Annotated in this window: 45 protein-coding genes and 4 pseudogenes (1 of these 49 cut by a window edge); 10 read left to right on the plus strand and 39 right to left on the minus strand. The window is 71.3% G+C overall.

Annotation, left to right across the window (positions count from 1 at the left end; genetic code table 11):
• From ACZ52C_RS34195 to ACZ52C_RS34215, 5 genes and pseudogenes are all read right to left on the minus strand, one after another.
• Positions 1-137 (minus strand): annotated as a pseudogene (locus ACZ52C_RS34195) (serine hydroxymethyltransferase); the annotation flags it as partial.
• An 89-nt stretch (positions 138-226) separates the two neighbouring features.
• Entirely contained in the window at positions 227-1408 is a 1182-nt protein-coding gene (locus tag ACZ52C_RS34200) for an NAD(P)/FAD-dependent oxidoreductase (RefSeq protein WP_469078432.1), read from the minus strand.
• A gap of 104 nt (positions 1409-1512) precedes the next feature.
• Positions 1513-2646, minus strand: coding sequence for an aromatic ring-hydroxylating oxygenase subunit alpha (locus tag ACZ52C_RS34205; protein ID WP_469078433.1), 1134 nt, complete (start codon positions 2644-2646; stop codon positions 1513-1515).
• A 41-nt stretch (positions 2647-2687) separates the two neighbouring features.
• The gene (locus tag ACZ52C_RS34210; RefSeq protein ID WP_469078434.1) at positions 2688-3320 is read right to left on the minus strand and encodes an MBL fold metallo-hydrolase; all 633 of its coding nucleotides are present in this window, start codon (positions 3318-3320) and stop codon (positions 2688-2690) included.
• Positions 3317-4402 carry an S-(hydroxymethyl)mycothiol dehydrogenase gene (locus ACZ52C_RS34215; RefSeq protein WP_086804274.1) on the minus strand — a complete coding sequence of 362 codons (1086 nt, stop codon included), beginning with the start codon at positions 4400-4402 and terminating at the stop codon, positions 3317-3319. Before ACZ52C_RS34215 ends, ACZ52C_RS34210 begins: the two co-directional genes overlap by 4 nt.
• Before the next feature lie 266 nt (positions 4403-4668).
• Here ACZ52C_RS34215 and ACZ52C_RS34220 point away from each other — a divergent pair, with 266 nt between their 5' ends.
• On the plus strand, positions 4669-5466 hold the full coding sequence (locus tag ACZ52C_RS34220; RefSeq protein ID WP_469078435.1) for an IclR family transcriptional regulator: 798 nt from the start codon (positions 4669-4671) through the stop codon (positions 5464-5466).
• A gap of 15 nt (positions 5467-5481) precedes the next feature.
• On the opposite strand, the gene folP is transcribed toward ACZ52C_RS34220, so the two are convergent.
• The 10 genes from folP to ACZ52C_RS34270 form a co-directional block, all read right to left on the minus strand.
• Positions 5482-6309 carry a dihydropteroate synthase gene (folP, locus tag ACZ52C_RS34225; RefSeq protein WP_469078574.1) on the minus strand — a complete coding sequence of 276 codons (828 nt, stop codon included), beginning with the start codon at positions 6307-6309 and terminating at the stop codon, positions 5482-5484.
• Between the two features lie 137 nt (positions 6310-6446).
• Positions 6447-7049 carry a sarcosine oxidase subunit gamma gene (locus ACZ52C_RS34230; protein ID WP_469078436.1) on the minus strand — a complete coding sequence of 201 codons (603 nt, stop codon included), beginning with the start codon at positions 7047-7049 and terminating at the stop codon, positions 6447-6449.
• Positions 7042-10278: a sarcosine oxidase subunit delta family protein gene (locus ACZ52C_RS34235; RefSeq protein WP_469078437.1), complete on the minus strand. Its 3237-nt coding sequence runs from the start codon at positions 10276-10278 to the stop codon at positions 7042-7044. Before ACZ52C_RS34235 ends, ACZ52C_RS34230 begins: the two co-directional genes overlap by 8 nt.
• A gap of 11 nt (positions 10279-10289) precedes the next feature.
• Positions 10290-11522 (minus strand): sarcosine oxidase subunit beta family protein, encoded by a 1233-nt coding sequence (locus tag ACZ52C_RS34240; protein ID WP_086802481.1) that lies wholly within the window; start codon positions 11520-11522, stop codon positions 10290-10292.
• 58 nt (positions 11523-11580) lie between these two features.
• Positions 11581-12441 carry a bifunctional methylenetetrahydrofolate dehydrogenase/methenyltetrahydrofolate cyclohydrolase gene (locus ACZ52C_RS34245; RefSeq protein WP_319236484.1) on the minus strand — a complete coding sequence of 287 codons (861 nt, stop codon included), beginning with the start codon at positions 12439-12441 and terminating at the stop codon, positions 11581-11583.
• A gap of 36 nt (positions 12442-12477) precedes the next feature.
• Positions 12478-14916 (minus strand): GcvT family protein, encoded by a 2439-nt coding sequence (locus tag ACZ52C_RS34250; RefSeq protein ID WP_469078438.1) that lies wholly within the window; start codon positions 14914-14916, stop codon positions 12478-12480.
• A 238-nt stretch (positions 14917-15154) separates the two neighbouring features.
• A complete protein-coding gene (locus ACZ52C_RS34255) occupies positions 15155-16132 on the minus strand; it encodes an ABC transporter substrate-binding protein (RefSeq protein WP_469078439.1) in 978 nt (325 codons plus the stop codon).
• A gap of 13 nt (positions 16133-16145) precedes the next feature.
• Entirely contained in the window at positions 16146-18164 is a 2019-nt protein-coding gene (locus ACZ52C_RS34260; protein WP_469078440.1) for an ABC transporter permease, read from the minus strand.
• Positions 18161-19249 carry a quaternary amine ABC transporter ATP-binding protein gene (locus tag ACZ52C_RS34265; RefSeq protein WP_469078441.1) on the minus strand — a complete coding sequence of 363 codons (1089 nt, stop codon included), beginning with the start codon at positions 19247-19249 and terminating at the stop codon, positions 18161-18163. The genes ACZ52C_RS34260 and ACZ52C_RS34265 overlap by 4 nt, the downstream gene beginning before the upstream one ends.
• Before the next feature lie 20 nt (positions 19250-19269).
• Positions 19270-20739, minus strand: a complete 1470-nt coding sequence (locus tag ACZ52C_RS34270; protein WP_469078442.1) for an aldehyde dehydrogenase family protein — start codon at positions 20737-20739, stop codon at positions 19270-19272.
• A gap of 223 nt (positions 20740-20962) precedes the next feature.
• On the opposite strand from ACZ52C_RS34270, the gene purU reads away from it, so the two are divergent.
• Positions 20963-21838: a formyltetrahydrofolate deformylase gene (purU, locus tag ACZ52C_RS34275; protein ID WP_469078443.1), complete on the plus strand. Its 876-nt coding sequence runs from the start codon at positions 20963-20965 to the stop codon at positions 21836-21838.
• 104 nt (positions 21839-21942) lie between these two features.
• Here the strand turns inward: purU and ACZ52C_RS34280 are convergent, their stop codons facing one another.
• Together ACZ52C_RS34280 and betA are read right to left on the minus strand one after the other, a co-directional pair.
• Positions 21943-22779: a methylenetetrahydrofolate reductase gene (locus ACZ52C_RS34280; RefSeq protein WP_469078444.1), complete on the minus strand. Its 837-nt coding sequence runs from the start codon at positions 22777-22779 to the stop codon at positions 21943-21945.
• A 3-nt stretch (positions 22780-22782) separates the two neighbouring features.
• Entirely contained in the window at positions 22783-24453 is a 1671-nt protein-coding gene (gene betA, locus ACZ52C_RS34285; protein WP_469078445.1) for a choline dehydrogenase, read from the minus strand.
• Positions 24454-24659: 206 nt separating this feature from the next.
• Here betA and ACZ52C_RS34290 point away from each other — a divergent pair, with 206 nt between their 5' ends.
• Positions 24660-25406, plus strand: coding sequence for an IclR family transcriptional regulator (locus ACZ52C_RS34290; RefSeq protein WP_469078575.1), 747 nt, complete (start codon positions 24660-24662; stop codon positions 25404-25406).
• A gap of 1 nt (position 25407) precedes the next feature.
• On the opposite strand, the gene ACZ52C_RS34295 is transcribed toward ACZ52C_RS34290, so the two are convergent.
• The 7 genes from ACZ52C_RS34295 to ACZ52C_RS34325 form a co-directional block, all read right to left on the minus strand.
• Positions 25408-26538, minus strand: coding sequence for an aromatic ring-hydroxylating oxygenase subunit alpha (locus ACZ52C_RS34295; RefSeq protein ID WP_469078446.1), 1131 nt, complete (start codon positions 26536-26538; stop codon positions 25408-25410).
• Positions 26539-26668: 130 nt separating this feature from the next.
• On the minus strand, positions 26669-27832 hold the full coding sequence (locus ACZ52C_RS34300; protein WP_469078447.1) for an NAD(P)/FAD-dependent oxidoreductase: 1164 nt from the start codon (positions 27830-27832) through the stop codon (positions 26669-26671).
• Positions 27829-28191: a bifunctional 3-phenylpropionate/cinnamic acid dioxygenase ferredoxin subunit gene (locus ACZ52C_RS34305; protein ID WP_086802469.1), complete on the minus strand. Its 363-nt coding sequence runs from the start codon at positions 28189-28191 to the stop codon at positions 27829-27831. The genes ACZ52C_RS34300 and ACZ52C_RS34305 overlap by 4 nt, the downstream gene beginning before the upstream one ends.
• Positions 28192-28408: 217 nt before the next feature.
• A complete protein-coding gene (locus ACZ52C_RS34310; RefSeq protein ID WP_469078448.1) occupies positions 28409-30166 on the minus strand; it encodes a BCCT family transporter in 1758 nt (585 codons plus the stop codon).
• Positions 30167-30338: 172 nt separating this feature from the next.
• Positions 30339-32660, minus strand: a complete 2322-nt coding sequence (locus ACZ52C_RS34315) for an FdhF/YdeP family oxidoreductase (protein ID WP_469078449.1) — start codon at positions 32658-32660, stop codon at positions 30339-30341.
• 300 nt (positions 32661-32960) lie between these two features.
• The gene (locus ACZ52C_RS34320; RefSeq protein WP_469078450.1) at positions 32961-34046 is read right to left on the minus strand and encodes an S-(hydroxymethyl)mycothiol dehydrogenase; all 1086 of its coding nucleotides are present in this window, start codon (positions 34044-34046) and stop codon (positions 32961-32963) included.
• Positions 34047-34195: 149 nt separating this feature from the next.
• Positions 34196-36586, minus strand: a complete 2391-nt coding sequence (locus ACZ52C_RS34325) for an ATP-binding SpoIIE family protein phosphatase (RefSeq protein ID WP_469078451.1) — start codon at positions 36584-36586, stop codon at positions 34196-34198.
• Positions 36587-37053: 467 nt separating this feature from the next.
• Here ACZ52C_RS34325 and ACZ52C_RS34330 point away from each other — a divergent pair, with 467 nt between their 5' ends.
• Together ACZ52C_RS34330 and ACZ52C_RS34335 are read left to right on the plus strand one after the other, a co-directional pair.
• On the plus strand, positions 37054-40875 hold the full coding sequence (locus ACZ52C_RS34330; protein WP_469078452.1) for an nSTAND1 domain-containing NTPase: 3822 nt from the start codon (positions 37054-37056) through the stop codon (positions 40873-40875).
• 128 nt (positions 40876-41003) lie between these two features.
• Complete coding sequence (locus ACZ52C_RS34335; protein WP_469078576.1) at positions 41004-41948, plus strand: PfkB family carbohydrate kinase; 945 nt, start codon at positions 41004-41006, stop codon at positions 41946-41948.
• 17 nt (positions 41949-41965) lie between these two features.
• Here ACZ52C_RS34335 and ACZ52C_RS34340 read toward each other — a convergent pair whose 3' ends face one another.
• The 3 genes from ACZ52C_RS34340 to ACZ52C_RS34350 form a co-directional block, all read right to left on the minus strand.
• Positions 41966-43180 carry an alpha/beta hydrolase gene (locus ACZ52C_RS34340; RefSeq protein ID WP_469078453.1) on the minus strand — a complete coding sequence of 405 codons (1215 nt, stop codon included), beginning with the start codon at positions 43178-43180 and terminating at the stop codon, positions 41966-41968.
• Positions 43181-43411: 231 nt separating this feature from the next.
• A complete protein-coding gene (locus ACZ52C_RS34345) occupies positions 43412-44020 on the minus strand; it encodes a dihydrofolate reductase family protein (RefSeq protein ID WP_469078454.1) in 609 nt (202 codons plus the stop codon).
• 45 nt (positions 44021-44065) lie between these two features.
• Positions 44066-44455 carry a VOC family protein gene (locus ACZ52C_RS34350; RefSeq protein WP_469078455.1) on the minus strand — a complete coding sequence of 130 codons (390 nt, stop codon included), beginning with the start codon at positions 44453-44455 and terminating at the stop codon, positions 44066-44068.
• Between the two features lie 128 nt (positions 44456-44583).
• On the opposite strand from ACZ52C_RS34350, the gene ACZ52C_RS34355 reads away from it, so the two are divergent.
• Positions 44584-45219, plus strand: a complete 636-nt coding sequence (locus tag ACZ52C_RS34355) for a TetR/AcrR family transcriptional regulator (RefSeq protein WP_469078456.1) — start codon at positions 44584-44586, stop codon at positions 45217-45219.
• 77 nt (positions 45220-45296) lie between these two features.
• Here ACZ52C_RS34355 and ACZ52C_RS34360 read toward each other — a convergent pair whose 3' ends face one another.
• From ACZ52C_RS34360 to ACZ52C_RS34375, 4 genes are all read right to left on the minus strand, one after another.
• Positions 45297-45635, minus strand: coding sequence for a hypothetical protein (locus tag ACZ52C_RS34360; protein WP_469078457.1), 339 nt, complete (start codon positions 45633-45635; stop codon positions 45297-45299).
• A gap of 726 nt (positions 45636-46361) precedes the next feature.
• The gene (locus tag ACZ52C_RS34365) at positions 46362-46811 is read right to left on the minus strand and encodes a hypothetical protein (RefSeq protein WP_469078458.1); all 450 of its coding nucleotides are present in this window, start codon (positions 46809-46811) and stop codon (positions 46362-46364) included.
• Positions 46812-46930: 119 nt separating this feature from the next.
• Positions 46931-47116 carry a hypothetical protein gene (locus ACZ52C_RS34370; RefSeq protein WP_469078459.1) on the minus strand — a complete coding sequence of 62 codons (186 nt, stop codon included), beginning with the start codon at positions 47114-47116 and terminating at the stop codon, positions 46931-46933.
• 342 nt (positions 47117-47458) lie between these two features.
• On the minus strand, positions 47459-48178 hold the full coding sequence (locus ACZ52C_RS34375; RefSeq protein ID WP_469078460.1) for an SDR family NAD(P)-dependent oxidoreductase: 720 nt from the start codon (positions 48176-48178) through the stop codon (positions 47459-47461).
• Positions 48179-48266: 88 nt separating this feature from the next.
• On the opposite strand from ACZ52C_RS34375, the gene ACZ52C_RS34380 reads away from it, so the two are divergent.
• Positions 48267-48875, plus strand: coding sequence for a TetR/AcrR family transcriptional regulator (locus ACZ52C_RS34380; protein WP_469078461.1), 609 nt, complete (start codon positions 48267-48269; stop codon positions 48873-48875).
• Between the two features lie 477 nt (positions 48876-49352).
• Here ACZ52C_RS34380 and ACZ52C_RS34385 read toward each other — a convergent pair.
• Positions 49353-49466, minus strand: a pseudogene (locus ACZ52C_RS34385) (transcriptional regulator); the annotation flags it as partial.
• Positions 49467-49643: 177 nt separating this feature from the next.
• Positions 49644-49997 carry an ArsR/SmtB family transcription factor gene (locus tag ACZ52C_RS34390; RefSeq protein ID WP_009342689.1) on the minus strand — a complete coding sequence of 118 codons (354 nt, stop codon included), beginning with the start codon at positions 49995-49997 and terminating at the stop codon, positions 49644-49646.
• A 170-nt stretch (positions 49998-50167) separates the two neighbouring features.
• Between ACZ52C_RS34390 and ACZ52C_RS34395 the strand changes: the two genes are divergently transcribed.
• Both ACZ52C_RS34395 and ACZ52C_RS34400 read left to right on the plus strand, forming a co-directional pair.
• On the plus strand, positions 50168-51517 hold the full coding sequence (locus tag ACZ52C_RS34395; protein ID WP_469078462.1) for an aldehyde dehydrogenase family protein: 1350 nt from the start codon (positions 50168-50170) through the stop codon (positions 51515-51517).
• A gap of 561 nt (positions 51518-52078) precedes the next feature.
• Positions 52079-53194: an alkene reductase gene (locus ACZ52C_RS34400; protein ID WP_469078463.1), complete on the plus strand. Its 1116-nt coding sequence runs from the start codon at positions 52079-52081 to the stop codon at positions 53192-53194.
• Positions 53195-53512: 318 nt separating this feature from the next.
• Here ACZ52C_RS34400 and ACZ52C_RS34405 read toward each other — a convergent pair whose 3' ends face one another.
• The 3 genes from ACZ52C_RS34405 to ACZ52C_RS34415 all read right to left on the minus strand — a co-directional run bounded on the left by ACZ52C_RS34405 (position 53513) and on the right by ACZ52C_RS34415 (position 55143).
• A complete protein-coding gene (locus ACZ52C_RS34405; RefSeq protein ID WP_469078464.1) occupies positions 53513-54103 on the minus strand; it encodes a flavodoxin family protein in 591 nt (196 codons plus the stop codon).
• A 74-nt stretch (positions 54104-54177) separates the two neighbouring features.
• Entirely contained in the window at positions 54178-54594 is a 417-nt protein-coding gene (locus tag ACZ52C_RS34410; RefSeq protein WP_469078465.1) for a nuclear transport factor 2 family protein, read from the minus strand.
• Positions 54595-54726: 132 nt separating this feature from the next.
• Complete coding sequence (locus ACZ52C_RS34415) at positions 54727-55143, minus strand: nuclear transport factor 2 family protein (RefSeq protein WP_469078466.1); 417 nt, start codon at positions 55141-55143, stop codon at positions 54727-54729.
• Between the two features lie 183 nt (positions 55144-55326).
• Between ACZ52C_RS34415 and ACZ52C_RS34420 the strand changes: the two genes are divergently transcribed.
• Entirely contained in the window at positions 55327-55950 is a 624-nt protein-coding gene (locus tag ACZ52C_RS34420) for a TetR/AcrR family transcriptional regulator (RefSeq protein WP_469078467.1), read from the plus strand.
• Positions 55951-56122: 172 nt separating this feature from the next.
• On the opposite strand, the pseudogene ACZ52C_RS34425 reads toward ACZ52C_RS34420, so the two are convergent.
• From ACZ52C_RS34425 to ACZ52C_RS34435, 3 genes and pseudogenes are all read right to left on the minus strand, one after another.
• Positions 56123-56452: pseudogene (locus ACZ52C_RS34425) on the minus strand (zf-HC2 domain-containing protein); the annotation flags it as partial.
• A 10-nt stretch (positions 56453-56462) separates the two neighbouring features.
• Positions 56463-56678, minus strand: a pseudogene (locus ACZ52C_RS34430) (RNA polymerase sigma factor); the annotation flags it as partial.
• Positions 56679-56896: 218 nt separating this feature from the next.
• On the minus strand, positions 56897-57514 hold the end of the coding sequence (locus tag ACZ52C_RS34435; RefSeq protein WP_469078468.1) for an alpha-L-rhamnosidase-related protein. It continues 2745 nt past the right edge of the window; only the last 618 of its 3363 coding nucleotides appear in the window; its start codon lies beyond the right edge, outside the window; its stop codon occupies positions 56897-56899.

A 57514-nucleotide genomic window follows, 5' to 3' on the forward strand; every position in this document is an offset into this window, starting at 1 on the left:
GCCTCCATGACCGCCACCGGAGCGAAGTTCTCCGAGGCGATCATCTCCAGGGTGGACTGCTGGCGGTGCAGCTCGGCGTCGACGGCGGCGGCGACCTCGGGGTCGAGATCGTGCAGGGACTGGTTGAACAGGGTCATCAGCGGTCTCCTGTGCGGATCCGGAGGAAGGAACGGGGACGGGACGCTCACGAGACGACGGCCCGAGACGACGCCCACGAGCGGGGCGCTCAGGACAGGGCGACCGCGGCGACGGGGACGAGCGTGCGGCGGAGCCGGTTGAAGAACTTCGGCTGGTTGAGGGAGAGCACGGCCACGGGGTCGCCCTCGTACCGGTACACGGCCGTGAAGGTGCGGCTGTCGATGTCGCCCTCGACGACCTCGGGCACGGCGCCCGGGGCGACGTACCCGGCGAGCTGGATGCGGGTGCGGTACTGGTCGGACCAGAAGTACGGGGCGGTGAGCGGGGCTGGCGCGGGCACGCCGGTCAGCAGGGTGCGGGCGGCGGTCTTCGCCTGCTCGGTGGCGTTGCTCCAGTGTTCGACGCGCGCGTGCCGTCCGGTGAACGGGTGGGGGCAGCGGGCCACGTCGCCGACGGCGACGACGTCGGGGACGGTGGTCGCGCAGCCCGGGTCGCACACCACGCCGTCGTCCACCAGCACTCCGGACCCGGCGAGCCAGTCGGTGTTGGGCCGGACGCCCACGCCGACCACGACGACGTCGGCGGGCAGCACCCGGCCGTCCGCCAGCCGTACCCCGGTGACCCGGTCCTCGCCGAGGAGTTCGGCGACGCCGGTGCCGCACAGCAGGTCGACGCCGTGATCGGTGTGCAGGGAGGAGCAGACCAGGCCCATCTCGCGGCCCAGTTGGCGCTCCAGCGGCACCTCGGCCGCCTCGACGACGGTGACGTGCAGCCCGAGCCGGTGGGCCGTGGAGGCCACCTCGGCGCCGATGAAGCCGGCGCCGATGACGACGAGCCGGGGCAGGCCGGTCAACAGCTCGGACCGCAGGGCGAGGGCGTCGTCCAGGGTGCGCAGGGTGTGGACGCCGGCCAGCCCGTCGGAGCCGGGGAGGCTGCGCGGGCTCGCTCCGGTGGCCACGACCACCCCGTGGGTGCGCACCTGCCGGCCCCCGGTCAGGGTGACGGTCCGGGTGGCGGGGTCGAGGCGCACCGCCCGTTCGCCGAGCAGCCACTGGACGTCCAGGGCGTCGTACTCGTCGTGGTCGCCGAGGGCGAGCGCGTCGGCGTCGACCTCGCCCTTGAGGAAGTCCTTGGACAGCGGCGGACGGTCGTAGGGAGCGTGACGCTCCTCCCCCACGACGACGATCTCGCCGTCGTACCCCTCTGCGCGCAGCGCGCGGACCGTGCTCAGGCCGGCCAGCGACGCTCCGACGACGGTGATGCTCCTCATGCGGGCTCCAGACGAGAGGATGTCTCACATAGCACAACGACGGGCGTTATGCGCAACATGGTTTCGGTGGAATTCGGGGGTGTCAAGGGGGCGGGACCGGCGGGTCAGTGCGCGGGCCCGACCTCGAGCTTGTTCTGGAGCCAGGTGTGGAACTCACCGATGTGGTGCTCGCTGGGCACCAGCACACCGCCCTTGGCGTACGCCTTCGAGCTCATCGCCGGCTGGGTGCGCTCGCAGGCGTCGAAGTCCTGCTGGTTGACCCGGTGGAAGAGCTCAACCGAACGCTCCACGTCCTTGCCGCTCTCGACGACGTGCGGCAGATACAGCCAGTCGCACTCCACGATCGTGCGGTCGGCCGCCATCGGGTACATGCGGTGGAAGATCACGTGGTCGGGGACGAGGTTGATGAACACCTGGGGCTTGACGGTGATCGCGTAGTAGCGGCGGTCCTGGTCCTCGGCCACGCCCGGGATGCGGTCCAGGCCCTCGGAACCGTCGACGGTGAACCCCTGGACCTCCTCACCGAACTCCGCGCCATGGCCCACGTAGTACTGGGCGGCGTACCCGTCCGCGAACTCCGGCAGCACCTCCGTCAGTTCGGGATGGATCGTGGCGCAGTGGTAGCACTCCATGAAGTTCTCGATGATCAGCTTCCAGTTCGCCTTCACGTCGTACGTGATCCGGCGGCCCACGGAGAGGTTGTCGATGTCGTAGCGCTCGATCGACTCGACGTCGCCCAGCCGCTCGACCACCGCGCCCAGCACGTCGGCCTCGAAGGACGGCGGCTCGTCGGCCAGGCACACCCACACATAGCCGAGCCACTCCCGCACATGGACGTTGACCAGGCCGTACTCGGTCCGGTCGATGTCCGGCATCGAGGTCAGGTTCGGCGCGGCGACCAGCTTGCCGTCCAGGCCGTACGTCCAGGCGTGGTAGGGGCACTGGAAGGCCCGCTTGACCTCGCCGGACTCCTCCAGACAGAGCTTGGCGCCGCGGTGCCGGCAGATGTTGAGGAAGGCCCTGATCGAGCCGTCCCGGGCGCGGGAGACGAGGACGCTCTCGCGTCCGACCTGGTAGGTGCGGAAGGCACCGGGCTTCGCCAGCTCGGAGGCGCGGGCCACACAGAACCACATGGCCTCGAAGACCCGCTCCTGCTCCTGGGCGAAGACTCCGGGGTCCGTGTAGTACTCGCCGGACAGCGTGGGGATCAGGCTGGGCGGCAGATTCGTGAGGGTCATCGAGTCACCTTCGGGAGAATCGGGAAGCGGTGGCGGGCGGTTCAGTGGCCGCGGGTGATCCAGTCGTCGAGGTGGGGCGCCTCGGCCCCGATCGTGGTGATGTCGCCGTGCCCGGTGTGGACGGTGGTGTCGGCGGGCAGCGTCAGCAGCCGGTCCCGGATGGAGGCGACGATGGTGCCGAAGTCCGAGAAGGAGCGGCCGGTGGCCCCGGGGCCGCCCTGGAAGAGGGTGTCGCCGGAGAACAGGGCGTTCAGCGCGGGGGCGTGGAGGCAGACCGCGCCGGGCGAGTGGCCGGGGGTGTGCAGCACCGTCAGCTCCACGCCGGCGACGCGCAGGGTGTCGCCCGCGGCCAGTTCACGGAAGGCGGGCGCCTCCTCGCCGTGCGCCATCTTCCACAGGACGGTGTCGGCGGGGTGGAGCAGGATGGGCGCGTCGTGGCGGGCGGCCAGGGCCGGGGCGGCGTTGACGTGGTCGTTGTGGGCGTGGGTGCACACGATGGCCACCAGGCGGCGGTCGCCGACGGCGGCCGCGATGACGTCCGCGTCGTGGGCGGCGTCGACGACGAGGACCTCCTCGTCGTCGCCGATCAGCCAGACGTTGTTGTCGACGTCCCAGGTGCCGCCGTCCAGGGCGAAGGTGCCGGAGGTGACGAGGCGCTCGACGCGGGCGGTCACAGGACCACCACCGAACGCAGGACGTCGCCGTGGTGCATCTTGGCGAACGCGGCCTCGACGTCGTCCAGGCCGATGGTCTCGGTGACGAACTCGCCCAGGTCGAAGCGGCCCTGGAGGTAGAGGTCGATCAGGGCGGGGAAGTCGCGGGAGGGCAGGCAGTCGCCGTACCAGGAGGACTTCAGGGCGCCGCCGCGGCCGAAGACGTCGAGGAGGGGCAGTTCGAGCTTCAGCTCGGGCGTGGGGACGCCCACCAGCACGGCGGTGCCGGCCAGGTCGCGGGCGTAGAAGGCCTGCTTGAAGGTCTCGGGGCGGCCGACGGCGTCCACGACCACGTCGGCGCCGAAGCCGCCGGTGAGTTCGCGGATCGCCTCGACGGCGTCGGTCCTCGAGGAGTCGACGGTGTCGGTGGCGCCGAACTGCTCGGCCCACTTCAGCTTCCGCTCGTCGACGTCGACGGCGATGATGCGGCCCGCGCCGGCGACCTTGGCGCCCGCGATCGCGGCCATGCCCACGCCGCCGCAGCCGATCACCGCGATGGAGTCACCGCGTCCCACGCCCCCGGTGTTGACCGCGGCGCCGAACCCGGCCATCACACCGCAGCCGAGGAGCCCGGCGGCGGCCGGCGAGGCCAGGGAGTCCACCTTGGTGCACTGTCCGGCGGCGACCAGGGTCTTCTCGGCGAAGGCACCGATGCCGAGGGCCGGGGAGAGCGGGGTGCCGTCAGCCAGGGTCATGGGCTGGACGGCGTTGTGCGTGGCGAAGCAGTACCAGGGCCTGCCTCGGCGACAGGCACGGCAGGTGCCGCAGACGGCGCGCCAGTTGAGAATGACGAAGTCGCCGGGGGCGACGTCGGTGACTCCCTCGCCGACCGACTCCACCACGCCCGCCGCCTCGTGGCCGAGCAGGAAGGGGAACTCGTCGTTGATCCCGCCCTCCCGGTAGTGCAGGTCGGTGTGGCAGACACCGCAGGCCTGCACCCGCACCAGCGCCTCACCGGGGCCGGGGTCCGGCACCAGGACGGTCTCCACCGAGACCGGGGCACCCTTCTTGCGGGCGACGACGGCGCGTACCTCGTGTGTCACGGTCGATCTCCTCGTCGAGGAAGGAAGGGGAGGGGAGAGGAAGGAGGGGGACTTCACCGGGCCCGGACGGAGACCGTGGCCGAGCCGATCGTACGTTTCATATAGCGCAACTATGTTCGCTATGAGCAACGACGACCAAACTGTCTCCTCGCGGACACCCACTGTCAAGAGGTTGGCCGCGCCGACTTGTCCGCACCGCCCGGCACTCCCCTTCCCTGGACGGGAGGGCCCGTGCGAACATGGGGACGACTGCTTATAGTTTCGCCATGAGCAACTACGCGGCAGAGGGCGCAACAACGGGTCCCGCGGTGAACGGAGTGCAGTCCGTCGACCGTGCCGTCAGCGTGCTGGAGATCCTCGCCCAGCGCGGCGAGGCCGGTGTCAGCGAGGTCGCCGCCGAGATCGACGTCCACAAGTCGACCGCCTTCCGGCTCCTCGGGGCGCTGGAGGCACGCGGACTGGTCGAGCAGACGGCCGAGCGCGGCAAGTACCGGCTCGGCTTCGGCATCGTGCGGCTCGCCGGTGCCGTCACCGGCCGGCTCGACATCACGCAGCAGGGCCGGCAGGTCTGCGAGCGGCTCAGCGAGGAGATCGGCGAGACCGTCAACATCGCCGTGCTCCAGGAGCACTACGCGGTCAACCTCCACCAGGTGCGCGGCCCGGGCGCGGTCGGCACCCACAACTGGGTCGGCCAGCTCACCCCCGTGCACGCCACGTCCAGCGGCAAGATCCTGCTGGCCCACCTCCCGGAGCGGGAGCGGGCCGAGGTGCTGGAGGCGTCCGGGCTGCGCAGGCTGACGCCGCACACGCTGACGGCCAGGGCGAAGCTGGAGAAGGCCCTCACCGAGGCGCGCGAACTCGGCTACGCGGTCACGCTGGAGGAACTGGAGATCGGACTGCACGCCATGGCGGCGCCGATCCGCTCCCGCGAGGGCGAGGTCATCGCCGCGCTCAGCGCCTCCGGCCCGGCCTACCGCTTCACGGAGGAACGCATCCGCGAGCTCGTGCCCGTACTGACGCGGGGCGCCGAGGAGATCAGCCGCAGGATGGGCCATCCGGGCTGACCGCCCGCACGGCGCTCACCCCAGCGGCGACCGCGCCGCCACCGCCGTCTCGGCGCCCCAACGGGCCGTCACCCGAACCGCGTCCAGCGTCGAGGCGACGTCGTGCACCCGCAGGCACCAGGCGCCCTGCGCGGCGGCGAGCACGGACACGGCGGCGGTCGCGGCGTCGCGCTCCCGCGCCGGACGCGGCTGCCCCGTCGTCGGGTCGGCCAACAGCCTCCCCAGGAACGCCTTGCGGGACGCGCCCACCAGGACGGGACGGCCCAGCGCGCGGACCTCCCCGAGCCGGCCCAGCAACTCCCAGTTGTGCTGGGCCTCCTTGGCGAAGCCCAGGCCGGGGTCGACGATCAGCGCACCCGGCGGGACACCCGCCTCCAGGGCCGCGTCGATCCTCAGCCGCAGCTCGTGGAGCACCTCGCCGACGGCATCGCCGTAGACGGCGTTCGCCTGCATGCCGGCCGAGTGTCCCCGCCAGTGCATCAGCACGTACGGCACCCCCGCCCGGGCCATCAGGGGCAGCATCGCGGGGTCGGCGAGGCCCCCCGACACGTCGTTGACCAGCCGCGCGCCCGCGTCCAGCGCACGGGCGGCGACCTCGGCCCGCATGGTGTCGACGCTCACGACCGCGCCCGCCGCCGTGAGGTCACGGACGACGGGCAGCACCCGCCGCAGCTCCTCCTCGACGGGTGGACGCAGCGCGCCGGGACGGGTCGACTCGCCGCCGACGTCCACGATGTCCGCGCCCTGCTCCAGCAGGGCGCGGCCATGTGCCACGGCCGCGTCGGCGGCGAACGACAGCCCGCCGTCGGAGAACGAGTCCGGCGTGACGTTCACGACTCCCATCACCAGCGTGCGTCCGGGCCTCGGCAGTCCGGGCGGGTGCAGGTCCGGCGTGCCCGGGTGCGACGAGGTGATGGGAGCGTGGGCCGTGACGGTCACCGGTGTCCGACTTTCGACGCGCTGACAGGGACTGGCATGTCTCAGACGTACTCCGTCGCCGCGTCGAGCAGCCAGTCGGCCAGATAGCCGGCGAACGACGAACGGACCAGGACCCAGAAGCCGGCGCTGGGCTCCTCGCGCGCGACCAGGACGACCTGGGCGCGGGCCAGGGTGGTCTGGGCGCACCGCCCGGGACCGAAGGCCCTCGGGTGCAGGTCCAGCGCGCAGCCGTGGGCCAGCAGATCGCGGGCGGCGGCACCCGCGACGAGGACCGTGGTGCGCTGCGCGGAGACGTCGGTGACGGAGATGTGCTCCTCTCCGGCGGCCTCCCGGATCCGGCTCTCCAGCTCGCGCCCGCCGCCCGGCGGCCCCACGAGCAGCCACTCGTCGGGCCCGAGCCACAGCGCGGTCAACTCCCCCGCACGGGCGACGGTGTCGGCCTCCAGCGGCAGCTGGAGGCCGAGGGCGAGGCCGACGGCGTCGGCCGCCGCGCCCTTGGCGTCGAGGCGTAGGTCGAGCTGGGTGAGGAAGGGCAGTTCGGCCAGCCGGAGCGTGCCGCCGGAGGCACGGGTGGCGGCGGCCAGCCGGTCGGCGGCCCCGGCGAGCGGGCTGCGGGGCCGGGAGGTCAGGGCGGTGTCAGCCATCGCGGCGGGCTCCCTCGGGGTCGTAGAGGACGGGGCTCGCGACGGTCACGGGGACCAGTCGGTCGCCCACGGGGGCGTACAGCCGCTCGCCGATGCGGTCCCGGCCGCCCTTGACCAGGGCGAGCGCGAAGGTCCGGCCGAGGGCGGCACTGCGGTAGCTGGAGGTGACGTGACCGAGCATCGGGACGGGCGGGGCCGGCAGCACGCTGTCGGCGACCAGGTGGGTGCCCTCGGGGAGGAAGTCGCCCGGGTCCTCGGGCAGCAGACCGACCAGGTGCTTGCGGTCGGGCCGGACGGTGTCGGGGCGGCTGTAGGACCGCTTGCCGACGAAGTCCGACTTCTTCTTGGAGACCACCCAGCTCATCCCGAGGTCCTGCGGGGTGACGGTGCCGTCGGTGTCCTGCCCGATGATCGGGTAGCCCTTCTCGGCGCGCAGGACGTGCATGGTCTCGGTGCCGTACGGGGTGATGCCGTAGGGGGCGCCGGCCTCGTACAGCGCCTCCCAGAGGGTCAGGGCCTCCCACGGCGAGACGTTGATCTCGTAGGCGAGTTCACCGGAGAAGCTGATCCGGCAGACCCGGGCCTCGATGCCCGCGACGGTGGTCTCGCGCCAGGCCATGAACGGGAAGTCCTCGTTGGCGACGGCGAGTCCGGGTGCGAGGGAGCCGATGACCTCACGGGACCTCGGGCCGACCAGGGCGACCGTGGCCCACTGTTCGGTCACGGAGGTGCAGTGGACCTTCAGCTCGGGCCACTCCGTCTGGAGCCACTCCTCCATCCAGTCGAGCACGGTGGCGGCGTTGCCGGTCGTCGTGGTGACCAGGAAGCGGTCCCGGTCGACCCGGATGACCGTGCCGTCGTCGAAGACCATGCCGTCCGGGCGGCACATGACGCCGTAGCGGATCATGCCGACCTTCAGGGTGCTCATCATGTTGGTGTAGAGCAGGTCGAGGAAGACACCGGCGTCCGGGCCCTGGACGTCGATCTTGCCGAGGGTGGAGGCGTCCATGAAGCCCACGCCCTCACGGGTGGCGGCGCACTCGCGCAGCACCGCGGCCTCCATGTCCTCGCCGTCCCGCGGGTAGTACCAGGGACGCTTCCACTGGCCGACGTTCTCGAAGAGCGCGCCGTGCCCGACGTGCCAGTCGTGCAGGGCGGTCGTCCGCACCGGGTCGCTGAGCACGCCCCGGTCGCGGCCCGCGAGGGCGGCGAAGGAGACCGGTGTGTACGGCGGGCGGAAGGTGGTCGTACCGAGGGAGGAGACGTCCACGCCGAGGAGTTCGGCGACGACACCACTGGCCAGCACCCCGGAGGTCTTGCCCTGGTCGTTGGCGGTGCCGGCGGTGGTGTACCGCTTGGTGTGCTCCACCGAGCGCAGACCGGCGCCGGTCGCGCGGGCCAGATCGGCCACCGTGACGTCGCGCTGGAGGTCGACGAACCGGGGGGCGTCCGAGTCGCCCGGGACGACGTACACGTGCATCGGCGGTGTGCCGACGGGCTGCGGGGCGACCGCGGGGAGGCGGGGCGCCTCGGCCGTGTACCCCTCGGCCTCGATCGCGCGGGCACCGGCGGCCGCGCCCTGGGCGAGGACGCCGGCGGTGTCGAAGAGACCGCTCGCGCCGCCCACGACCTCGACCGCCTGACGGCAGGTGTCGGGCACGAAGGAGCCCAGCGCGTCGTCGTGGCGGAGCTTGCCGCCGGCCTGGCTGAACAGGTGTGCCACCGGGTTCCAGCCGCCGGAGACCAGCAGCAGGTCGGCGGCGAACTCCCGCCGCCCAGCGGACTCGCCGTACGGCGCGACGCCGACGACCGAGAGGCGGGGCTCGCCCTCGGTGCCGGTGACGGCGTGTCCGGCCAGGACCTCGATGCCGGCGGCCGTGGCACGCTCGGCCCACTGCCCCGGTTCGGGGCGGGTGTCGACGATCGCCGCGATGTCCACGCCCGCCGAGGCGAGGTCCAGGGCCGCCGCGTAGGCGCTGTCGTTGGTGGTGAGGACGACCGCGCGGCGGCCGGGCAGGGCGCCGTGGCGGTTGACGTGGGTGCGGGCCGAGGAGGCCAGCATCACGCCGGGGCGGTCGTTGTCCGCGAAGGCCAGGGAGCGTTCGTGGGCGCCGGTCGCGAGGACGACGCGGCGGGCGCGGATGCGCCAGACGCGTTCCCTGGAGACGTTGTCGGGGGCCGCGCCGCCGAGATGGTTGGTGCGGCGCTCGACGGCGAGGAGGTGGTTGTCGTCGTAGTAGCCGAAGACGGTGGTGCGGCGCAGGACGCGGACCTCGGGGGCGGCGTCGAGCAGGCCGGCGGTCTCCCCCACCCAGTCGAGGTGTTCGGCGGTGCCGAGGAGGCTGCCGCCGGGTTCCGGCTGGTCGTCGGCGAGGATGACGCGGGCGCCGCTGTTCGCCGCCGCGGCGGCCGCCGCGAGGCCGGCCGGGCCCGCGCCCACGACCAGCAGGTCGCAGTGGGCGTGCACGGCGTCGTAGCGGGCGGGGTCGGGCTCGGTGGCGAGGCGGCCCTGGCCGGGGAGGCTGGTCGCGACCAGGCCGTCGTACAGCTCGACGGTCGTCGCGGGGAGCATCGGCTCGGGGAAGGGTTCCTCGATCTGGATGATCGCGTTGGGTTCTTCGACGCCGGCGGAGAAGATGCCCCGGGGGCGGCCGAGTTTGATGCTGGTGCCGGCCTCGACGACGCCGTTGGCGAGGAGGGCGGAGGCGAGGGTGTCGCCTCGGTGGCCCTGGTACTCGATGCCGTCGAAGGTGAAGGTGAGGGGGGTGTCGCGGTCGATGCGGCCTCGGGTGGGGTGGCGGAACGGCTGGGTCGTCTCGCCCCCGCTGCCCCTACCCGTCCCGTCCCTGGGGGCTGTGCCCCCAGATGCCCCTTCGGCCTGATCGGCCTCGTCCTCGGACGCCGGACGGGCTGGTGATGCCGGACGCGGCTGGGACGTGGCCGGCCTCGGTTCCGGGGTCGGCGGGCGCTCCTCGCCCGCGCGGTACACCGACAGGATCTCGTTCGTGGAGGTGTCGCGGACCGCGTTGAACCAGCGGCGGCAGCCCGCCGCGTGGCTCCAGCGTTCGGCGAAGGGGCCCTTGGTGTTGTCGCGGAAGAAGAGGTAGCGGGCCCACTCCTCGTCCGTCAGGGCGGCAGGGGTCTCGGGGTAGGCCACGTGGGCCTGGCCGCCGTAGTGGAACTCGGCCTCGTCGCGGGGCCCGCACCACGGGCAGGTGATGAGCAGCATGGTTGGGCTCCCTAGTGGGCCACCGCGGCCGCGCCGTGCTCGTCGACGAGCGCGCCGGTGGTGAAACGGTCGAGCGAGAAGGGGGCGTTGAGGGCGTGCGGGGTGTCATGGGCGATGGTGTGGGCGTAGACCCACCCGACGCCCGGCGTGGCCTTGAAGCCGCCCGTGCCCCAGCCGCAGTTGAGATAGAGGTTGTCGACGGGGCTGAGTCCGACGATCGGCGAGGCGTCGGGACTGACGTCGACGATGCCGCCCCAGGTGCGCAGGACGTGCGCGCGGGCGAAGACCGGGAAGAGCTCCAGGGCCGCGGCCATCTGCTCCTCGATGATGTGGAAGGCGCCGCGCTGGGTGTACGAGTTGTACGCGTCGATGCCCGCGCCCATCACCAGCTCGCCCTTGTGCGCCTGGCTGACGTACACATGGACGGCGTTGGACATCACGACCGTGGGGTGCACGGGCTCCAGGAGTTCGGAGACCAGGGCCTGCAACGGGTGGCTCTGGACCGGGAGTCGGATGCCCGCCATGGCGGCGAGGACCGAGGTGTGGCCCGCCGAGCAGAGCGCGACCTTGCCGGCCGCGATACGGCCCCGGGTCGTACGGACGCCGACGACGCGGTTGTCGATCACGTCGAGGCCGGTGACCTCGCAGTTCTGGATGATGTCGATGCCGGCCGCGTCGGCGGAGCGGGCCAGGCCCCAGGCCACGTGGTCGTGCTTGGCGATGCCCGCGCGCGGCTGGTAGGTGGCGCCCAGGACCGGGTAGCGCACGTCCTGGGAGATGTTGACGATGGGGCAGACGTCCTTGACTCCGTCGGCGTCGAGCCACTCCGCGTCCACGCCGTTGAGGCGGTTGGCCTCCACGCGGCGCACGCTGTCGCGGACGTCCTGGAGGCTGTGCGCGAGGTTCAGCACACCGCGCTGGGAGAAGAGGATCGGGTAGTCGAGCTCCTCCTCCAGGCCCTCCCAGAGCTTGAGGGCGTGCTCGTAGATGCCGGCGCTCTCGTCCCACAGGTAGTTCGAGCGGATGATCGTGGTGTTGCGGGCCATGTTGCCGCCGCCGAGCCAGCCCTTCTCCAGCACGGCGACATTGGTGATGCCGTGGTTCCTGGCCAGGTAGTGGGCGGTGGCCAGGCCGTGTCCGCCGCCGCCGACGATCACCACGTCGTACGACTTCTTCGGCTCGGGGTCGCGCCACAGCCAGTCGGGGTGCTCGGGGAGGTCGGCGCCGGGGGTGCGGGGGCTCATCGGACGTCTCCGTCTTCTGAAAGGTGCGGATGCTGCGGGTACGGGGGGACGTGCGCGTTCATACGGCGGTGGCGTTCCTCTCGGCGGCCTCGACGACGTTGGCCAGCAACATCGCGCGGGTCATGGGGCCCACTCCGCCGGGCATCGGCGCGATCCAGCCGGCGACCTGGGCGGCGTCCGGGTGGATGTCGCCGACCAGGCCCTGGTCGGTGCGGGTGATGCCGACGTCCAGGACGGCCGCGCCGGAGCGCAGCATGTCCTTGGTGATCAGCCCGGGTGAGCCGGCCGCCGCGATGACGATGTCCGCCTCGCGGGTGTGCCAGGCCAGGCCCTTGGTGCCGGTGTGGCACAGGGTGACGGTGGCGTTCTCGGAGCGGCGGGTGAGCAGCAGGCCGATGGGCCGGCCGACGGTGATGCCCCGGCCGACCACACAGACCCGGGCGCCGGCGAGCGGCACGTCGTGGCGGCGCAGGAGTTCGACGATGCCGCGCGGGGTGCAGGGCAGCGGGGCGTCGACGCCGAGGGTGAGCCGGCCGAGGTTGACGGGGTGCAGTCCGTCGGCGTCCTTGGCCGGGTCCATGCGTTCCAGGACGGCGTTGGCGTCGAGGTGGCGCGGCAGCGGGAGCTGGACGATGTAGCCGGTGCAGGCGGGGTCGGCGTTCAGTTCGTCGATGACGTCCTCGACCTGCTGCTGGGTGGCGTCGGCGGGCAGGTCGCGGCGGATGGAGGCGATGCCGACCTGGGCGCAGTCGCGGTGCTTGCCGGCGACGTAGGCGTGGCTGCCGGGGTCCTCGCCGACGAGGACGGTGCCGAGGCCGGGCGGGCGGCCGCCGGTGGCGGTCAACTTGGCCACGCGCTCCGTGAGTTCGCGGCGGATGTCGGCGGCGGTCGCCTTGCCGTCGAGCAACTGTGCGTTCACCGGCGGTGTTCCTTCCCTCGGATGCGTGGCTGGGGGTCAGCCACGGAGGCGGGACATGGTGGGGTCGAACAGGGGCTCCTCGGTGACGACCGCCGGTACGCGCTCGTCGAAGTAGCCGATGTGCAGCGCGGTCCCGGGTTCCGTGAGTTCCGTCGGGAGCCAGGCGTAGGCGATGCCCTTGCCGATGGTGTAGCCGTAGGCGGCGCTGGTGACGTAGCCGACGGGGCGGTCGCCGTCGAGGACCGGTTCCTTGCCCATGACGACCGAGCGGGGGTCGTCGACGACGAGGCAGGTCAGCTTGCGCCGGACGTTCTCCTTGCGGCGCAGCAGCGCGTCCTTGCCGATGAAGTCGTCCTTGTCGAGCTTGACGGCGAAGCCGACGCCGGCCTCGTAGGGGTCGTGCTCGTAGGTCATGTCGGTGCCGAAGGAGCGGTAGCCCTTCTCCAGGCGGAGGCTGTTGAAGGCGCCGCGGCCGGCGATGACGCCGCCGAGGGGCCTGGCCGCCTCCCAGAGGGTGTCCCAGAGCTTCTGGCCCTGGTCGGCGGTGGTGTAGAGCTCCCAGCCGAGTTCGCCGACGTAGCTCAGGCGCATGGCGGTGACGGGCACCGAGCCGATGTAGGCCTGCTTGGCGCGGAAGTACTTCAGGCCGTCGCCGGAGAAGTCGGCGTCGGTGAGGGGCTGGAGGACCTTGCGGGCCAGCGGGCCCCACAGGCCGATGCAGCAGGTGCCGGGGGTGATGTCGCGGACCTGGACCGTGCCGTCGGCGGGGAGGTGGCGGGTGATCCAGTCCAGGTCGAGGTTGCCGTTGGCGCCGATCTGGAAGGTGTCGCGGGCGAGGCGGGCGACGGTGACGTCGCTGCGGATGCCGCCGTCGTGGTCGAGGAAGAGGGTGTAGGTCACCGAGCCGACGGACTTGGCGACCTTGCCGGTGCACAGGCGCTCCAGGAGGTCGGCGGCGCCGGGGCCGCTCACCTCCAGCCGCTTGAGGGCCGTCATGTCGTACATCGCGACGGTCTCGCGGGTGGCCTGGGCCTCGGCGCCGACGATCGGCGACCAGTACTGCGCGGCCCAGTCGTTCGGGGTGGGGATGGAACGGCCCTCGACGAGGCCGGCGTTGGCCTCGTACCACTGGGGGCGCTCCCAGCCGTTCGCCTCCAGGAAGAAGGCGCCGTGCTCCTTCTGGCGGGCGTGGAAGGGGCTGGTGCGGATCGGGCGCGGGTCCCCGGAGGGCTGGAGGGGGTGGAGGATGTCGTAGACCTCGACGAAGTTCTGGCAGTCGCGGGCCAGGACGTACTCCGGGGAGAGCTGGTGCGGCTCGAAGCGGTTGACGTCGCACTCGTGGAGGTCGAAGGAGGAGCAGTAGCCGTCGACCAGCCATTCGGCCATGGCGCGGCCGACTCCGGCGGAGTGGGTGACCCAGACGGCCTCGGCGACCCAGAAGCCCTTGACGTCCGGGGACTCGCCGAGCAGCGGGAAGTTGTCGGTGGTGAAGGAGAACAGGCCGTTGATGCCCTCCTCGATGTCCGCCTCCTTGGTGGCGGGGAGCAGCGACTGGGTCTCGGTCCAGGCGTCGGCGAAGTCGTCCTCGGTGAACTTCAGGACCGACGGCATGTCGTCGGCCTCGTCCACGGAGAGGATCTCGTCGGCGGTGATGGGCATCGGGCGGTGGCCGTAGTAGCCGATGCCGATGCCGTCGAAGCGGTCGCGGTAGTAGAGGTCGGCGTCCTGGTGGCGCAGGATCGGCCGGATCGCCTCCTCGGTCTGGCCGGCGAGGGCGGGGATCGGGCCGGTCCAGGCGAGCTGGTGGGCGAGCGGGGTCAGCGGGAGGTTCATGCCGGCCATGCGGGCGATCTTCGGGCCCCAGATGCCGGCGCAGCACACGACGATGTCGGCCGGGATCTCGCCCTGGTCGGTGAGGACGCCGGTGACCTCGCCGTCGGCCTTCAGGACGTCGAGGACCTCGTGGCGGGCCAGGAACGTCACGCCGCGCTCGGTGGCCCGGCGGATCTGCGCCTCGACGGCGAGGACGGCCTTGGCGAGGCCGTCGGTGGGGACCAGGAGGCCGCCGAGGACCTTGTCGCGGTCGACGAGCGGGTGCCGCTCGACGCACTCGTCGGCGTCGAGGAGGCGGGACTCGATGCCCCAGGCGGTGATCCAGCCGTGCCGGCGGCGCAGCTCGGTCAGGCGCTCGGGGGTGGTGGCGATCTCAAGACCGCCGACCTGGAGGAAGCAGGGCTTGCCGTCCACGTCGAGGGAGCAGAACTTCTCGACGGTGTACCGGGCCAGTTCGGTCATCGTCCTGGAGGAGTTCGTCTGGAAGACCAGGCCCGGGGCGTGTGAGGTGGAGCCCCCGGTGGCGGGCAGGGGGCCCTGGTCGACCACGGTCACCTCGGTCCAGCCTCGCGCGGAGATCTCGTCCGCGAGAGCCGCTCCCACGACTCCCGCTCCGATGATGACCACTCGGGGTCCCGCCATCGCCGCACCTCCGCCTTGTTGACCGGTCGAGCCGATCGAGTTGCTGTTTACGCAACGCGATTCAGGTTGCGCAACTCAATGTGCCTTCCGCACAGGTGGGTGTCAAGGGTCCCGGGACCTCGGAAAACAGGCCGGAGAAGAGGCCGGAACACGACAGATGCCCGGTGGGCGGCGCGCAACCCTCGCGCGCCGCCCACCGGGCATGTTCCGACCGGATTCCCGCGTCCGGTCACCGGGGTCACTTCAGCCAGGCGTCCACCTTGACACGGTTGGCCTCGACCCACTTCTTCGCCGCGGCCTCGGGGGTCATCTTGTCGACGGCGATGTACTTCGCCACGATGTTCTGGTCTTCGTTGGTCCAGCTGAAGTTCTTCACCAGGTCGTAGGCCGGGCTGCCCGAGTCGGCGAACTTCTTGCTGACGATCTTGTCCAGCGTGTAGACGGGGTAGTCGCAGGCGACCTTCTCCGCGTCGGCGTCACAACCCGCCTTGTAGTCGGGCAGCTTCACCTTGACCAGCGGCACCTCGGACATGAACCACTGGGGCTCGTAGAAGTAGCCGATCACCCATTCCTTGTTCTTCTCCGCCTTGCGGAAGGTCTGGATGAGCGCGGTCTCGCTGCCCGCGTACACGACCTTGTAGTCCAGGTCGAGGTTCTTGACGAGGGCCTCGTCGTTGGTGACGAACGACGGGTCGCCGTCGAGGAGCTGGCCCTTGCCGCCGGACTCGGAGGTCTTGAACTTCGCCGCGTACTTGTTCAGGTTCTTCCAGTCGGTGATGTCCGGGTGCGCCTTGGCCAGCCACGGCGGCACGTACCAGCCGATCAGGCCCTCGTTGCCGGTGGCGCCGGCGTCCACGGCGGTCTTCTGGTCGGTGATGTACTTCTTCTTCAGGTCGTCGTGGCCCCAGTTCTCGACGACCGCGTCCACCTCACCGGTCCCGAAGCCCTGCCAGGCGATCTCCTCCTTCAGGTCCTTCTTGGTGACCTTGCAGCCGAGGTCGGTCTCCGCGACGTAGGCGATGACCGCCGCGTTCGCCTCGTAGCCCACCCACGGGTTGACCGCGAGGTTGAAGGTGCCGCACTTGGCGGAGCTGCCCGAGCCGCCCGCGTCCGAGGAACTGTCGCCGACCTTCGCGCCGCCGCAGGCGGTGAGGGTGAGACCGAGGACTGCCAGACCGGCCGCGCCGGCTCTCCATCGTCTTGCTTGCCTTGCCATGGTCACTTGCTCCTTATGCACTGGTACGCCGCGCCGCGGCCTGAGTGATGCGGTCGAACATGACTCCGAGAAGGACGATGGCGAGCCCTGCGGCGAGCCCCTTCCCGAAGAGCTGGCCCTGCGAGAAACCGGCCACGACGTCGTAGCCGAGGGCGCCGGCACCTACCAGGCCGCCCACCACAACCATCGACAGCACGTAGATCAGGCCCTGGTTCGTCGCGAGAGTCAGGGCGCCGCGTGCCATCGGCAGCTGGACCTTGGTGATGATCTGCCAGGTGTTGCACCCGGCGGAGGTGGCCGCCTCCACGGTCGTCGCGGGCACGTTCCGCACCCCGTCCGCGATGATCTTCATGGCGACGGGCGCCGCGTAGACGATCGCGGCGACGATCGCCGTGAAACGGGTCGCGCCGAACAGCGCGAGGAACGGCACCAGATAGACGAACGGCGGCATGACCTGTGCCGCGTCCAGGGTCGGCCGCAGTATGCGGTCCACCAGCCGGCTGCGGCCCATCCACACGCCGAAGCCGATGCCCAGCAGCATCACCAGGACGGTGGCGACCACGGTCGACGCCAGCGTCGTCATGCTGTCGGACCACACGCCGGTGGCGACCAGCAGCCCCACGCACACCGCCGTGGTGAGGCCGGCCCGCCGGCCGCCGAGGACGACCCCGAGCGCGATCAGCACGGCGCCGACGAGCCACCACGGGGAGTCGGTGAGCAGCGACTGGAAGGGGTTGAGCAGCCCGTTGGTGATGAGGTCGCGGACGAGGTTGGTGACGCCCGAGAGGTTGTCCTGCACCCAGGTCGTCGTGGTGTCGGCCGCGCTCGCGACGGAGCTGCCGACGCCGCCCTCGCCGGGGAACTCCGCCGCCCACACGTAGGTGTGCGACATGAAGACCAGCACGGCCGTGAGGACCGCGCCCGCGCCGAGCAGCGGCCGCCGCCAGGCGAGGAACCGGTTCTTGGAGCGCCGGGCCTCCTCCTCGCGTGCGCTGGCCGCGGTGGTGACCCGGTCGAGGACGATCGCCATGACGACGATGGACAGGCCCGCGTTGAAGGCCGTGCCGACGTCGAGCGACTGGAGCGCCTGGACGACGGTCTTGCCGAGGCCCGGAGCGTCGATCAGGGCCGCGATGGTCACCATGGCCAGGGCGGCCATGATGGTCTGGTTGACGCCCATCACCACCGTCCGCTTGGACATCGGCAGCAGGACCTTCAGCAGGGACTGCCGGCGCGTCGCCCCGAGCGAGTCGGCCGCCTCCACCGTCGTCTCCGGCACGGTCCGGATGGCGTGCGCGGTGATGCGGATCGCCGGGGGCGCCGCGTAGATGACGGTGGCGATGGTGGCGGAGGCTCCGCCGATGAGGAAGAACAGCGCCAGCGGGGCCAGGTAGACGAAGGTCGGCATCGTCTGCATGAAGTCCAGCAGGGGCGTGATGATCCGGTTGACCCGGTCGGAGAGGCCCGCCCACACGCCCAGCGGGATCGCGAACAGCAGCGCCACGAACACCGCGGAGAGGGTGAGCGCCAGGGTGTCCATGCTCTCCTGCCACAGGCCCTGGAGGCCCAGGAAGGTGAAGCCGGCCACCGTCAGCAGCGCGACCCGCCAGTTGCCGACGGCCCAGGAGACGTAGCCCGCGATGCCGACGACGCCGAGCCAGCCGATCTGCGGCAGGGGGCGGTCGGCGGAGGGCTGGGAGATCAGCTCCTGCACGAAGGCCACCAGGGTGTCGATGACCAGGCGGATCTCGTTGAAGAAGTACAGGAAGAGGGGGTTGGAGTTGCGGTTCGCGCCGATCGAGTCGTTGACGTCGTTGAACCACCGGTGCAGATCGGTCAGGTCCGCCGCCCCGAGGACGAGGGTCTGCCTGCCGCGGAGGACGACGAAGAGCACCAGCCAGACGAGCAGGATCGCGCCGATCACCATGGACCGGCTGACGCGGCGGGGCTCCGGGGCCGGGGCCGGCTCCTCGACGGGCCGCGTCTGCTCCGGTCTGCCGGACGGCTCGGTCTTCTCCACGACGACGGTCATCGCGCGCCGCCTTCCTGTCCGGCGACCACGGCGAGGATCTCCTCGTCACCGACGATGCCGAGCAGCTTGCCGTTCTCGACGACCTTGACGGGCTTGTCGGCGGCGAGAACGGCGCGGGTGGCCTCCTTGACCACGACGTCCGGGCCCAGTTCGGGGCCGTCCAGGGCGTCGCCGTCCTCCAGGGGCCGCATGATCCACCGCAGGGTGAGCACGTCGCCGCGGGGGACGTCCTTGACGAACTCGCGCACGTAGTCGTCGGCCGGGGCGCCGACCAGTTCGTCGCCGGTGCCGCACTGGACCATCTTGCCGTCGCGCATGATCAGGATGCGGTCACCGAGCTTGAGGGCCTCGGAGAGGTCGTGGGTGATGAAGACCATCGTCTTGCCGACCTCGTGGTGCAGCCGGATGACCTCGTTCTGCATGTCGCGGCGGATCAGCGGGTCGAGCGCGGAGAACGGCTCGTCGAAGAAGAGCACGTCCGGATCGCCGGCCAGCGCGCGGGCCAGCCCGACCCGCTGCTGCATACCACCGGAGAGCTGGTCGGGGTAGGACTTCTCGTATCCGGCGAGGCCGACCAGCTCGACGACCTCCTGGGCCCGCCTGACGCGCTCGGCCCGGCCCATGCCGCGGATCTCCAGCCCGAAGGCCACGTTGTCGACGACCCGGCGGTGGGGCAGCAGGCCGAAGTGCTGGAAGACCATGGAGAACTTGCGGCGGCGCAGCTCGCGCAGGCGCCTGTCGTCGGCCTGGCGGATGTCCTCGCCCTCGAAGACGACCTCGCCCGCGGTGGGTTCGATCAGCCGGGTCAGACAGCGCACCAGGGTGGACTTGCCGGAGCCCGACAGGCCCATGACGACGAAGACCTCGCCGGGCGACACGTCGAAGTTCACGTCACGCACGGCCGCGGTGCAGCCGGTGCGGTCCATCAGTTCACGACGGGTGAGTCCGCACAGTTCCTCGGACTCCGGCACCCGGTCGGCCTTCGGCCCGAACACCTTCCACAGCCTGCGCACGGAGATGACCGGGGTGGGACCCGAATCCTGGGGCGTGCCGCGCCGCTGCGACACCTCGGTCTGGGTGGTCATGTTCGACCTTCTTTCGGCGTTCAGCCGCTAAACCAGCGCTGCGGCCGGGGTTGGATGTTCTGCCAGATGTGTTTGGGCTCTCGGTACTCGTTCAGGCCGGTCGGTCCCAACTCCCGGCCCACACCCGAATGCCCGAAACCGCCCCATTCCGCTTGCGGCACATAGGGGTGGTAGTCGTTGATCCACACGGTGCCGTGGCGCAGTCGACGGGCGACACGCTGGGCCTTGCCGGCGTCCTGCGTCCACACGGCACCGGCCAACCCGTACTCGGTGTCGTTGGCGATGCGCACGGCGTCGTCCTCGTCGGTGAAGCGCTCCACGGTGAGCACCGGCCCGAAGGACTCCTCGTGCACCACGCGCATGTCCTGCCGGCACTCGTCGAGGACGGTGGGCAGGTAGTAGTGGCCGTCGGCCAGGGCGGGGTCGTCGGGGCGGGCTCCGCCGCAGCGCAGCACGGCGCCCTCGGCGAGGCCCGAGGCGACGTACGCCTCGACCTTCTCGCGGTGCTGTGCGGAGATCAGCGCGCCGGTCTCGGCCTCGGCGTCGTAGGGGCCGCCCAGCCGGATGAGCCGGGCGCGGCGGACGACCTCGTCGACGAAGCGGTCGTGCAGGGAGTCCTCGACGATCAGCCGGGCGCCGGCCGAGCACACCTGCCCCGAGTGCAGGAAGACGGCCGTGAGGGCGAAGTCCACGGCCGTCTCGAAGTCGGCGTCGGCGAAGACGACGTTGGGGTTCTTGCCGCCCAGTTCCAGCGCGACCTTCTTCACGGTCGCGGCGGCGGTGGCCATGATCCGTCTGCCGGTGTCCAGGCCACCGGTGAAGGAGACCAGGTCCACCCGGGGGTCCTCGGAGAGCGGGGCGCCCACCTCGGGGCCGGGGCCCAGGACGAGGTTGGCGGCGCCGGCCGGGAGCCCGGCCTCCTCCAGCGCCCTCATCAGCAGGACGGAGGTGGAGGGGGTCAGCTCACTGGGCTTGAGGACGATCGTGTTGCCGGCCAGCAGCGCCGGGGCGACCTTCCAACTGGCTTGCAGGAGAGGGTAGTTCCAGGGGGTGATCAGTGCGCACACCCCGACCGGCTCGTAGACGACCCGGCTGACGGCGTCGTCGCGGCCGGTGTCGATCACCCGGCCGGCGTCGGTGCCCGCGAGGCCGCCGTAGTAGCGGAAGCAGGAGACGACGTCGGCGATGTCGTACTCGCTCTCCACCACCCGCTTGCCGGTGTCGAGGGACTCGGCGCGGGCGAAGCTCTTGGTGTCGCGCTCGATGATGTCGGCGGTGCGCAGCAGCAGGGCGCCGCGCTCCCGCTCGGGGGTGTTCGGCCACGGGCCGGTGTCGAAGGCCTCCCGGGCCGCGGCGATCGCCGCCTCGGTGTCGGGGCGCGTGCCTTCCGAGACGGTCGCCGTGAGCGTGCCGTCAGCGGGACATCGGATCTCCCGGTGACCGCCGGCCACCGGGGTCCGCCATTCGCCATTCACATACAGGTCTGCCACGCGCCGAGCCTTCCGACTGTTTTTCGTTGCGCATCGTGCACCCGATTGCTTGTGATGGAACACCCTGGCCGCTGGTCAGACGGACGTCAAGATGTTGGCGGATGACGATTTGACCATGTGATCACTTACCCGCCCACCCTTGACCGCAGGCGACGCCGACCCGACCATGTTGCGTATCGCTCACCTTGTTGTGCAATACGCACCGACGGAGGCCGCAGTGTCCATGAGGTTCCCCCGACCGCAACCTGGCCGTGAGTTCGTTCTGACCCTTTCCTGCCCCGACAGCGCGGGGCTGGTCCACGCCGTGAGCGGCTATCTCGTCAGGAACTCCGGAAACATCCTGGAAAGCCAGCAGTTCGACGACCGACTTCAGGGCCGCTTCTTCATGCGGGTCCACTTCGACGTCTCCGACCCGAACGTCGACCTGGAGGGCCTGCGGTACCGCTTCGGTCCCGTCGCCCAGGCCTACGGCATCTCGTGGTCCCTCAGCGACGCCGCCACGCCGACCCGGACCCTGATCATGGTGTCCAAGTTCGGGCACTGCCTGAACGACCTGCTCTTCCGCCAGCGGGCGGGCGCGCTCAACATCGAGATCCCCGCGATCGTCTCCAACCACCGGGAGTTCGAGAAGCTCGCGGAGACGTACGACATCCCCTTCCACCATGTGCCGGTGACCCGGGACACCAAGCCCGATGCCGAGGCGCGGCTCCTCGAACTCGTCCGTGAGCTGGACATCGACCTGGTCGTGCTGGCCCGCTACATGCAGATCCTCTCCGACGACCTGTGCAAGGAGCTGGAGGGCCGCGCCATCAACATCCACCACTCCTTCCTCCCCAGCTTCAAGGGCGCGCGCCCCTACGACCAGGCCTACGACCGCGGGGTGAAGCTCGTCGGCGCGACGGCGCACTATGTGACCTCGGACCTGGACGAGGGCCAGATCATCGAGCAGGACGTGGTCCGGGTGGACCACTCGCTGGACCCCGGCGCGCTGGTCACGGTCGGCCGGGACGTGGAGGCCCAGGTGCTCGCGCACGCCGTGAAGTGGCACAGCGAGAGCCGGGTGATGGTGGAGGGCAACCGCACGGTCGTCTTCCGCTGAGCGGGACGGCCTCCGTATACGAACGACGGGTACGACACGACACGAACGCCGGACGGGCTGGGAGCCCGTCCGGCGTTCGGCGTTCCACGTGAGGGAGGGGACGCTCAGCCCTCCAGCCGGTCGAGCAGGGCCCGCCGCCAGCTCTCCGTCTCGGCGATCTGGTTGAAGGTGAACAGGTGCAGCCCCGCCACCCCGGACGCGGGATCGGTGAGGGCGTTCTCCGTGCGTGTGAGCAGCCTCTCGGGCGCGTACCCGCCGGGCGCGGCGAAGCGCACGAACCACGACGCGTGCTTGGTCAGGAAGCGGGTCGACTCCCCCACTCCGATCTTCGTCGCCATGGCCAGCAGTTTCGCCCGCTGCACGGGTCCCGCGACGCCCACATGGACCGGCAGCGTCACCTCCCGCCGCCGTACCCGGACGAGCCAGTCCCCGAGCACCCGCGGATCGAAGCAGAGGTTGCTCACGATGTAGGTGGCGTGCTCGCGCTTGTCCCACATCGCCTGGACGGTGACGTCGTCGTGGATGAGCGGATGGCTCTCGGGATAGCCGGTGACGCCGACCCGGGCGAAGGGCCGGCCCAGCTCGCTCAGCCGACGGAGCACCGGCAGCGCCCCGTCGTAGGACCCGGCCGGCGGGTCGGCGTCCCCCGCGGGTACGAACACGTCGTCCACACCCGCCTCGCGCAGCCGGTCCACGACCTCCTTGAGGTGCAGGTCGTCCCGCAGGAGCCGGGCGGGGACGTGCGGGACGACACGGTAGCCGTGCGCGGCGAGCCGGCCGGCCAGGTCGAGGGTCGGTTCCAGGCCCTTGACCGGCGACGCCGTCACGGTGACGACGACGTCGCGCGGGACATGGGCGAGGACCTTCTCCTCGGTGGCCTTCGCCGGCAGCACCTCGTAGCGGACGGTTCTCAGCAGTGCGTGCAGCCCCCCGGTACCCAAGGTCTACTCCGCCTGCTTCTGGACGTCACGGTGGCGGTAGTACGCGGCCTTCGACGCGGGCAGCGGCTCCTTGCCGAGGATCAGGTCGGCGGCCTTCTCGGCGATCATCATCACCGGTGCGTAGATGTTGCCGTTGGTGACGTAGGGCATGACGGAGGCGTCCACCACCCGCAGGCCGTCCACGCCGTGCACGCGCATGCTGGTGGGATCGACGACGGACATCGCGTCGGTGCCCATCTTGCAGGTGCAGGACGGGTGCAGGGCGGTCTCGCCGTCCTTGGCGACCCAGGCGAGGATCTCCTCGTCCGACTCGACGGACGGTCCGGGCGAGATCTCCCCGCCGTTGTAGGGGGCGAGGGCGGGCTGGTTGAGGAGCTTGCGGGCCACCCGGATCGCCTCGACCCACTCGCGGCGGTCCTGCTCGGTGGAGAGGTAGTTGAAGCGCAGGGCGGGGTGCTGCCGCGGGTCCTTGCTCTTGATCTTCACCGAGCCTATGGCGTCGGAGTACATGGGCCCGACGTGCACCTGGTAGCCGTGGCCGCCGGCCGGGACGGAGCCGTCGTAGCGGACCGCGATCGGCAGGAAGTGGAACATCAGGTTGGGGTAGTCGACCTCGTCGTTGCTGCGGGCGAAGCCGCCGGCCTCGAAGTGGTTGGTGGCGGCCGGGCCCTTGCGGAAGAGCCACTGGAGCCCGATGAAGGGCGCACGCCACTTCGCCAGGTACGGCTGCATGGAGACGGGCTGCTTGCAGGCGTACTGGATGTAGACCTCCAGGTGGTCCTGCATGTTCTCGCCGACGCCCGGGAGATCGTGTACGACGTCGATGCCCAGGGCCCGGAGCTCCTCGGCATTGCCCACGCCGGAGAGCTGGAGCAGCTGCGGGGAGTTGATCGCGCCGCCGCAGAGGATGACCTCCTTGGCGCGGACCTGCTGCGGGGCACCCTTGCCGCGTCGGTACTCGACGCCGACGGCCTTCTTGCCCTCGAACAGGACACGGGTGACGAGGGCGCGGGTGGTGACCGTGAGGTTGGCACGTCTGCGGACGGGCTTCAGATACGCCTTCGAGGCCGACAGCCGACGACCGCGGTGGACATTCCGGTCGAACTTGGCGAAACCTTCCTGTCTGTAGCCGTTGACGTCGTCGGTGGGGGCGTAGCCCGCCTCCTCGGTGGCCTTGAGGAAGGCGCCGAAGAGCGGGTTCGACGCCGGGCCGCGCTCCAGGACGAGGGGGCCGTCGTGGCCGCGGAACTCGTCGTCCGGGTCGGCCGCGAGACAGTTCTCCATCCGGCGGAAGTACGGCAGACAGTGCGCGTAGTCCCAGGTCTCCATGCCCGGGTCGGCCGCCCAGCGCTCGTAGTCCATGGGGTTGCCGCGCTGGAAGATCATGCCGTTGATGCTGCTGGAGCCGCCCAGCACCTTGCCGCGCGCGTGGTAGACGCGGCGGCCGCCCATGTGGGGCTCGGGCTCGGACTCGTACTTCCAGTCGTAGAAGCGGCTGCCGATCGGGTAGGTCAACGCCGCGGGCATGTGGATGAAGACGTCCCACGGGAAGTCCGTCCGGCCCGCTTCGAGGACCAGCACTCGGTTCGCCGGGTCGGCGGACAGCCTGTTTGCCAGTGCACTGCCCGCGGAACCACCACCGACGATGACGAAGTCGTACTGCACAGGAGCCATGGTGCCTCGTCTCGCTCGCGCCGTAGATATGCGAGGCATGCTAGACCGGTAGCGCTATGCGCACCAGGTTGCGAACAACGCAACTTCGGGAACTTGGTTTCGGTGCGGTTACTTGCAGGTGTGTTGTTTACTGCGCGTATAGTTTCACTGTGAGCAACTTCAGCCTTGAGACAGAAACGTCGAATTCACACGCGGGCGCGGGCGGTGTGCAGTCGGTCGACCGCGCCATCAGCGTCCTGGAGATCCTCGCTCAGCGCGGCGAAGCCGGCGTCAGTGAGGTGGCGGCGGAGATCGAGGTGCACAAGTCCACGGCCTTCCGTCTCCTCGGCGCCCTGGAGGCGCGCGGTCTGGTGGAGCAGGCCGGTGAGCGCGGCAAGTACCGGCTCGGCTTCGGCATCGTGCGCCTGGCCGGCGCGGTCACCGGGCGTATCGACATCACCCAGCAGGGCCGCCCCGTCTGCGAGCGGCTGGCCGAGGAGATCGGCGAGACCGTCAACATCGCCGTGATGCAGGAGCATTACGCGATCAACCTGTACCAGGTGCGCGGACCCGGGGCCATCACCGCACACAACTGGGTGGGCCAACTGACCCCCCTGCACGCCACGTCGAGCGGCAAGATCCTGCTGGCCCACCTGCCGGCGAAGGAGCGTGCCGCGCTGCTCGCCGACGCGGGCCTGAAGAAGGTCACCCCGCACACCATCACCGCGAAGACGAAGCTGGAGAAGAACCTCCTCGCCGCACGGGAGCGGGGCTACGCCTTCACGCTGGAGGAGTTGGAGATCGGCCTGCACGCCATGGCCGCACCCGTCCGCAACCGGGACGGCGAGGTCATCGCCGCCCTCAGCGCCTCCGGCCCCTCCTACCGGTTCACCGAGGAGCGCCTGCACGAGCTGTCCCCGGTACTGGTCAAGGGCGCCGCCGAGATCAGCCACCGGATGGGCTACCTGGGCTGATTCACCCCTGCGAGATCCCGAGGCGCTCGTTCACCCAGTCGTGGAACGCGCCGATGTGGTGCTCGCTGGGCACCAGCACGCCGCCCTTGGCGTACAGCCGGGAGCTCATGCCGGGCTGGGTCCGCTCGCAGGCCTCGAAGTCCTGGAGGTTGACCCGGTCGAAGAGTTCCACGGACCGGCTGACGTCCTTGCCGCTCTCGACGACGTGCGGCAGATACAGCCAGTCGCACTCCACGATCGTGCGGTCCACGGACACCGGGTACATGCGGTGGAAGATCACGTGGTCGGGGACGAGGTTGATGAACACCTGTGGCTTGACGGTGATCGCGTAGTAGCGGCGGTCCTGGTCCTCGGCCACGCCCGGGATGCGGTCCAGGCCCTCGGAACCGTCGACGGTGAACCCCTGGACCTCCTCACCGAACTCCGCGCCATGGCCCACGTAGTACTGGGCGGCGTACCCGTCCGCGAACTCCGGCAGCACCTCCGTCAGTTCGGGATGGATCGTGGCGCAGTGGTAGCACTCCATGAAGTTCTCGATGATCAGCTTCCAGTTCGCCTTCACGTCGTACGTGATCCGGCGACCCACGGAGAGGTTGTCGATGTCGTAGCGCTCGATCGACTCGACGTCGCCGAGGCGGGCGACGACCTCGCCGATGACGTCCTCCTCGAAGGAGGGCGGGTTCTCCGCGAGACAGACCCAGACATAACCGAGCCATTCCCGTACGGCGACGCTCACCAGGCCGTACTCGGTACGGCCGATGTCGGGCATCTTGGTGAGGTTGGGCGCCGCGACGAGCTTGCCGTCCAGGCCGTACGTCCAGGCGTGGTAGGGGCACTGGAAGGCCCGCTTGACCTCGCCGGACTCCTCGGTGCACAGCTTGGCCCCGCGGTGCCGGCAGACGTTGAAGTACGCGCGGATCGAGTTGTCCCGGGCCCGGGTGACGAGGATGCTCTCGCGGCCCACGTCGACGGTGCGGAAGGCACCGGGCTTGGCCAGCTCGGAGGCGCGGGCGACGCAGAACCACATGGTCTCGAATATGTGCTCCTGCTCCTGGGCGAAGACCGCCGGATCGGTGTAGGCGGAGCCGGGAAGCGTGGCGATCAGGCTGTCGGGCAGGCTGGTCGAGGTCACGGGGCACTCCTCGGGGAACGTCGCGGAGGGGTCTTGCGGACGCCGGGAGGAACGACTCCGGTCGGCGTTGTGCATGGAGCAACGCTGCGCGCTGTGGGCAACCGCAGCATGAGGTGACGCCGGGGCGGTGTCAAGACGTGGTGGCGGCCAGTTCCTTGCGTACCCGCATGAACAGCCTCGGCTGGTTCATGCCGAGCACGGCGACGGGCCGGCCGGCGCGCCGGTAGACGGCGAGGACGTCGCGGTCGTCGGCCGCGCCCGCCTCGACGGTGACGCTGTCGGCCTCGGCCGCGTGGCCGGCGAACTGGATGCGGACGCCGTACTGGTCGGACCAGAAGTACGGCGGCCTGGGCACGCCCGGCTCGACCGCGCCCCCCGCCAGCAGGGTGGCGACGGCCGCCTCCGGGCGCTCGCGCGCGCCGGTCCAGTGCTCCACGCGGCGGTGGTGGCCCGCGCGGGGGTCGTACCAGTTGGCGCAGTCGCCGACGGCGACCACGGAGGCGAGGCTGGTACGACCGTCGGCGCCGCACTTCACGCCGTTGTCCAGCGCGATGCCGGAATCCGCGAGCCACTCGACGCACGGGCGGGCCCCCACGCCGACGACGACGATGTCGGCGGGGACGCTGCGGCCGTCCTCCAGCAGGACGGCGTCGACACGGTGCTCACCGCTCAGTCCCTTGACACCGACGCCGCACAACAGCCGTACGCCGTGGTCGGCGTGGAGGCCGGAGACGACGGCGCCCATGGTGTCGCCGAGCGGTCCGGCGAGCGGGGTGGGCGCCGCCTCCACGACGGTGACCTCGAGTCCGAGGGCGCGCGCGGTGGAGGCGACCTCGGCGCCGATGAAACCGCCGCCGATCACCACCAGGCGTCCGCCGCGGGCCAGTTCGTCCCGCAGGGCGCGGGCGTCGTCCAGGGTGCGCAGGGTGTGCACTCCGGCGAGGCCCTCGGAGCCGGGCAGGGCTCGCGCCACGGCGCCGGTGGCGATGACGAAGCCGTCGGCCCGCACCTCGTGTCCGTCGGCGAGGCGGACGGTGCGCGCGGCGTGGTCGAGCGCGGTGGCGCGGGTGCCGAGCAGCCAGTCGGCCGCCAGGTCCTCGCCCTCCGTCTCCAGGGCGAGTTCGGCCTCGCCGAGGGTGCCGGCCAGGAACTCCTTGGAGAGCGGGGGCCGGTCGTAGGGGCGGTGCAGCTCGTCGCCGATGACGACCAGGCGCCCGTCGAAGCCCTGCTTGCGCAGGGAGCGGGCCGCCGAGAGGCCGGCGAGGGAGGCGCCGACCACGGCGACGGTTCTCACGCGGGACCTCCGGCGAGCCGGGCGGAGATGCAGGGCGGCAGGTTCGGGGCCTCCGTGGAGAGCCGGACGTGGATCATGCCGTCCTCGACCACGACCTCGTGCGTCCGGACCGGCAGCTTGGCCGGCGGGGAGTCGACCGCGCCCGTGCGCAGGTCGAACTTGGAGGCGTGCAGCGGGCATTCCACCTCGCAGCCCTCCAGCCAGCCGTCGGCGAGCGAGGCGTCCTGGTGGGTGCAGGTGTCGTCGATGGCGTAGACCTCGCCGTCGTCGGTGTGGAACACCGAGACAGGGGGGTCGATGTCGAGCCGGAAGGCCTCACCTCGCGGGAGATCCGCGAGACGGCACGCGGGAATCATCATGACACCTCGGGTGCGTATAACGAAACGGTTTGCGGTAAGCGCAACATCAGTCTGGAGTCGCCCAGAACCCTTGTCAAGGCATTCGGAGACCCCTCTGAGTCCCGTTCAGAGTTGCGGTATTCAAAACTCGCCTCACATAGAACAACGGAAAGCCCGGCGGGGCCATGGCCGCACAGGGCGGTGCCACGACCCCGCCGGGCGGGCGGGTGCGCCGGTCTCAGACGGCGGAGGTGGTGGAGGGCGTGGACTCCTCGGTCCGCTCGGGCGGCGCGGTCTCCGTGCTGTCCGTGGACGTGGCGGGGCCGATACGGAGTTCGAAGTCCCCGTCGTACCTCTCGTGGCCGGCGATGACGGCCGTCTCGATGGCCTCCTTGCCCATCCGCCCGCGGATGATGAGCGGATCGTGGCGCAGATCCCGGTTGAGCGCGACGCACAGCCCGATCATCACCAGGGTGAAGGGGGCCGCCGCCAGAATGGTCAGGTTCTGCAGCCCGGTGAGCGCGTCACCCTTGCCGCCGCCGATGAGCAGCATGACGGCGGCGACCGCTCCGGTCAGCACACCCCAGAACACCACGACGCCCCGGGAGGGTTCGAGGGAACCCCGCTGCGAGAGCGTCCCCATCACGATGGAGGCGGCGTCGGCGCCGGAGACGAAGAAGATGCCGACGAGGATCATCACGACGATGCTCGTCACCGTGGCGATCGGGTACTGCTGGAGCACGTCGAAGAGTTGGCCCTGGGCGGTCGCGGCGTCGCTCAGCCGGCCGGCCTCCTGGAGGTGCATCGCCGAGCCGCCGAACACGGCGAACCAGAGCAGGCTGACACTGCTGGGGACCAGGATGACGCCGCCGACGAACTGGCGGATGGTGCGGCCGCGGCTGATGCGGGCGATGAACATACCGACGAAGGGGGTCCAGGAGATCCACCACGCCCAGTAGAAGACCGTCCAGCCGGCCAGCCAGTCGGCGACACCCTTGCCGCTGGACGCCTCGGTACGGCCCGCCATCTGGGCCAGGTCGCCGAAGAAGGCGCCGACGGAGGTGGGCAGCAGATCGAGGATGAAGATGGTCGGGCCGACCAGGAAGACGAAGAGGGCGAGCCCCACCGCCAGCACCATGTTGGTGTTGGACAGCCACTGGATGCCCTTCTCGATCCCGGAGACCGCCGAGGCGACGAACGCCACGGTCAGCACCACGATCACGACGACCAGCAGTCCGGTGCCGACCGACCCCAGCCAGCCCAGCCCCGTGAAGCCGCTGCCGATCTGGAGGGCGCCGAGACCGAGGGAGGCCGCCGAGCCGAAGAGGGTGGCGAAGATGGCGAGGATGTCGATGGCCCGGCCGGGCCAGCCGTTCACCCTCTTCTCACCGAGCAACGGCGTGAACACCGCGCTGATCAGCTGTCGGCGGCCGCGCCGGAAGGTGCTGTAGGCGATGGCGAGACCCACGACCGCGTACATCGCCCACGGGTGGAGCGTCCAGTGGAAGAGGGTGGTGGCCATGGCGGTCTCCATGGCCTGGTTGGCGTCGGCCGGGTCGGTGCCCGGCGGCGGCGTGACGAAGTGGGAGAGCGGCTCGCTCACTCCGTAGAACATCAGGCCGATGCCCATGCCCGCGCTGAACATCATGGCGATCCACGACACCGTGCGGAACTCGGGCTCCTCCCCCTCCTTCCCGAGGGTGATCCGCCCGTAGCGGCTCATCGCCAGCCAGAGGGCGAAGACCACGAAGCCCGAGGCGGCGAGGACGAAGGCCCAGCCGCCGTTGCGGATCGTCCCGTCCAGCAGCTTCCCGGACACGCTCTCCAGCGTGTCGGTCGCCGTGGCTCCCCACACGACGAAGGCCAGGGTGAGCGCGGCGGCGACACCGAAGACGACGAGGTCGGTCCGGGGGTGGGCGGTGGCCGCACCGCCTCCCGGCGGATCCTCCCCGGCGGGGCGGCCTGGGCTCCCGTTCCGTTCGCGGGTTCTGCTCATCGGCTCGTCCTTTCCACAGACGGCAGGGGACGCGCTGTCGTGGCCGACGGTGGCGCGACCGGGCAAGAAGGGAAACGTGGGGGCGAAGGAGGTGACTGCCACTCGCATCCGGTTGCGGATGATGCATCCGGATTCACTATGAGCAACACACTCGGCCGCCTCGGACAGACTGTCAAGAGTCGCGTCGAAGAACGCCCTGCGCGGGGACCGGCTCCAGGCGCACCACGATCGACTTCGACGTGGGGGTGTTGCTGATCGCCGCCGTGGAATCCAGGGGGACCAGGACATTGGCCTCGGGGAAGTAGGCGGCGCAGCAGTCGCGCGGGGTCGGGTAGGGCACCACGCGGAAGGCCGGCGCCCTGCGCTCCACGCCGTCCTCGTACTCGCTGACGATGTCGACGAGGTCCCCGTCGCCGAGGCCCCGGTCGGCGAGGTCGTCGGGGTTCACGAAGAGGACCCGGCGGCCCTGGTGGATGCCGCGGTAGCGGTCGTCCAGGCCGTAGACGGTGGTGTTGTACTGGTCGTGGGAGCGCAGCGTCTGGAGCAGCAGCCGGCCCGGTGGCACATGGGGCCGCTCCAGCGGGTTGGCGGTGAAGTTGGCCAGCCCCGTGGCGGTGGTGAACCGGCGTTCGTCACGCGGCGGGTGGGGCAGCGCGAAGCCGCCCGGCCGGCGCACCCGGTGGTTGAAGTCCTGGAAGCCGGGGATCACGCGGGCGATGCGGTCGCGAATGGTGTCGTAGTCCTTCTCGAACTCCTCCCAGGGCACGTGGGAGCCCGCTTCCCCGAGCGCCGCCCGTGCCATCCGGCAGATGATCGCGACCTCGCTGAGCAGGTGCTCGGAGGCGGGGGCGAGGCGCCCTCGGGAGAGGTGCACCATGCCCATGGAGTCCTCGACCGTGACCTGCTGGGGCCCGCCGGGCCGCAGGTCGGCCTCGGTCCGGCCGAGGCACGGGAGGATGAGCGCCTGCTGACCGGCGACGACGTGCGAGCGGTTGAGCTTGGTGGAGATCTGCACGGTGAGGCGGCAGGTGCGCAGGGCCCGCTCGGTCGATTCGGTGTCGGGGGCGGCGGCGACGAAGTTGCCGCCGAGCGCGACGAAGACCCGTACGCCGCCGTCGCGCATGGCGCGGATGCTCTCGACGGCGTCGTGGCCGTGGTGCCTCGGGGGTGTGAACGCGAACTCGGCGCCGAGCGCGTCCAGGAACGCGTCGTCCGGTTTCTCGTAGATGCCCATGGTGCGGTCGCCCTGCACGTTGGAGTGGCCGCGCACCGGGCAGAGGCCGGCGCCCGGACGGCCGATGTTGCCGCGCAGCAGGAGGAAGTTGACGACGTCCCGGATGGTGGGGACCGAGTGCTTGTGCTGGGTGAGGCCCATCGCCCAGCAGACGACGATCTTCTCGGCGCCCCGCACCTCGTCGAACGCGCCCCGGATCTCCTCCTCGGGCAGGCCGGTCGCCGTCAGGATCTCGTCCCAGGAGACCTTGCGGGCGTGCTCGGCGAACTCCTGGAAGCCGTGGGTGTACCGCTCGATGAAGGAGGTGTCCAGCGTGCTGCCGGGGGCCTCGTCCTCGGCCTCCAGCAGCATGCGGTTGAAGGCCTGGAACAGCGCCTGGTCCCCACCCAGTCTGATCTGGAGGAACCGGTCGGCCAGACGGGTGCCGCCGCCCAGGACACCGGACGGCCGCTGGGGGTTCTTGAACCGCAGCAGCCCCGCCTCGGGGAGCGGGTTGACCGCGATGATCCGGGCGCCCCGGCGCTTGGCGGTCTCCAGCGAGGAGAGCATACGGGGGTGGTTGGTGCCCGGGTTCTGACCGACCACCAGGATGAGGTCGGCGTCGTGGAGGTCCTCCAGGGTGACGCTGCCCTTGCCGATGCCTATGGTCTCGGTGAGGGCCGAACCGCTGGACTCGTGGCACATGTTGGAGCAGTCCGGCAGGTTGTTGGTGCCGAGCATCCGGACGAAGAGCTGGTAGAGGAACGCGGCCTCGTTGCTCGCCCGGCCGGAGGTGTAGAACGCGGCCTGGTCGGGGTGGTCGAGCGCGGCGAGTTCACGGGCGATCACGGCGAACGCGTCGTCCCAGGAGATCGGCCGGTAGCGGTCGTCGCCGGCCGCGCGGTACAGGGGATGGGTGAGGCGGCCCTGCTGGCCGAGCCAGTAGTCGCTGGCGGGGAGCAGATCCTCCAGGGTGTGCTCGGCGAAGAAGTCCGGGGTGACCCGGCGCACGGTGGCCTCCTCGGCCACGGCCTTGGCCCCGTTCTCGCAGAACTCGGCCCGGTGGCGGTGCTCCGGCTCGGGCCAGGCGCAGCCGGGGCAGTCGAAGCCCTCCTTCTGGTTGACCCGCAGCAGGGTGAGCAGGCCCCGGCGGGCGCCCATCTGCTCGCCGGCGTGGCGGAGGGAGGAGGTGACCGCGGGGAGGCCGGCGGCGTACTCCTTCGGGGGGCCGACCCGCAGGCGGGCGTCGCCGGGGTCCTCGACAGGTGCGTTGCGAGTCATCTGAAGCGCCACTCCGGGATGTAGGGGAATCAGAGCCGTTCCGTGTCGCCGGACCTCGCGGTCGGGCGGCGGACCGCCACCGGACGTCGGAGGTTGCGAACTGCACAACAGTGCCGCGATACGCAACGAGAACAAGAAAGCGTGACCCGTGATCCCCTGTCAAGACCGGCGCACCACCCGATCGGCCCGGGGCGCACGGTCCCGGGACACGACGACGAGCCGTGGCCGGGGGGCGTCCCCGGCCACGGCTCTTCCGTGCCCTCCGCGGCTAGGCCGATACGGCCGCGGTCCGCCCGGTCGTCAGAGGACCACCACCGAGCGCAGGACGTCGCCGCCGTGCATCCGCTCGAAGGCCTTCTCGACCTCGTCGAGTGCGATGGTCTCCGTGACGAAGGTGTCCAGGTCCAGACGCTTCTGCAGGTAGAGGTCGATGAGCATGGGGAAGTCGCGGTCGGGCAGGCAGTCGCCGTACCAGGAGGACTTCAGGGCGCCGCCGCGGCCGAAGACGTCCAGGAGGGGCAGTTCGAGCTTCATCTCCGGGGTGGGGACGCCGACGAGGACGACCGTGCCGGCCAGGTCGCGGGCATAGAAGGCCTGCTTGTACGTCTCGGGGCGGCCGACCGCCTCGATCACGACGTCCGCGCCGAAACCGCCGGTCAGCTCACGGATCGCCTCGACCGCGTCGGTCTCGCGGGAGTTCACGGTGTGGGTCGCGCCCAGCTTCCTGGCGGTCTCCAGCTTGAGGTCGTCGATGTCGACGGCGATGATCTTCGCGGCGCCCGCCAGCTCGGACCCGACGACCGCCGCGGCCCCGACGCCGCCGCAGCCGATGACGGCGACACTGTCACCGCGCCCCACGTTCCCGGTGTTGATCGCGGCGCCGATGCCCGCCATCACCCCACAGCCCAGCAGTCCGGCCACGGCGGGCGACGCGGCCCGGTCGACCTTGGTGCACTGGCCGGCGGCGACGAGGGTCTTCTCCGCGAAGGCGCCGATGCCCAGCGCCGGGGACAGCTCGGTGCCGTCGAGGAGCGTCATCTTCTGCTTCGCGTTGTGGGTGGCGAAGCAGTACCAGGGGCGGCCCCGTCGACAGGCCCGGCAACTGCCGCACACCGCACGCCAGTTGAGGATGACGAAATCACCGGGGGCGACATCCGTGACGCCCTCCCCCACCGCCTCGACCACGCCCGCCGCCTCATGGCCGAGCAGGAACGGGAAGTCGTCGTTGATCCCGCCCTCCCGGTAGTGCAGGTCGGTGTGGCAGACCCCGCACGCCTCGACCTTCACCAGCGCCTCACCCGGTCCGGGGTCCGGCACGACGATCGTTTCCAGGCTGACGGGGGCACCCTTGCCCCGCGCGACGACGGCACGGACCTGGTGAGCCATGGCCACTCCTCGGCTGGTACGAGACCTGAGTCTGACGACCCGAGTCTGACGTTTCTCATCGCGGCACACATAGCGCGTACCGCAACACAGCATCGTGGAGTGCCGACCGGGGGTCAAGGAGTCCCACAGCCGCCGGCGCCGCTGCGGCGCTACGCCGGGCGGTCCTCGGCAGGCAGGGTCTGTTCGGCCCAGATCGTCTTGCCCGTACGGGTGTGCCGGCTGCCCCAGCGCTGGGTGAGCTGCGCCACGAGCAGGAGGCCCCGGCCGCCCTCGTCGAAGGCACGGGCCCGGCGCATGTGCGGGGCGGTGGCGCTGGAGTCGGAGACCTCGCAGATGAGGGTGGCCTCACGGATCAGCCGCAGCTGGATCGGGGACCCGCCGTACCGGATGGCGTTGGTGACCAGCTCGCTGACGACGAGTTCGGTGACGAAGGTGAGCTCCTCCAGCTGCCAGGCGGCGAGCTGGTCGCAGGCCAGTTTCCGGGCCTGCCCCACGAACGCGGGGTCGGCGGGCACATCCCAGACGGCGACCCGGTCGGCGTCCAGGGCCCGGGTGCGGGCCAGCAGCAGGGCCACGTCGTCGACGGGGCGGTCCGTCAGCAGGTCCCCCAGGACCCCGTCGCAGGTCTCCTCCAGCGCACGGCCCGTGCCGCACAGCGCCCGGCGCAGCCGGTCGAGACCGTCGTCCAGGTCGCGTCCGGCCGCCTGCACGAGACCGTCGGTGTAGAGGGCGAACACACTGCCCTCGGGGACGTCGAACTCCGCCGTCTCGAACGGCAGGCCGCCCACGCCCAGCGGGGGCCCGATCGGCAGGTCGAGGAAGGCCGCCTCGCCGTCCGGGCCGATCAGGGCCGGTGGCGGATGGCCGGCGCGGGCCATGGAGCAGCGGCGCGCGACCGGGTCGTACACGGCGTACAGACAGGTGGCTCCGATCTCGCCCGGACTCTCCGCGTCCTCGGCCTCGTCCGCCGTCCGCTCGGAGTCCAGGCGCAGCACGATGTCGTCGAGCTGGGTCAGCAGCTCGTCCGGGGCCAGGTCGACGTCGGCCAGGGTGCGTACGGCCGTCCGCAGCCGGCCCATGGTGGCGGACGCCTGGACGCCGTGGCCGACGACATCGCCCACGACCAGCCCCACCCGGGCTCCGGACAGCGGGATGACGTCGAACCAGTCGCCCCCGATGCCGGCGCGGGTGCTGGCCGGCTGGTAGCGGGAGGCGACCTCGACGGCGGCCTGCCGGGGTGCGCGGTGGGGCAGGAGGCTGCGTTGCAGTTCGAGGGCGATGGCGCGTTCACGGGTGTAGCGGCGGGCGTTGTCGACGCAGACGGCGGCCCGGGCGGCGAGCTCCTCGGCCAGCAGCAGGTCGTCCTCGCCGAACGGCTCGGCCGTGCGGTGGCGGGCGAGGACCGACAGCCCGAGGGTGAGGCCGCGGGCGCGCAGGGGCACGGCCATGATCGAGTGGATGCCGTGGACCTCGATGCTGCGGGCCCGCTCCGACGAGCCCCCCGCCCACGGCAGCCCGGTGACGTCGTCGACCTCGTACAGCAGGGCACGGCCGGTGGCCAGCGCACGGCCCGACGGCGACCCCTCGTCGTAGGTGTGTCTGCTGCCGACCGGGACGACGGCCTCGGGGCAGCCCTCCAGCACGGACCGGTGGGCGGCGCGGCGGAAGACCAGGGCGTCCGCGTCGGGCGAGGGGGCGGCCTCCTCACCGGCGAGCACCGAGTCCAGCAGGTCCACGACGACGAAATCGGCCAGATGGTCCGTGCACACCTCGGCGAGTTCCTCGGCGGTACGGGTCACGTCGAGGGTGGAGCCGATCCGGTTGCCGGACTCGTTGAGCATGCTCAGGCGGCGGCGGGCCAGGAACTGCTCGGTGCTGTCGATCGCCGCCAGGCACATGCCCCGTACGTCGCCGGAGGCGTCCTTCAGCGGGCTGAGGGAGACCAGCCACGCGTGTTCGTGCGCCTCGCCCGGCGCGCGCAGCCACGCCTCGAACGGCATCGCCTCACCCGTGCTCAGCACCCGCCGCACCGCGTCGTCGAGCCCCTCGAACCCCGGCAGCCTGCGCTGTCCGTCGACGGACACGCCCACGCGGCGGCCGAGGAGGTCCTGCTGCGACCGGCCCATCACCGTCTCCATGGCGGAGTTCGCGGACACCGCGAGTCCGTCCTGGTCGAAGAGGGCGATCGGGACGGGGAGCTGGTCCAGGGCCCATCGGCGCAGCCGGGCGGCGGGCTCCGGCACGGTCGCCGTCAGGAACCACTGCGTCGAGCCCGCGGCGTCCAGCAGGGGGTGCGCCTGAAGCTCCAGCTCCACGTCGTGGCCGTCCCGGTGCCGTGCGTGCACGGGGCCGCGCCAGTCGGCCGGTTCGGTGAGGCGGCCACGCGCCGAGGCGGACAGGGGACGTGCCAGCAGGTCGGCCGCGCGGCGGCCGAGCACCTCGCCGTGCTCGTAGCCGAGCACCCGTCGCGCGTCGGCACTCCACGCGATCACCAGTCCCCTGGCGTCGACCGCGGCCGTGGCGACACCGTGCTCGCCCATCGTTCCTTCTCTCCGTACGACCGAAAGCCGTGGTCCATGGGCTCACAGATCGACTGCGGGGCACTGCTTCCAAGCTTCATTGTGCGCCGGGCACGCCAGGCATGGCGCGTGACCCCCCGGAGCACCCGAGCCCCTACCCTGCCACGTCACAGGCCTCGTGGGCGCCCGCTTTCGCACGTCGTCCGAACACCGCGTCGGCCGTGCCCGCGCGCTCGACCGCCCCCCGGCGGGCGGTCGAGCCGGGCGCTCCCGAGGGAGCGGCCCCGCGCTTGTTCGTGTTCGGTCACTGGTGCGGAACGGGCGACTGCTGAAAAATGCGGAGCGGCAGTGCGACCCGCGGCACGGGGGAACGGGGAGCCACGGGGAGCTGCCGGGACCATCGGGGAGGTGCGGCGATGCCGCGCAGGGAGCGACCGCTGGACGACGGGGACGGTCCGTTAGTCGAATTCGCCGCAGGATTACGGCAGTTGAGGCGCAAGGCGGGAAATCCGCCGTACCGGGAGCTGGCGGACCGGGCGCACTACTCGATCTCGACCCTCTCCTCCGCCGCGTCCGGACAGCGGCTGCCCACGCTGGCGGTGACCCTGGCCTATGTACGCGCCTGCGCCGGGGACACCGAGGAGTGGCGGGAGCGCTGGCGGGAGGCCGCCGAGCTGCTGGGCGAGGGCGAACCGGGGCCCGAGGCCGAGGCCGGCCCGGCTCCCCCGTACGCGGGGCTGCGGTCCTTCCGGGAGCGGGACTCCGCGTGGTTCTTCGGGCGGGAGCGGCTGCTGGAGGAGCTGGCCGGACGGCTGGAGCGGCAGCGGTTCGTGGTGGTGATCGGGGCGTCGGGTTCGGGCAAGTCCTCGCTCCTGCGGGCCGGGCTGGTGCCACGGCTGAGGGAGGCCGCGGGTACGACGGTGGTCGTACTGACACCGGGGGCACGGCCGTTGGAGGAGTGCGCGGTACGGCTGGGGGCGCTGGCGGGTCTGCCGCCCGGCGCCCTGTACGGGGAGTTGCGGCAGGATCCGGCGAACCTGGGGCGCGTGGTGCGGCAGATCACCAGTCGGCCCACCCCCGGCCGAGACGGCGGCGACGGCGGCCGCCGCGAACTGGTGCTGGTCGTCGACCAGTTCGAGGAGTCGTTCACGCTCTGCCAGGACACCGCCGAGCGGAACCGCTTCGTCGAGGCCCTGGTGTCCGCCGCCTCCGACAGCGGCGGGCGATGTCGTGTCGCCCTGGGCACCCGCGCCGACTTCTACGCGCACTGCACCCATCACGCGCCCCTGGTGGAGGCGATGCGCGACGCGCAGGTACCGGTCGGGCCGATGAGTCTGGACGAACTGCGCCGCGCGGTGCTGCGACCCGCCCGGCGGGCCGGGCTGACCGTCGAGGGCGCGCTGCTGGCGACACTCGTCGCCCAGGCGCACGGCCAGGCGGGTGTGCTGCCGCTGCTGTCGCACGCCCTGCTACAGACCTGGCGGCGCCGGCGGGGCAACGCCCTGACGCTGGAGGCGTTCGAGACGGCGGGCGGTCTGGAAGGGGCGCTCGCGCGCACGGCCGAGGAGTTCTACCAGGGGCTGGACACCGGACGGCGACGGCTGGCCCGGCAGGTGTTCGTCCGGCTGACCGCCCTCGGGGACGGCACGGAGGACACCCGACGCCCCGCCCGCCTCCAGGAGTTGCGGGGGTTGGCCGCGCCGGGCGGGGAAGGGGGCGGGGAGGACCACGACGACGGCCCCGGCCCCGACGAGATGCGTGCCGTGCTGGACCTCGCGGCGGGGGCGCGGCTGCTGACGCTGGACCGCGACCGGGTGGAGCTGGCCCATGAGGCGCTGATCCGCTGCTGGCCGAGGCTGCACGGCTGGCTGACCGAGGACCGTGAGGCCACCCGGAGCGCGCGCCGGCTCACTGAGGCGGCCCAGACCTGGGAGGCGCTCGGTCGGGAGCCGGGCGCGTTGTACCGCGGCACCCGTCTCGCCCTGGCCGCCGGGCTGGACCGTACGGCGATGTCCGCCTCGGAGCGGGAGTTCCTCGACGCCGGTCTGACCGCACAGGCGGCGGAGCGGGCGGCGGAGCGGCGCAGGACGCGGTTGCGGCGCCTGGGCGTGGGGGTGCTCGGTGTGCTGCTCGTGCTGACCACCACGACCGCCGCCCTCGCCGTACGGGCGCAGCGGGCGGCCGACCAGCAGCGTGACGTCGTCGGTTCGCAGCGGGCCGCCGACCGGGCCGCGGCGCTGCGTACGGTCGACCCCGCCCTGGCCGCCCAGCTCAGCCTGGCGGCGTACCGGCTGGCGCCCACCCCCGAGGCGCGCGGCGGCGTGCTCAGCGCCTTCGCCACGCCGTACGCCACTCGGCTGACCGGCCCGCCGGGCGCGGTCACGGCGGTGGCGTTCAGCGCCGACGGGCGGGTCCTGGTGACCGGCGACAGCGAGCGGACCGTGCGACTGCGCCGGGTGCCGGACGCGCACCACCCGGGCGCGCCGGTGACCCTGGGCCGACTCGGCGGGCCGGTGCGCACGCTCGCCGTGCGGTCCGACGGGCTGCTGCTGGCGGCCGGGGGCGAGGACGGGACGGTGGCGCTGTGGAACATCGGTGACCTGCGGCGGCCCCGGCTCACGGCGCGACTGCGGGCCGGTGCCGGGCCGGTGGTCGGGGTGGCCTTCGGGCCCGACGGGCACAGCCTCGTGACCGCCGCGCGTGACGGGATGCGGGTGTGGCGCCTGGCGGACGGCCGCCGGCCGCACGGGCTCGCCCCGCTGAAGACAGGCTCCGACGTCACGGCGGTGGCCTTCCACCGGGACGGGCGGACGGTCGCCACGGGGCAGGGGGACGGGACGGTGCGGCTGTGGGAGCTGGCCGTGTCGGGCGAGCGGCTGCGGCGGTTGTCGGCGGCGACCGGCCGGGACGCGCACAGCGGGCAGGTGAACACGGTGGCGTTCAGCCCCGACGGACGCCGACTGGCCACCGGCGGAGCCGACTTCACCGTGCGGCTGTGGGACGTGGGCCGGTCGCACCGGCTCGGCGGGCCCCGGCGGCTCACCGCGCACACCGACGCGGTCGACGCCGTCGCGTTCGGCCCCGACGGCCGCCGACTGGTCAGCGGTGGGACCGACGGAACCGTACGCCGCTGGGAGCTGACAGGTTCCGGGGCCCCGCGCGAGGCGGAGGTGCTCACCGGGCACACCGGTGGCGTCCGGTCGCTGGCCTTCCGCCCCGACGGCCGCACCCTGGCCAGCGGCAGCGAGGACCAGAGCACCCGGCTGTGGGACCTGCCCGGGCCCGCACTGACCGGCCACACCAGCTCGCTCTACTCCGTCGCTTTCAGCCCCGACGGCCGGCTGCTCGCCACCGGGAGCTACGACCGGACCGTGCGCCTGTGGAACCTCGCGGACCGGCGCCGCCCGCACGAGCTGCCCCCGCTCACCGGACACACCGGGCCCGTCAACACGGTCGCGTTCAGCCCCGACGGCCGCACCCTGGCCAGCGGCAGCGCCGACGGGACGCTGCGGCTGTGGGCCCTCGGCCCGGCACAGCGCCCCCGCCCGGCGCGCACGGTTCCCGGCCGGATCGGGCACGTCAACACGCTGGCCTTCAGTCCGGACGGCCGCACCCTGGCCACCGGCGGCGAGCAGGGCACCGTACGCCTGTGGAACACGGCGGACATCGGCCGCCCCCGCCCGCTGTCCGCACTCCCCGCCGGTGGCGCCGTGGACTCGGTGGCCTTCGCCCCCGACGGCCGCACCCTCGCCGTGGCCGACCGGAACAGGGAGGCCGTCCTCTGGGACGTCGCCCGTCCTCGCCGGCCGGCCCGGCTGTCGGCCCTCACCGGGCACACCGGCGCGGTGAAGTCGGTGGCCTTCGCCCCCGACGGCCGCACCCTGGCCACGGGCAGCGAGGACCGCACCGTACGCCTCTGGGGCCTGACCGACCCGCGCTCCCCGGTCGCCCGTGACCGTCTCACCGGGTACACCGACGGCGTCATGTCGGTCGCGTTCGCGCCCGACGGCCGGACACTGGCCGCCGCGAGCGCCGACAAGAAGGTGCGGCTGTACGGTCTGACGGCCGGCGGCGACGTCCACGAACCGGTGCTGCTGAGCGCCCACGCCAAACCCGTCGACACCCTCGCGTTCAGCCCCGACGGCCGCACGCTGGCCACCGGCAGCGAGGACTGGACCGCCCTCCTGTGGGACCCCGACCTCGAACACGTCGCCGCCCGCATCTGCGACACGGTCTCCCCGGCGATCACCCGGGCCGAATGGCGGCAGTACTTTCCCCAGTGGGCGTACCGTCCGCCCTGCGGAGGATGAGGTCGGACCGGTGGCCTGGTCGGTGCGGTTGGTCGATGCGGTTGGTCGATGCGGTTGGTCGATGCGGTTGGTCGATGCGGTTGGTCGATGCGGTTGGCCGGTGCGGCGGGTCGGTCGAGAGGGGACGCCTGGTGGAGTCGGGAGGCGGGGTGGCCGGTGCGCGGCGGCGGGGGCTGTTCGTCGGGTTGTGCACCTTGGACGTCGTGCAGCTCGTCGACCGGGTGCCGGGGCCGAACGAGAAGCTGACGGCTCGCGAGCAGCTCGTGGCCGCGGGCGGCCCGGCGGCGAACGCGGCGGTGACGTTCGCCCATCTGGGCGGTGCGGCCACCCTGCTCACCGCGATCGGCCGCCATCCGCTGGGGGCCGCCGTCGCGGCGGATCTGGACCGGCTGGGCGTGAGGGTGGTGGACCTGGCGGCCGACTCGGTCGAACCGCCGGCCGTGTCGTCCGTGCTGGTGACCGCGTCGAGCGGGGACCGGGCGGTCGCCTCGACCAACGCGACGGGACACCGGCTCGACCCGCCGGACGATCTCGACGCGCTGGTGGCGGCCTCGGACATCGTGGAGTTCGACGGCCACCACATGGAGCTGGCCGTGGCCGCCGCCGGGGCGGCACGGGCCGCCGGTCGCCGGACCGTGTTCGACGGTGGCAGCTGGAAGGCCGGTACGGAGCGGCTGTTGCCGTCGATCGACGTGGCCGTCTGCTCGGAGGACTTCCGTCCGCCCGGGACGGACGCACCGGGGAGCGGACCGACCGACACCCTGCGGTTCCTGCGGGAGCACGGGGTCGTCCGGTCGGCGGTCAGCCGGGGCGGGCGGCCCCTGGTGTGGGCGGGCCCGGACGGCCGGGGCACGGTGGCCGTCCCCGCCGTACGGGTCGCGGACACGCTGGGTGCCGGTGACGTCCTGCACGGGGCGCTGGCCCATCGCCTCGCCGGGCGGGACACCCTGACGTCGTACGGCTTCGTCGAGGCCCTGCGGGCGGCCGCGGTGGTGGCCTCGCGGGCGTGCGCGTCGTTCGGCACACGGGCGTGGCTGCGGGAGGGGCGGGCCGGGCACGGCGGCACCCCGTGAGCCCCGGGCCGGCCCGCTCAACACACCGGGCGACGGCGGAGCATCGCCTCCTCGGCCCTCGGATGTCTGGAGGCAACGGTGGACGGCAGGGGGCCGGCGGTGCGGGGGGTGGGGGGCGTCTCCCGAGCGGCCAGGCAGTCTTCGAGGAACGCGAGCGCGCGCAGATGGTAGGCGCGGGCGGCTCGTCCGAGGCTGATGTTGTGTCCGGCCCCTGGTTGACGCTCGACGCTCACCTGCGGCGCGGCCGTGAAGTGCGCGGCCAGATCGGCCAGGGCCTCGTCGTCATGGCGCCACCAGGCCTCGTGCTCGGCGAACGTCAGCCGTACGGGCACGCGGACGCGGGGCGCGGTGGAGCGGAAGAGCAGCGGCCAGCGGGCCAGTTCGGCCCGTTCCAGTGCGGGTACGGGCTCGACGATCGAGCCGCTCTCCCGGAAGGTGCCCGAGGGATAGAGACGCAGCGGGCCCCAACTCCGGCGCAGTCGGCCGCCGTCGTTGTCGGCGGTGGGCAGTTCGTGCGGCTCGACGGCGTACAGATGGCCACAGCCCGAGATGTCGATCCCGAGCAGGTGCGACGGGCCGGGTTCGACGGATGGGGGCAGGCCGACGCCATGGGGCGGCCCGCCGGACGGGGCTTGGGGCAGGCCGGCCGCTTGCGGCAGGTCGGCGGCATGCGGCAGCTCGACGGCTTGCAGCGGGTCGGCGGCACGCGATCGGTCGACGCCACGCGGCAGCTCGGCGGCACGCGATCGGTCGACGGCACGCGGCAGCTCGGCGGCACGCAGCGGACCGGCGGCACACGGCAGCCCCGCGGCTGACGGCAGGTCGGCCGCCGCGGTCAGGGCCACCTTGCCGCCGTAGGAGTGGGCGAGCAGGAACAGGCCCGCGCCCGTGTCGTGGCGGGAGGTGAAGTCGCGCAGCGCCGCACGCAGCGACACGGCCTGTTCCGCCAGCCCCTGGCCCTCGGGCAGCCGGGCGGCGGAGTGGCCGTAGCCCGGCCGGTCCACGGCCAGGACGGTGTGGCCGAGGCGCGCGCCCAGCGTCAGCAGCGACTGCTGGGGGTGGGCCCGGCAGTCGAAGTAGCCCGCGTTCATGCCGCCGCCGTGCACCGCGACCACGACGGCGCGCGGGGCGCCGGCCGGCGGCTCGCTGAGCAGCGCGGAGAGTGGCAGCCCCGCCGCGTCCAGGGTGATCCGACGTACCCCGTGCGGGGACTCGTGGGCCGGTCCGGTCATCGTCGCTCTCCTCCGGGGCCTCGGCGTCGGCGGGCAGGTGCGGCGGGCCGTCGGCCGAGGCCAGGGTCTCCCGTCCCGCCCCTGTCCGCACCCGCGCCGCCGCCGGCGGGTGAAGGTCCGGGCCCACCGGGATCCGACCGCGCGCGAACGGCTGCTCCGGCAGTTCGGGGCCCCGGCCGCAAGAAGGTCGCCCCCGTCCCGGTGGGGCGTGCCGACCGTACGGCCCTGCCGTCAGCCCCGCACCTCGGAGGCGGGTACGCGGCGGTAGGTGAGGAACAGGACGCCGCTCTCCAGCGCGGTGTGGTCGGTGAGCTGCCAGAGGCGGGGGTCGAAGGCTGCGCCGGCGAACAGGGGTATGCCGTCGCCGACGGTGAGAGGGCTGAGCTTGACGATCAGCCGGTCGATCTCCGGGTAGAGGGCGCCCGCCAGTGCCGCTCCACCGAGCAGCCAGATGTCCTTGCCGTCCTCCTTCTTGAGTTCACGGACCTTCGCCACGGGGTCGCCGGCGACGAGTTCCACGGCCGGGGCGGGCGTCTCGGTGAGCGTCCGCGAGAAGACGAGGTGACGCAGGTGCGGATAGGCGTCCGGGACACCGGCCGCCAGCCCGATCTCGTAGCTCTTGCGGCCTTCCAGGACGGTGTCGAAGTGGGTGCCCTCGGCTGTGACGCCCAGTGCCTCGCGGGCCCCGGCGGGCAGTGTCTCGGGGTAGGCGGTGGCCAGGTGCCGGACGTAGTCCGGCGCGATCGGCCAGAAGCCGTCGGGGCCGGTGGGGTCCGCGCCGTCCGGCCCGGCGATGCGGCCGTCGAGGCTGGAGGCGATGAAGTACACGAGCTCGCGCATGAATGCCTTTCGTGGGGTGGTCGTCCTGCCGCGATGCGCCGCGGGTCATGTCGTGGGAGCGGCCCACTCCACGAACTGGACGACCACGCCGTTGGGGTCGGTGATCTGGAAGAGGCGTTCGCCCCACGGTTCTTCGCGCAGCGGCATGGTGATGTCGACGCCCGCGGCGCGGAGCCTGTCCTCTTCGTGGGCGATGCCCGAGTCGAGGGTGAACGCGAGGATGAGTCCGCCGGCGCGCTGATCGCGCTGGTCGGCCGGCAGGATCTCCGTGCCGCGGCGCAGCAGGACTATGTCCGCCGCGGCGTCGGGACGGCTCAGCGAGGAGAAGCCGTCCGCCGCCATGCGCTCGTCGTATCCGAGGTGGGTGGTGAAGAAGGAGCGGGACGCGGCCACGTCGTCGACGGTGAGGGAGACGGCGGAAGCGGTGATCTGCACGCGGGACCCTTCGGAAGTGGACGGAGCAGGGAGCAGAGGGCGGAGGAAAAAACTTATCCTCGACGTAAAATTACATCAGTCCACTCAGTACGGTCAACATATTTTTACTACGAGGGTAAGATTGCTCCATGAGCAGCGAGAGCACAGGACTGCGCGAGTCCAAGAAGCGTGAGACCCGGCAGTCGATCTCCGACCACGCCACTCGGCTCTTCATGGCGCAGGGCTTCGAGGCCACGACCATCGCGGAGATCGCCACCGCCGCCCGCGTCGCCAAGAAGACCGTGACCAACTACTTCCCGCGCAAGGAGGACATGGCCCTCGACCATCAGGACGCCTTCGTGGCGGGCCTGGCCGAGACCGTGGCGGACCGTCCCGCCGGGGAGTCCGCCCTCGCGGCGCTCCGCCGTGCCTTCGAGGCCGGTGTCGCCGCCCAGGACCCGGTCATCGGCTTCGCCGGCCCGGACTTCTCCCGGATGATCCACGAGAGCCCGACCCTCTCGGTCTGCCTGCGCACCCTGCACGACCGGCGCGAGGAGGCACTCGCCGCCGCCCTCGCCGAGGCCACCGGTGCCGCCCCCGACGACATCACCGCGCACACCGCCGCGGCCCTGCTCGCAGCGGTGCACCGTGTCCTGTTCCGCCGTATCCAGGAGCTGACCCTCGCCGGCCGCGCGAACGACGAGATCGCCGCGGTCGTCGCGCGCGAGGCCGCCGACGCCTTCGCCCTGCTGGAACCGGCCCTCGGGCACTACGCCGTGGCCTGAGCGCCGCCTCCCGGGCCGAGGCGTCGCCGACGCGGACGCCGGCGCGGACCGCGGCGTCGACGGCGTGGCTCCGGGGCTCACAGCAGCCAGGCGGCGAGTGCCGTGCCGAGCACGGCGGCCCACAGCACATGGGCGTCGTCCCAGCGCGGGTCGGCCGGGGAGACGAAGAGGGCGAAGCGGGGCGGAAGGAGTACGCCGGCCGTGATCGGCAGCGCCCGTACGGCGCCGGCCACGACGGGTCCCGGTACCCGCACCTCGCTGAACCGCACCGCCGCGGCGGCCAGCGCGAGCGCCGACGCGCACAGGGCGGCGACCTCGACGCTCACCGCACCCGTCGGCAGGGCGGCCCACCGCGCGGGGTCGGCACCGGCCCGTACGACGGCCAGTTGCAGCGTCGCATCACGTTGCTCGAACAAGACCTGGCCGACATAAGGGGCCAGCTAAAGGAGCGGACCGAGGAACTCGATGCGGCGCGGGCGGCTAACCGGGCACCGACCCGGGCACTGAACCAGCCCCGCTGACGCCATCTGCGGCAGAGCGTCGGATCACTCAGTTGCCATCAGAGGGCGGTACGTGACCTGATGTCTGCATTGCCCTCCCCGCTGACCGGCTGGCTCGTCGACCGGTACGGCCGTACACCGGCAGCCGCAGCCTCCGGCCTCACCCTCCTCGCCGCCGGAATCAAATCACCGCCGCCGAGGCGCCTGCCGCGGCTGGGGTGGAACCTGGGCCTCGTCTCCGGCACCGCGATGATCACCGATGCCGTGCCGCTGGCCACCCGAGCCAAGAACCAGGGCACGGCTGGCGTCTCCATCGCCATCGCCGGCGCCACCGGGGGCTTCAGCTCCGGCCTCGTCGTCTCCGCCTCCGGCTACCCCGTACTCGCCCGCACCGGCGGCATCCTCGCTCTCGCCGTCCTCCCCCGCGATCGCCACCAGTGCGAGCAGCCGGTGACCCGGCCGGCCCCGTCGGGGGAAGCCGGCCGCTCTCACCGTCGACGGCACCGGGCACCGTCGTCCACGTCTTCGCCGGAACCTCATCCGCCCGACGCCGAACTCGACAGAGACCGCCAACCCGTCCTCGGCGGCCTCCAGCCGATGGAGGCACTGCGGTGGATCAGCTGCGGTGCCACGCCGGTGCGGTCACTTCCAGTCGCTGTTCGATGGCGCCGTCGCTGTCGGCTCCGTTTCTTGGGCGGCCGCTTGCTTGTGCTCGATGAGGGCCGTGGTACCGGCCACCACCGCAGAAAGAGCCACGGCGGCGGACAGCATGGCCGAGGTACGGCTGACGTCGCGCCGCAGGCCCGCAGCCAGGAAAGCGGCGGCATCGACCGAGTCCATGACGATGTTCACCGCAAGAAACTGCTGCTGCTGGGGCCGGGTGAAACTGTCCATCCGTTGCAGTCCAAGCCCGAGAGCAGCGTTGCGGATCGCGAACATCCGCGCATAAGGGATCGCCGGGGTACCGCTGGCCGTGAGCTGGAAAGCCCGCGCGGCCAGCCGCGGGGTGAACAAGTGGGTGGCCGCGACGATGAAGCGCCCGGTCGTCAGCGCTCTGCGGGAAGGAACCAGGTGGAGGGGGAATTTGGGCATGGGGAATCCTTTCAATCCGGAACGGGCCGGTCAGTTGTTCAGGAGGTGGCGGGTCAGGAATTCGACCTGGTCGGCAACGACGGCGTGGAACGCCGGCAGGCTGCTCATCCTGGGACGCTTCAGTGCGAGTCGGGGCGGACGAGGCTCGAAGCGGCGTCGAGGCTGTCGATGGCGGTTCGGGCCTCGGACACCGCGGCGGCGATGGCGGCGGCGGCCTGCCCGGCTTGTTCGGGTGTGTGGGACGGCATGACCTGTAGGCGCAGTCTGGCGGAGCCGCTTGGCGCCACGGGGTATTCGACGACCATGGCCGCCACTCCGCGCGGGCTCAGATTACGGGTCCGCGCCTGCGGCCTGCGCCGAACCCGCTACCGGGGTCTGCCGAAAACGCACATCGGGCACGTCCTGACCGCACTGGCCTGCAGCGTCACCCGCATCGCCGACTGGATCGCCGAACCGACCCGTCCCCGGCGGGCACCAAGCCACTTCCGCGCCCTCTGCACCGCCCCCAGCCGGCCCCGGCAAGATCACCAACAGAGTCGCGGCACCGGCCCTGGGCTGAAACGCTACGTGCCTTCGGCTTCGCGGGAGACGGGAGTCCATTCGGCCCGCTCGGTGACGTGTTGCCGGGGGAAGGATTTCTGTGGGGTTCAGAGCGCGGCGACGACGCGTCGCAGTGTGCCCGGCGCGATGCGCAGCATGGCGGGCATGACTTTCGTCTGGCCGGGGAATGCCATGTTCCGCCTGCGTCGAAGGGCTTTCATCGTGACCGCCGTCACCTGTGCGGGAGTCAGTTTCTTTCCCGTGGCTTCGGCGTTCATGGGCGTGTCCGTGGACGGTGGGAGGACCTCAAGGACATGGGTGCCCTGCGGGGCGAGTTGACGGCGCAGGCCGTCCGCAAAGCCGTGCAGGCCGGCCTTCACCGCGCCGTGGGTGGGCGCGCGAGTGGGCGAGACCAGAGCGAACCCCGAGGTGATGAAGACGATCGCGTCGGGCGACGGCCATCGCTCGAGCACTTCACCCGTCAAGTGGATGGGGGCGGTGAGGTTCAGTGCCACCTCGGCATCGAGCGTCGCATTGGGGTTCTTACCGACGGCGTAGTCGCGTTCCTCGAACGTACCGGCGTTGTTGACCAGCACGTCCAGACGCCCGAAGCGATCAGCGACTGCTTGCAACAGCGTTGCCCGATCGGCTGGGTTCGTCACATCAGCCCGCACGGCCAGCGCCTGCGGGTGTGCCTGCGCGAATCGGTCCAGCGCTGCCTGCGAACGCCCGCAGACGACGACGGACGCCCCAGCCTCCACGAAGGATTGGGCGAGGCTCAGGCCGATGCCTGAGGTCCCGCCAGTGATGAGCACTATCTGTGACACGATGTCACCCTCCGTTATTGCGTACCGATTGGTACGCAACACGTTAGCACATCCGTACCGATCGGTACCGAAGGAGTAGGATGAAGAAATGACCTCGACGACACCGGCCTCCCCCGGCAGGCCTCGCGCGTTCGACATCGACGAGGCGCTCGATCGTGCAGTCCTGGTGTTCTGGTCAAAGGGTTTCGAGGGCGCCAGCCTTGACGACCTCACCGAAGCGATGGGGATCAGCCGCCCCAGCCTGTACCGGGCGTTCGGCAACAAAGAAGACCTCTTCTACAAGGCGCTGGAGCGGTACACCGAGGGCCTGACCTCCTACTTCGCTCAAGCTCTGACAGAGTCCACAAGTCGAGCAGTGGCCACCGCCGTGCTTCACGGGACGGTCGAGGCGGCGACCGTGCCGGGGTTGCCCGCGGGCTGTCTTGGCGTGCTGGGTGCGTTGGCCACCGGGGATGAGAGCCGCCCGGTCCGAGACGCACTCATCGCATGGCGTGAGGAGGGGATAGCCCACTTGACGCGCCGGTTTCAACAGGCGGTGGACGCCGGCGACCTTCCGCCTTCCACAGATCCTCATCTGCTTGCGCTCTACCTGAGGACAGTCGCCAACGGGATCGCCGTCCAGGCCGCGAGTGGTAGTTCCCGCCCTGAGCTGCTGCAAGTCGCGAATCTCGCGTTGGGCAGCTGGCCAAAGCTGTAGTCATCCGGTTAGCCCGGGATCTGCGTACGTACTTCGACTTTTTGTGGTTCGCGCGAGGCCGGCGGGACTGGCGCGACGCGTCCATGGATGACCGGGCGGCGTACGGGTGGTGGCGTCGTCGCGACGAGCGTGGACCTCGTCCGTAGGACACGAGCTGGGACCGGAAGGTGTCCACGGTCAACGGGCCTACGGAACCGCCGCGATGGGTGGAGGAGCTGCGGGTGCGTCACCTGGAGCGGTACCTGATGTCGACGCGGCAGGCGTGTGGGGAGAAGTCGGCCCGCCGGAACACCTGTACGCGGAAACCATCAGCCGGCCGGCCCTCGAAAACGACGCCCTGCGCAGCGGCGCCGCCGTTCTTCCACCGCCTACCGCAGCACGCCCGCGCCGTCCTGAATCCGACACCGGCCCCGGAGGCGTCTGGCGTGCGAAGGGACGCTGGGCGTGGCGCACAGCCAACTACCGATGATCAACTGTTCATCGAGCCGTGCGTGCCGGCGGCATCCCGGCTCCCGCCCTTGTCGCGTCGGTGCCCCAGCCGGCCGGCAGTCGTAGTGCCTCCGCCGACGGGGAACCGGGTTCGGCGTGGTACGCCGCCTCCGGGTAAGCGGGTATGTCGGGGCCGGTGGCGTATCGCCTTGCTGGGGCACCGGTTACTGCCGCTCGGCGCATGAGGTGTTGTTCGACGTGATCGAAGCCGACCGCAAGCTGGACACCTGGCTGCGGTGGGTCCGGTTCGTCACGGCCACGGAGGGGCGCCCCGGAGGGTCAGGCGCTCTCGGCGTTCACGTAGGGCTCCACGCGGCCGACGCTCTCCTTGAGGACGAGGTCGAGCAGTCCGGGGAAGCGCTGGTCCAGGTCTTCCTTGCGCAGCGTGTTGAAGCGGCGGGTGCCGACGTCGTGCTGCCGGATGAGACCGGCCTCGCGCAGGACGCGGAAGTGGCGGGTGAGTACGGACGCGGTGACGTCCTGCGTGAAGCCGCTACAGGCCAGGCCGGGGGAGACGGAGAGGGTGACGACGATGGTGAGCCGGGTCTCGTCGGTCAGTGCGCTCATGATCTTGAAGAGGTCGAGGTCGTCCGTGTCGGGGTGGACGAGGGGTGACGAGGTGCGGCTGGCCATGGGGAAAGAATAACCCCGGCGCCATGTTCGCGTCGGCGCGTACATGGGCTACAGTGAAGACACGGATTGCCCCTTCATCCGTCATCCGCCGGGTTGCCCATCACCGGTACCACGGCATGCCGCCAACGCCTTTGACGGCGCGGCCTGCATCAAGAACGGAGCAACACCCCATGACCACAACACAGGGGATCGAGTCGAGGACGCACCAGAGCGAGACGGCCGCGGAGGTGGTGGGCCGCCTTCGTGCGACGTTCAACACCGGCGTCACCCGCCCACTGGACTGGCGCGTCGACCAGCTGCGGCGGCTGCGGGCGCTGCTGGTCGAGAACGAGAAGGAGCTGATCGAAGCGCTCTGGGCGGATCTGAGGAAGAACGCCGCCGAGGCCAAGGCGCACGAGATCGACTCCACGATTGGTGACATCGACGAGGCACTGGCGAACCTCGAGGGCTGGCTTGAGCCCCGCCCGGTGGAGGTTCCCGCCCACTTCGGTGGTCCCGCGACCACGGCGTACACCAAGTACGACCCGCTCGGGGTCGTCCTGGTGATCGTTCCGTGGAATGCCCCGCTGCACCTTCTCATCGACCCCGTCATCGGCGCCCTGGCCGCAGGGAACACCGTGGTGGCCAAGCCGAGCGAGATCGCGGTGCACACCTCGGCACTCGCTTCACGCCTGCTGCGCGAGTACTTCGACGCCGACGTGCTCACCGTCGTCGAGGGGGGCGTCGAGGAGACCACGGCCCTCCTGGCGCAGCGTTTCGACCACATCTTCTACACCGGCAACGGCACCGTCGGCCGGATCGTCATGGCCGCGGCCGCCAAGCACCTCACCCCCGTCACACTCGAACTCGGAGGCAAGTCACCGGTCTTCGTGGCGCCCGACGCCGACGTGGAGGAGACCGCGAAGCGGCTGGTCGGCGGCAAGTTCGGCAACGCGGGGCAGATGTGCATCGCCCCCGACTACGTCCTGGCCGATCCTGCCACCGCCGCCGCACTGGTCCCCGCCCTGCGCGCGGCGGTCGAGGCCCAGTTCGGCACCAGCCCGCAGACCTCACCCGACTTCGGCCGGATCATCAACGAGCGGCACTTCGACCGGCTCACCCGCCTGCTGGACTCCGGCCGGGTGGCGGTGGGAGGCCAGCACGACCGTGACGACCTGTTCATCGCACCGACCGTACTCACCGACGTCGACCCCGCATCGCCCATCATGCAGGAGGAGATCTTCGGTCCCATCCTCGCCGTCGTCGAAGTCGAAGACCTCGATGCCGCCATCGCCTTCATCAACGAACGCGACAAGCCCCTCGCGCTCTACGCCTTCACCGAGTCCGAAGCCGTCAAGGCGCGCCTGGTGAACGAGACGTCCTCCGGCGGCGTCGCCTGGGGCCAGCCGCCGATGCAACTGCTCCTGACCAGCCTGCCCTTCGGAGGCGTCGGCGAAAGCGGCATGGGCCGATACCACGGCCGGTACACCCTGGAGACGTTCAGCCACCTCAAGGCCGTCGCGGACGTGCCGCTCAGCTAGGCCCGCGCCTGCGTGGAGCAGGCTGTCCGATGGGCGATCGGCCGGCCGAAGTGCCTCAGGTCGGTGAAAATGAGGAGCGCTGAGATCGCTGTTCCCGCCACCGCCGGAAGCGCGTTCCAGGTGAAGCCGTGTATCGGCCCTCTTCGCGGGGGCGCGTCGAGGGAGTCGGTCGCGGCGCGGCCTGCAGACACCGATCCGTACCGATTCCGGCGGCGCCACCCATGACTTCGTCGCCTGGCTGACTGGCTGACTGCTGACTGCTGACTGCTGACTGCTGACTGCTGACTGCTGATCGTGCGCACCGGTCGAACGCCCTTACTCCGGCGGGCAGTTGCGCTTGAACCGGCGTCAACACCGGCGTCGACGCCGACGGCATGCGGCTCTCACCACGTTCGCCGCCAACGCCACCCACACCCCGATCGCGGTCATGGAACCGCGTCACCGTCAGCGGGCCCGCGCCTGCCCGAGGACCGCATCCGCGCCTCTGCCGGGACGGCGTGGACCCCCTGCGTCGCAGACCTTCGTCCCGTTTCCCTCCGTAGTGCAGAAAGAAAGAAACCCATGCCTGTCAACACTTCAGAAGTCTCGCCCGCTCCCTCACTTTTCTCGCCCGTCTCTCTCGGGAAGATCGAACTCGCCAACCGCATCGTCATGGCACCGATGACCCGGGTCCGGGCCGGTTCCTCCGGCATCCCCGGGGACCTGATGGTCGAGTACTACCGGCAGCGGGCGAGCGTCGGGCTGATCATCGCCGAGGGCACCTACCCCGACCACGCGTCGCAGGGGTATGTCGGTGAGCCGGGCATCGCCACCGACGAGCAGACGGCCGGCTGGCAGCGGGTGTTCGAGGCGGTGCACGCCGAGGGCGGCCGCATCGTCCTGCAGCTCATGCACGCCGGCCGCCAGACCCACCCCGACATCAACGGCGGCCGCCGCGTCCTCGCCCCCAGCGCGATCGCCCGCAGCGGCGAGACGTTCACCGAGAAGGGCGAGCAGCCCTACCCCGTACCGGAAGCGATGACCACCGCAGAGGTCCGTGCAGCCCTCAAGGACTTCGTCACCGCGGCCCGCCGGGCCATCGAGGCGGGAGCGGACGGCGTGGAGATCCACGGCGCCAACGGCTACCTGCTCCACCAGTTCCTCTCCCCGGCGGCCAACCAGCGCACCGACGAATACGGCGGCTCGCCGCACAACCGCGCCCGCTTCGTCGTCGAGGTCGTCACGGCCATCGCCCAGGCCGTCGGTGCCGAGCGGGTCGGGCTGCGGATCTCACCGGAGGTCGACTTCGGGGACGTCTTCGAGACCGACCGGGACGACGTCCTGGCCACCTACGGCACCCTGCTCGACCAACTGCGCCCGCTGGGCCTGGCCTACCTCTCCGTACTGCACGCCGAGCCGGGCGGCGACCTGGTACAGGAGCTGCGACGGCGCTTCGACGGCAAGCTGATCGTCAACAACGGCCCCCTCGGCGGGGGGCAGACCACCCGCGAGCGGGCCCTCCGGCAGCTCGAAGCCGACCACGCCGACGCCGTGGCCGTGGGCCGGGCCCTCATCGCCAACCCCGACCTGGTCGCGCGCTGGCAGGGTGGCCACCCGGAGAACGAGCCGCGGCCGGAACTGTTCTACGGGCTGGACGCCGAGGGCTACACCGACTACCCCTTCCTCGAAACGGCTTGAGGCCCACGGGTCACGCCTGTCCATGCGGCAGCCCCACTCACTCATGGACAGGCGTCCGACCGGCGACACCGTGCCCGCCCCATTGAGCCCGCGGTCGGAGCCGGGGGGGTGTACCGAAGGGCGCCAGCGCTCAAGATCAATCTCGGCGCCAACCACGGTTCCGTTGTTCAAGGCCAAGCGACCGCCTCATGGTGGCGTCGCTGCGCGTCGCTGATCGCGAGTCTGTGGTGCTGCTGCCCGGTCCGGAGCGGTTGCCGGTGCGCTTCGTCGGGCACCAGCTCGTCGTCCGGGCCACGCATCCGCCTCGGCGTCGGTCGCTCAGGCGGCGAGGGCGGTGCGGCCTGCGGCGTAGACGCGGGCGACCTCGACGACGCGCTTGCCGAGCTCGGAGGCGGTGGCGATGTCGGCCTTGTGTACGCCCTCGACGCCCTGGTCCTGGTTGCTCTGGGCGGCGGCGCCGAGGAAGAAGCCGAGGCGGTTGAGGTCGTTCTCGGACGCCGTGGAGGTGTTCCAGCCGGGCATCAGGCCGAGGCCGACCCAGTGCATGTGGTGCTGCCCGGCGAGCACGGTGAAGTATTGCAGGGTGTTGAGCTTGTCGCCGCTCTTGCCCGCGGAGATGGTGAAACCTGCGGCGATCTTGTCCTTCCACGCCTGGTTGAACCAGCGCTTGGAGCTGGCCTCGGCGAAGGCGTGGAAGACGGCGGAGGCGGTGCCCATGTAGGTGGGCGAGCCGAAGATGATCGCGTCCGAGGCGTCGAGCAGGTTCCACTGCTCCTCGGAGATCTCCTCGACGTTGATCAGGTGGGCGGTGGCGCCGGCGGTGGTCACCCCATCGCGGACGGCCTCGGCGAGGACGGCGGTGTGGCCGAAGCCGGAGTGGTAGGCGATGGAGACGACAGGGGTGGTCACGTTCACTTGCTCCTTCGGATGTGCATGTCGGGCCGCGCGGGATCCGGGCCGCGGGGCCCTTGAGTACTCTTTGCTCAGCTGGCGTTGAACGCCTCGGCGACGGTCAGCGTCTCCTCGTACTGGTGCAGGCGAACGATCCGGCCGTCCTCGACCGTCAGGTGCATGGCCGTCGGTGTGCTGAACTCCTTGCCATTGGCCGCGACGGTGTGCGTGAAGACCGCAAGCAGCACCACGTCACCACCGTCGACGATGACGCGCTCCAGCACGGCCTTGCTCTTGCCGTCCGCGAAGTGCGACCACATCGTGGTGAAGTACGGCGCGACCTCCTCCCGGCGGGTACGGCGCCCGGTCCAGGGCAGCGCGTCGCTGCCGGGGACGTGCCAGTCGATCTCCTCGGCGAACAGTTCCTGGATGCCGTCGGGGTCATGCTTTGCGAGGCGCTCCACGAACTTCTGGGCCACGGTCCGCGGGGTCTGCGTATCTGTTGTCATCGTCCTTGTCCTTTGTCTCTTCGTTTGCATCAGGTGTCGGTCGGGCCTCAGCCCTGGAACAGGAAGTGCGGTCGAGCCGCTCGCCGTCATGGCCCGCGCGGCCCGTGCCGCCCGCCTCGCCGGTCCGGTGCCTCAGGCCCGGCCGGCCTGCGGGTTGGTGAACATGTGGTTGCCCGCTACCGCGTCCTTCGCGGGCACTTCGTCCTGCAGGACGTCCCAGTGCTCCACCACCAGGCCCTCCTCGAAGCGGAATATGTCGACCACCACGAGGGGCGTCTCGGTGCTGCCGGAGTACCTGCCGTGGATCATGACCAGGTCTCCCTCGGCGATGATCGCTCCCGGCTCGTACCGGCTGGCGTCGGGCAGGTCCGCGATGAACGTGCGCAGCCCGGCCCTGGCCGGCGGGATGAACGGGTTGTGCTGGATGTAATCGGGGTGCAGGTACCGGTCCAGCGCGGTGAAGTCCTTCGAGTTGAACGCGGTCGTCAGGAATTCGAGGACGGCGGCCTTGTTCCGCTCCGTCTCCGTCTTCGTTCGGCTCTGAGTCATCAGTTCTCCACGGGGTTGCCGACTGACGCGGCTTTGTTGACTAGCTGGACCACAATAGGAGCATGAAGTGGTCCAGTCGGTCAACAAAGCGAAGAGCGTCAGGCGATCCGTCCCCGCCGGCACCGAGGGCCGGGTTGCCGACCATTGTGGTCCACCTGGACCACAATGAGGTATCGTGAGGTCATGGGACGAAACCGAGGCTTCGACGAGACCACCGTGCTCGATGTTGTCCGCGACCGGTTCTGGACCACCGGATTCGTCGGCACGTCCACCTACGACCTCATGGACGCGACCGGCCTGGGCAAGGGCAGCATCTACAAGGCGTTCGGCAACAAGCACGACCTTTATGTGCGCGTCTTCTCCGACTACTGCCAGGGCCTCGTCGCCCAGGCCCGCGAGGAGCTGCGGGACGGCCCGCACGCGGTGCTCACCTCGCCGATGGCCCGCCTGGAGCGCTACGTCGTCTCACTCGCCGACGCCTTCGCGACCGAGTCGCCCCGCCGGGGATGCTTCCTCACCAAGGTCACCGCGGACCGCGCCGGAGAGGACGAGATGGTGGCGGCCACGGCCCGTCGCGCGTTCGAGGATCTCGCCGGCGCCCTCGCGTCCGCGATACGCGACGCCCAGGACGCGGGAGAAGTGGCCGAGCACGCCGACGCCACAGCCCTGGGATATCTGCTGCTGAGCGTGATCAGGGGCATCGACAACATGGCCAAGGCGGGTGTCGACGCCGCGACGCTCCGGCAGACGGCCCGGGCGGCGCTGGAGCTGATCCCCAGGGCGGACGCACCGAACGTGCGGCGCTGACATCCCCCTCTCGTCCGACGACGGACATGCCGCGGCGGACATAAGCAAAATGTGCGCCGTTCGGCCCGAGCAGCCCCGTCACTCCCTCGGTGAGCCGCAGCGTGACGTCGTCCACCGCTCTCGTGCCGCGACAACTCAGGGTCAGCCCAGCGGCCGAGACCGTGGGTGGTGTCAGGGCCAGGCTCGCCAGTGCGCTCAGTGCCGTCGTCGTCGCCAGCACCGCGACCGTCCGCACCATCAGCAGCCGGAAGGTGTGCATCGGCGCGACCACCGCGGTCTCGTACGTCGGGTCAAGGCCCGGACCGAAGGAGACCGCCACCCCCGCCAGCGGCAGCAGCGGCGCCGTGGCCAGGAGCATCAGCGGTGACGCGGCCACGCCCACGCCGACCGCGAGCAGCAGTGTGAGCACCACGGCGCCGAGCCAGGAGCGGCGCAGCACCGGGGTCGCCGCGAGCAGCCGCGCTGTGTGGTCGGCCACCCCCAGCCGGATCAGGAGCGACTCGACGGGTGACCACGTCGCCTTCCCGGTGGTAGCGGGCGGCTCCCCGCCACACGTCGAGGAACGTCTCCTGTACGACGTCGTCGACCAGCACCGGATCGGCGCACCGCCCGCGCAGCCGCAGCACGAGCCAGGGCGCGTACCGGCGGGACAGCTCTTCGAAGGCGCGGCGGTCCCCGTCCGCGACCGCCCGCATCAGCTCGGCGTCGCCCGGACTCCCCCGTTTCATTTCGCTCACACCCCCTCATCGGACGGGAGGCCCCGAGCGGTTCACACCGCGGCGGACGACATTCTCCGGAACGGCAATCGACCACGCCGAAGGCTCCCGCACGAGACGTACGAGACGTACGAGGCGTACGAGACGTACGAGGCGTACGAGGCGTACGAGACATACAGGCTGTACGTGACATCCTCGTGGGGAGCCCTCGGCGCAGGGGGCGGGGTGGGTCAGCCGATGCGGATCTCGGCGAGTTGCAGACGGTACTTGGCGGACTCGTCCGTGGCGGGCCTGCCGAGCCTGGTGACCCTCAGCCGCAGGTGGCGGCCGGTGGCGGAGGAGAGGGGGTAGGTCTGGGCGGCTCCGTCGGGGTTGGGTTCGCCGGTGACGGTGCGGGCGGTGGTGTAGGAGGTGGCGCCGTCGAGGCGGGTCTGGATCGTGAAGTCGACCGGGAAGCCCGCGGTGCCGCCGCCCGCGCCGGCGGTGTCCGTGCGCGGGTGGAGGGTGACGGTGCCGATGGCCCGGTCGGCGCCGAGGTCGACCTCGATCCACACGGGTGTGTCGCCGACGTCGGCGGAGGGGAAGTCGATGCTGGTGAAGCCCTTGGCGCCGGCCGCGCTGGTGAGGACGCCGTCCAGGACTCGGGTCTTGCCCCAGTCGCCGTTCTCCAGGGTGCAGTTGCCGGTGACCGTGGTCGCGGCGGTGGGGACGGTGAGTTCGGCGAGCTGGAGGCGGTACTTGGCGGACTCGTCCGTGGCGGGGGCGCCGAGCCGCGTGGCCTGGAGCCGCACGTACCGGGCGGTCGTGGTCCTGAAGCCGTACGTCTGCACGCGGCCGTCGGGGTCGGC

The organism is Streptomyces sp. NPDC034049 (assembly GCF_055575575.1).

What these genes read in the sequence shown, in the direction of transcription:
- ACZ52C_RS34200 (WP_469078432.1), bottom strand. Translation starts at nt 1,408, where the DNA reads ATGAGGAGCATCACCGTCGTCGGAGCGTCGCTGGCCGGCCTGAGCACG.
- ACZ52C_RS34205 (WP_469078433.1), bottom strand. Translation starts at nt 2,646, where the DNA reads ATGACCCTCACGAATCTGCCGCCCAGCCTGATCCCCACGCTGTCCGGC.
- ACZ52C_RS34220 (WP_469078435.1), top strand. Translation starts at nt 4,669, where the DNA reads ATGAGCAACTACGCGGCAGAGGGCGCAACAACGGGTCCCGCGGTGAAC.
- folP (WP_469078574.1), bottom strand. Translation starts at nt 6,309, where the DNA reads ATGGGAGTCGTGAACGTCACGCCGGACTCGTTCTCCGACGGCGGGCTG.
- ACZ52C_RS34230 (WP_469078436.1), bottom strand. Translation starts at nt 7,049, where the DNA reads ATGGCTGACACCGCCCTGACCTCCCGGCCCCGCAGCCCGCTCGCCGGG.
- ACZ52C_RS34235 (WP_469078437.1), bottom strand. Translation starts at nt 10,278, where the DNA reads ATGCTGCTCATCACCTGCCCGTGGTGCGGGCCCCGCGACGAGGCCGAG.
- ACZ52C_RS34240 (WP_086802481.1), bottom strand. Translation starts at nt 11,522, where the DNA reads ATGAGCCCCCGCACCCCCGGCGCCGACCTCCCCGAGCACCCCGACTGG.
- ACZ52C_RS34250 (WP_469078438.1), bottom strand. Translation starts at nt 14,916, where the DNA reads ATGGCGGGACCCCGAGTGGTCATCATCGGAGCGGGAGTCGTGGGAGCG.
- ACZ52C_RS34255 (WP_469078439.1), bottom strand. Translation starts at nt 16,132, where the DNA reads ATGGCAAGGCAAGCAAGACGATGGAGAGCCGGCGCGGCCGGTCTGGCA.
- ACZ52C_RS34260 (WP_469078440.1), bottom strand. Translation starts at nt 18,164, where the DNA reads ATGACCGTCGTCGTGGAGAAGACCGAGCCGTCCGGCAGACCGGAGCAG.
- ACZ52C_RS34265 (WP_469078441.1), bottom strand. Translation starts at nt 19,249, where the DNA reads ATGACCACCCAGACCGAGGTGTCGCAGCGGCGCGGCACGCCCCAGGAT.
- purU (WP_469078443.1), top strand. Translation starts at nt 20,963, where the DNA reads ATGAGGTTCCCCCGACCGCAACCTGGCCGTGAGTTCGTTCTGACCCTT.
- betA (WP_469078445.1), bottom strand. Translation starts at nt 24,453, where the DNA reads ATGGCTCCTGTGCAGTACGACTTCGTCATCGTCGGTGGTGGTTCCGCG.
- ACZ52C_RS34305 (WP_086802469.1), bottom strand. Translation starts at nt 28,191, where the DNA reads ATGATGATTCCCGCGTGCCGTCTCGCGGATCTCCCGCGAGGTGAGGCC.
- ACZ52C_RS34310 (WP_469078448.1), bottom strand. Translation starts at nt 30,166, where the DNA reads ATGAGCAGAACCCGCGAACGGAACGGGAGCCCAGGCCGCCCCGCCGGG.
- ACZ52C_RS34315 (WP_469078449.1), bottom strand. Translation starts at nt 32,660, where the DNA reads ATGACTCGCAACGCACCTGTCGAGGACCCCGGCGACGCCCGCCTGCGG.
- ACZ52C_RS34320 (WP_469078450.1), bottom strand. Translation starts at nt 34,046, where the DNA reads ATGGCTCACCAGGTCCGTGCCGTCGTCGCGCGGGGCAAGGGTGCCCCC.
- ACZ52C_RS34325 (WP_469078451.1), bottom strand. Translation starts at nt 36,586, where the DNA reads ATGGGCGAGCACGGTGTCGCCACGGCCGCGGTCGACGCCAGGGGACTG.
- ACZ52C_RS34340 (WP_469078453.1), bottom strand. Translation starts at nt 43,180, where the DNA reads ATGACCGGACCGGCCCACGAGTCCCCGCACGGGGTACGTCGGATCACC.
- ACZ52C_RS34345 (WP_469078454.1), bottom strand. Translation starts at nt 44,020, where the DNA reads ATGCGCGAGCTCGTGTACTTCATCGCCTCCAGCCTCGACGGCCGCATC.
- ACZ52C_RS34355 (WP_469078456.1), top strand. Translation starts at nt 44,584, where the DNA reads ATGAGCAGCGAGAGCACAGGACTGCGCGAGTCCAAGAAGCGTGAGACC.
- ACZ52C_RS34365 (WP_469078458.1), bottom strand. Translation starts at nt 46,811, where the DNA reads ATGCCCAAATTCCCCCTCCACCTGGTTCCTTCCCGCAGAGCGCTGACG.
- ACZ52C_RS34370 (WP_469078459.1), bottom strand. Translation starts at nt 47,116, where the DNA reads ATGGTCGTCGAATACCCCGTGGCGCCAAGCGGCTCCGCCAGACTGCGC.
- ACZ52C_RS34380 (WP_469078461.1), top strand. Translation starts at nt 48,267, where the DNA reads ATGACCTCGACGACACCGGCCTCCCCCGGCAGGCCTCGCGCGTTCGAC.
- ACZ52C_RS34390 (WP_009342689.1), bottom strand. Translation starts at nt 49,997, where the DNA reads ATGGCCAGCCGCACCTCGTCACCCCTCGTCCACCCCGACACGGACGAC.
- ACZ52C_RS34395 (WP_469078462.1), top strand. Translation starts at nt 50,168, where the DNA reads ATGACCACAACACAGGGGATCGAGTCGAGGACGCACCAGAGCGAGACG.
- ACZ52C_RS34400 (WP_469078463.1), top strand. Translation starts at nt 52,079, where the DNA reads ATGCCTGTCAACACTTCAGAAGTCTCGCCCGCTCCCTCACTTTTCTCG.
- ACZ52C_RS34410 (WP_469078465.1), bottom strand. Translation starts at nt 54,594, where the DNA reads ATGACAACAGATACGCAGACCCCGCGGACCGTGGCCCAGAAGTTCGTG.
- ACZ52C_RS34415 (WP_469078466.1), bottom strand. Translation starts at nt 55,143, where the DNA reads ATGACTCAGAGCCGAACGAAGACGGAGACGGAGCGGAACAAGGCCGCC.
- ACZ52C_RS34420 (WP_469078467.1), top strand. Translation starts at nt 55,327, where the DNA reads ATGGGACGAAACCGAGGCTTCGACGAGACCACCGTGCTCGATGTTGTC.